The sequence below is a fragment of the Buchnera aphidicola str. Ak (Acyrthosiphon kondoi) genome, assembly GCF_000225445.1.
GTDB classification, from domain to species: Bacteria; Pseudomonadota; Gammaproteobacteria; order Enterobacterales; family Enterobacteriaceae; genus Buchnera; species Buchnera aphidicola_A.
Map to the genome: position 1 here is coordinate 346,030 of NC_017256.1, position 57,671 is coordinate 403,700.

54 protein-coding genes and 3 tRNA genes (2 of these 57 only partly in view) are annotated in these 57,671 nt (G+C 24.5%); 36 read left to right on the forward strand and 21 right to left on the reverse strand.

Features of this window, described 5'->3' with window-relative positions; genetic code table 11:
- The 3 genes from aroA to serS all read right to left on the reverse strand — a co-directional run.
- A protein-coding gene (gene aroA / locus BAKON_RS01575; RefSeq protein ID WP_014499463.1) for a 3-phosphoshikimate 1-carboxyvinyltransferase crosses the window boundary here: on the reverse strand, positions 1–414 show its beginning. Its footprint begins 870 nt before the window's first position; the window shows 414 of its 1,284 coding nt (coding positions 1–414); its start codon is at positions 412–414; the stop codon falls past the left edge of the window.
- A gap of 62 nt (positions 415–476) precedes the next feature.
- The gene (serC, locus tag BAKON_RS01580; RefSeq protein ID WP_014499464.1) at positions 477–1,562 is read right to left on the reverse strand and encodes a 3-phosphoserine/phosphohydroxythreonine transaminase; all 1,086 of its coding nucleotides are present in this window, start codon (positions 1,560–1,562) and stop codon (positions 477–479) included.
- A 38-nt stretch (positions 1,563–1,600) separates the two neighbouring features.
- Positions 1,601–2,884, reverse strand: coding sequence for a serine--tRNA ligase (serS, locus tag BAKON_RS01585; RefSeq protein ID WP_014499465.1), 1,284 nt, complete (start codon positions 2,882–2,884; stop codon positions 1,601–1,603).
- Positions 2,885–3,193: 309 nt separating this feature from the next.
- Between serS and trxB the strand changes: the two genes are divergently transcribed.
- The 3 genes from trxB (at position 3,194) to aspS (ending at position 6,413) form a co-directional block, all read left to right on the forward strand.
- Positions 3,194–4,153 carry a thioredoxin-disulfide reductase gene (gene trxB, locus BAKON_RS01590; protein WP_014499466.1) on the forward strand — a complete coding sequence of 320 codons (960 nt, stop codon included), beginning with the start codon at positions 3,194–3,196 and terminating at the stop codon, positions 4,151–4,153.
- A 104-nt stretch (positions 4,154–4,257) separates the two neighbouring features.
- Positions 4,258–4,476, forward strand: coding sequence for a translation initiation factor IF-1 (infA, locus tag BAKON_RS01595; protein ID WP_014499467.1), 219 nt, complete (start codon positions 4,258–4,260; stop codon positions 4,474–4,476).
- Between the two features lie 170 nt (positions 4,477–4,646).
- Positions 4,647–6,413, forward strand: coding sequence for an aspartate--tRNA ligase (gene aspS, locus BAKON_RS01600; RefSeq protein ID WP_014499468.1), 1,767 nt, complete (start codon positions 4,647–4,649; stop codon positions 6,411–6,413).
- 13 nt (positions 6,414–6,426) lie between these two features.
- Here the strand turns inward: aspS and znuB are convergent, their stop codons facing one another.
- From znuB to pyk, 3 genes are all read right to left on the reverse strand, one after another.
- A complete protein-coding gene (znuB, locus tag BAKON_RS01605) occupies positions 6,427–7,215 on the reverse strand; it encodes a zinc ABC transporter permease subunit ZnuB (protein ID WP_014499469.1) in 789 nt (262 codons plus the stop codon).
- A gap of 32 nt (positions 7,216–7,247) precedes the next feature.
- The gene (gene znuC, locus BAKON_RS01610; protein WP_014499470.1) at positions 7,248–7,964 is read right to left on the reverse strand and encodes a zinc ABC transporter ATP-binding protein ZnuC; all 717 of its coding nucleotides are present in this window, start codon (positions 7,962–7,964) and stop codon (positions 7,248–7,250) included.
- Between the two features lie 991 nt (positions 7,965–8,955).
- The gene (gene pyk, locus BAKON_RS01615) at positions 8,956–10,398 is read right to left on the reverse strand and encodes a pyruvate kinase (protein ID WP_014499471.1); all 1,443 of its coding nucleotides are present in this window, start codon (positions 10,396–10,398) and stop codon (positions 8,956–8,958) included.
- A 294-nt stretch (positions 10,399–10,692) separates the two neighbouring features.
- Here pyk and zwf point away from each other — a divergent pair, with 294 nt between their 5' ends.
- The 5 genes from zwf (at position 10,693) to tsaB (ending at position 16,342) form a co-directional block, all read left to right on the forward strand.
- Positions 10,693–12,168, forward strand: coding sequence for a glucose-6-phosphate dehydrogenase (zwf, locus tag BAKON_RS01620; protein WP_014499472.1), 1,476 nt, complete (start codon positions 10,693–10,695; stop codon positions 12,166–12,168).
- A 183-nt stretch (positions 12,169–12,351) separates the two neighbouring features.
- Positions 12,352–13,230, forward strand: a complete 879-nt coding sequence (gene htpX, locus BAKON_RS01625; protein ID WP_014499473.1) for a protease HtpX — start codon at positions 12,352–12,354, stop codon at positions 13,228–13,230.
- 341 nt (positions 13,231–13,571) lie between these two features.
- A complete protein-coding gene (gene cspE, locus BAKON_RS01630) occupies positions 13,572–13,781 on the forward strand; it encodes a transcription antiterminator/RNA stability regulator CspE (protein ID WP_014499474.1) in 210 nt (69 codons plus the stop codon).
- Between the two features lie 252 nt (positions 13,782–14,033).
- Positions 14,034–15,614, forward strand: coding sequence for a TerC family protein (locus tag BAKON_RS01635; protein ID WP_014499475.1), 1,581 nt, complete (start codon positions 14,034–14,036; stop codon positions 15,612–15,614).
- Between the two features lie 65 nt (positions 15,615–15,679).
- A complete protein-coding gene (tsaB, locus tag BAKON_RS01640) occupies positions 15,680–16,342 on the forward strand; it encodes a tRNA (adenosine(37)-N6)-threonylcarbamoyltransferase complex dimerization subunit type 1 TsaB (protein WP_014499476.1) in 663 nt (220 codons plus the stop codon).
- A 153-nt stretch (positions 16,343–16,495) separates the two neighbouring features.
- Here tsaB and minE read toward each other — a convergent pair whose 3' ends face one another.
- From minE to minC, 3 genes are read right to left on the reverse strand one after another with little or no spacing between them, the layout of a single operon-like run.
- On the reverse strand, positions 16,496–16,747 hold the full coding sequence (gene minE, locus BAKON_RS01645) for a cell division topological specificity factor MinE (protein WP_014499477.1): 252 nt from the start codon (positions 16,745–16,747) through the stop codon (positions 16,496–16,498).
- A 2-nt stretch (positions 16,748–16,749) separates the two neighbouring features.
- Positions 16,750–17,562 carry a septum site-determining protein MinD gene (gene minD / locus BAKON_RS01650; RefSeq protein WP_014499478.1) on the reverse strand — a complete coding sequence of 271 codons (813 nt, stop codon included), beginning with the start codon at positions 17,560–17,562 and terminating at the stop codon, positions 16,750–16,752.
- 26 nt (positions 17,563–17,588) lie between these two features.
- A complete protein-coding gene (minC, locus tag BAKON_RS01655; RefSeq protein WP_014499479.1) occupies positions 17,589–18,299 on the reverse strand; it encodes a septum site-determining protein MinC in 711 nt (236 codons plus the stop codon).
- A gap of 313 nt (positions 18,300–18,612) precedes the next feature.
- Between minC and BAKON_RS03310 the strand changes: the two genes are divergently transcribed.
- Both BAKON_RS03310 and BAKON_RS01665 read left to right on the forward strand, forming a co-directional pair.
- Positions 18,613–18,765 carry a hypothetical protein gene (locus tag BAKON_RS03310; RefSeq protein ID WP_264357808.1) on the forward strand — a complete coding sequence of 51 codons (153 nt, stop codon included), beginning with the start codon at positions 18,613–18,615 and terminating at the stop codon, positions 18,763–18,765.
- A 35-nt stretch (positions 18,766–18,800) separates the two neighbouring features.
- A complete protein-coding gene (locus BAKON_RS01665) occupies positions 18,801–19,574 on the forward strand; it encodes a class I SAM-dependent methyltransferase (RefSeq protein WP_264357809.1) in 774 nt (257 codons plus the stop codon).
- A gap of 17 nt (positions 19,575–19,591) precedes the next feature.
- Here the strand turns inward: BAKON_RS01665 and BAKON_RS01670 are convergent.
- Both BAKON_RS01670 and BAKON_RS03235 read right to left on the reverse strand, forming a co-directional pair.
- Positions 19,592–19,678, reverse strand: a tRNA-Leu gene (locus BAKON_RS01670).
- 14 nt (positions 19,679–19,692) lie between these two features.
- Positions 19,693–19,763: transfer RNA gene (locus tag BAKON_RS03235), tRNA-Cys, on the reverse strand.
- Between the two features lie 162 nt (positions 19,764–19,925).
- On the opposite strand from BAKON_RS03235, the gene BAKON_RS01675 reads away from it, so the two are divergent.
- Positions 19,926–20,010: transfer RNA gene (locus BAKON_RS01675), tRNA-Ser, on the forward strand.
- Between the two features lie 93 nt (positions 20,011–20,103).
- Here the strand turns inward: BAKON_RS01675 and BAKON_RS01680 are convergent.
- Positions 20,104–21,150 (reverse strand): OmpA family protein, encoded by a 1,047-nt coding sequence (locus BAKON_RS01680; protein WP_014499480.1) that lies wholly within the window; start codon positions 21,148–21,150, stop codon positions 20,104–20,106.
- A gap of 140 nt (positions 21,151–21,290) precedes the next feature.
- Entirely contained in the window at positions 21,291–22,829 is a 1,539-nt protein-coding gene (gene murJ, locus BAKON_RS01685; protein WP_014499481.1) for a murein biosynthesis integral membrane protein MurJ, read from the reverse strand.
- A 253-nt stretch (positions 22,830–23,082) separates the two neighbouring features.
- On the opposite strand from murJ, the gene pyrC reads away from it, so the two are divergent.
- Positions 23,083–24,138 (forward strand): dihydroorotase, encoded by a 1,056-nt coding sequence (gene pyrC, locus BAKON_RS01690; protein WP_014499482.1) that lies wholly within the window; start codon positions 23,083–23,085, stop codon positions 24,136–24,138.
- 8 nt (positions 24,139–24,146) lie between these two features.
- Here pyrC and flgN read toward each other — a convergent pair whose 3' ends face one another.
- Both flgN and flgA read right to left on the reverse strand, forming a co-directional pair.
- Positions 24,147–24,557 carry a flagellar export chaperone FlgN gene (gene flgN / locus BAKON_RS01695; protein ID WP_014499483.1) on the reverse strand — a complete coding sequence of 137 codons (411 nt, stop codon included), beginning with the start codon at positions 24,555–24,557 and terminating at the stop codon, positions 24,147–24,149.
- 94 nt (positions 24,558–24,651) lie between these two features.
- On the reverse strand, positions 24,652–25,332 hold the full coding sequence (gene flgA, locus BAKON_RS01700; RefSeq protein ID WP_014499484.1) for a flagellar basal body P-ring formation chaperone FlgA: 681 nt from the start codon (positions 25,330–25,332) through the stop codon (positions 24,652–24,654).
- Between the two features lie 238 nt (positions 25,333–25,570).
- On the opposite strand from flgA, the gene flgB reads away from it, so the two are divergent.
- From flgB to BAKON_RS01750, 10 genes are all read left to right on the forward strand, one after another.
- On the forward strand, positions 25,571–25,981 hold the full coding sequence (flgB, locus tag BAKON_RS01705) for a flagellar basal body rod protein FlgB (RefSeq protein WP_014499485.1): 411 nt from the start codon (positions 25,571–25,573) through the stop codon (positions 25,979–25,981).
- Positions 25,982–25,989: 8 nt separating this feature from the next.
- Entirely contained in the window at positions 25,990–26,400 is a 411-nt protein-coding gene (gene flgC / locus BAKON_RS01710; RefSeq protein WP_014499486.1) for a flagellar basal body rod protein FlgC, read from the forward strand.
- A 10-nt stretch (positions 26,401–26,410) separates the two neighbouring features.
- On the forward strand, positions 26,411–27,112 hold the full coding sequence (locus BAKON_RS01715; protein WP_014499487.1) for a flagellar hook assembly protein FlgD: 702 nt from the start codon (positions 26,411–26,413) through the stop codon (positions 27,110–27,112).
- A gap of 41 nt (positions 27,113–27,153) precedes the next feature.
- Entirely contained in the window at positions 27,154–28,377 is a 1,224-nt protein-coding gene (locus tag BAKON_RS01720) for a flagellar hook protein FlgE (protein WP_014499488.1), read from the forward strand.
- A 26-nt stretch (positions 28,378–28,403) separates the two neighbouring features.
- A complete protein-coding gene (gene flgF / locus BAKON_RS01725) occupies positions 28,404–29,159 on the forward strand; it encodes a flagellar basal-body rod protein FlgF (protein WP_014499489.1) in 756 nt (251 codons plus the stop codon).
- Positions 29,160–29,179: 20 nt separating this feature from the next.
- Positions 29,180–29,962: a flagellar basal-body rod protein FlgG gene (gene flgG, locus BAKON_RS01730; RefSeq protein ID WP_014499490.1), complete on the forward strand. Its 783-nt coding sequence runs from the start codon at positions 29,180–29,182 to the stop codon at positions 29,960–29,962.
- Positions 29,963–30,038: 76 nt separating this feature from the next.
- Positions 30,039–30,755, forward strand: a complete 717-nt coding sequence (locus BAKON_RS01735) for a flagellar basal body L-ring protein FlgH (RefSeq protein ID WP_014499491.1) — start codon at positions 30,039–30,041, stop codon at positions 30,753–30,755.
- A gap of 220 nt (positions 30,756–30,975) precedes the next feature.
- A complete protein-coding gene (locus BAKON_RS01740) occupies positions 30,976–32,085 on the forward strand; it encodes a flagellar basal body P-ring protein FlgI (RefSeq protein ID WP_014499492.1) in 1,110 nt (369 codons plus the stop codon).
- The gene (locus BAKON_RS01745; RefSeq protein WP_014499493.1) at positions 32,085–32,384 is read left to right on the forward strand and encodes a rod-binding protein; all 300 of its coding nucleotides are present in this window, start codon (positions 32,085–32,087) and stop codon (positions 32,382–32,384) included. The genes BAKON_RS01740 and BAKON_RS01745 overlap by 1 nt, the downstream gene beginning before the upstream one ends.
- Before the next feature lie 95 nt (positions 32,385–32,479).
- Positions 32,480–34,111 (forward strand): flagellar hook-associated protein FlgK, encoded by a 1,632-nt coding sequence (locus BAKON_RS01750; RefSeq protein WP_014499494.1) that lies wholly within the window; start codon positions 32,480–32,482, stop codon positions 34,109–34,111.
- A gap of 119 nt (positions 34,112–34,230) precedes the next feature.
- Here the strand turns inward: BAKON_RS01750 and rne are convergent, their stop codons facing one another.
- Positions 34,231–36,936, reverse strand: coding sequence for a ribonuclease E (gene rne / locus BAKON_RS01755; RefSeq protein ID WP_014499495.1), 2,706 nt, complete (start codon positions 36,934–36,936; stop codon positions 34,231–34,233).
- A gap of 252 nt (positions 36,937–37,188) precedes the next feature.
- On the opposite strand from rne, the gene rluC reads away from it, so the two are divergent.
- From rluC to BAKON_RS01810, 11 genes are all read left to right on the forward strand, one after another.
- The gene (gene rluC, locus BAKON_RS01760; RefSeq protein WP_014499496.1) at positions 37,189–38,133 is read left to right on the forward strand and encodes a 23S rRNA pseudouridine(955/2504/2580) synthase RluC; all 945 of its coding nucleotides are present in this window, start codon (positions 37,189–37,191) and stop codon (positions 38,131–38,133) included.
- Positions 38,134–38,214: 81 nt separating this feature from the next.
- Complete coding sequence (rpmF, locus tag BAKON_RS01765) at positions 38,215–38,379, forward strand: 50S ribosomal protein L32 (protein ID WP_014499497.1); 165 nt, start codon at positions 38,215–38,217, stop codon at positions 38,377–38,379.
- Between the two features lie 370 nt (positions 38,380–38,749).
- Positions 38,750–39,226 carry an ACP S-malonyltransferase gene (locus tag BAKON_RS03220; RefSeq protein ID WP_044005638.1) on the forward strand — a complete coding sequence of 159 codons (477 nt, stop codon included), beginning with the start codon at positions 38,750–38,752 and terminating at the stop codon, positions 39,224–39,226.
- Complete coding sequence (locus tag BAKON_RS03225) at positions 39,190–39,699, forward strand: ACP S-malonyltransferase (RefSeq protein ID WP_226989521.1); 510 nt, start codon at positions 39,190–39,192, stop codon at positions 39,697–39,699. The genes BAKON_RS03220 and BAKON_RS03225 overlap by 37 nt, the downstream gene beginning before the upstream one ends.
- On the forward strand, positions 39,692–40,426 hold the full coding sequence (gene fabG / locus BAKON_RS01780) for a 3-oxoacyl-[acyl-carrier-protein] reductase (protein ID WP_014499498.1): 735 nt from the start codon (positions 39,692–39,694) through the stop codon (positions 40,424–40,426). Before BAKON_RS03225 ends, fabG begins: the two co-directional genes overlap by 8 nt.
- 56 nt (positions 40,427–40,482) lie before the next feature.
- Positions 40,483–40,728: an acyl carrier protein gene (acpP, locus tag BAKON_RS01785; protein ID WP_014499499.1), complete on the forward strand. Its 246-nt coding sequence runs from the start codon at positions 40,483–40,485 to the stop codon at positions 40,726–40,728.
- Between the two features lie 106 nt (positions 40,729–40,834).
- Positions 40,835–41,473: a dTMP kinase gene (gene tmk, locus BAKON_RS01790; protein ID WP_014499500.1), complete on the forward strand. Its 639-nt coding sequence runs from the start codon at positions 40,835–40,837 to the stop codon at positions 41,471–41,473.
- The gene (locus tag BAKON_RS01795) at positions 41,470–42,459 is read left to right on the forward strand and encodes a DNA polymerase III subunit delta' C-terminal domain-containing protein (protein WP_014499501.1); all 990 of its coding nucleotides are present in this window, start codon (positions 41,470–41,472) and stop codon (positions 42,457–42,459) included. The genes tmk and BAKON_RS01795 overlap by 4 nt, the downstream gene beginning before the upstream one ends.
- Before the next feature lie 23 nt (positions 42,460–42,482).
- The gene (locus BAKON_RS01800) at positions 42,483–43,277 is read left to right on the forward strand and encodes a TatD family hydrolase (RefSeq protein ID WP_014499502.1); all 795 of its coding nucleotides are present in this window, start codon (positions 42,483–42,485) and stop codon (positions 43,275–43,277) included.
- A gap of 97 nt (positions 43,278–43,374) precedes the next feature.
- Entirely contained in the window at positions 43,375–44,814 is a 1,440-nt protein-coding gene (ptsG, locus tag BAKON_RS01805; RefSeq protein ID WP_014499503.1) for a PTS glucose transporter subunit IIBC, read from the forward strand.
- A 2-nt stretch (positions 44,815–44,816) separates the two neighbouring features.
- Positions 44,817–45,161 (forward strand): histidine triad nucleotide-binding protein, encoded by a 345-nt coding sequence (locus BAKON_RS01810; RefSeq protein ID WP_014499504.1) that lies wholly within the window; start codon positions 44,817–44,819, stop codon positions 45,159–45,161.
- Positions 45,162–46,046: 885 nt separating this feature from the next.
- Here the strand turns inward: BAKON_RS01810 and BAKON_RS01820 are convergent.
- From BAKON_RS01820 to pncB, 3 genes are all read right to left on the reverse strand, one after another.
- Positions 46,047–47,189, reverse strand: a complete 1,143-nt coding sequence (locus tag BAKON_RS01820) for a porin (protein ID WP_014499505.1) — start codon at positions 47,187–47,189, stop codon at positions 46,047–46,049.
- Positions 47,190–47,322: 133 nt separating this feature from the next.
- The gene (gene asnS / locus BAKON_RS01825) at positions 47,323–48,723 is read right to left on the reverse strand and encodes an asparagine--tRNA ligase (protein ID WP_014499506.1); all 1,401 of its coding nucleotides are present in this window, start codon (positions 48,721–48,723) and stop codon (positions 47,323–47,325) included.
- A 113-nt stretch (positions 48,724–48,836) separates the two neighbouring features.
- The gene (pncB, locus tag BAKON_RS01830; protein WP_014499507.1) at positions 48,837–50,036 is read right to left on the reverse strand and encodes a nicotinate phosphoribosyltransferase; all 1,200 of its coding nucleotides are present in this window, start codon (positions 50,034–50,036) and stop codon (positions 48,837–48,839) included.
- 405 nt (positions 50,037–50,441) lie between these two features.
- Between pncB and pyrD the strand changes: the two genes are divergently transcribed.
- From pyrD to BAKON_RS01855, 3 genes are all read left to right on the forward strand, one after another.
- Positions 50,442–51,305 (forward strand): quinone-dependent dihydroorotate dehydrogenase, encoded by an 864-nt coding sequence (gene pyrD, locus BAKON_RS01840; RefSeq protein WP_014499508.1) that lies wholly within the window; start codon positions 50,442–50,444, stop codon positions 51,303–51,305.
- 162 nt (positions 51,306–51,467) lie between these two features.
- A complete protein-coding gene (gene rlmKL, locus BAKON_RS01850; RefSeq protein ID WP_014499509.1) occupies positions 51,468–53,573 on the forward strand; it encodes a bifunctional 23S rRNA (guanine(2069)-N(7))-methyltransferase RlmK/23S rRNA (guanine(2445)-N(2))-methyltransferase RlmL in 2,106 nt (701 codons plus the stop codon).
- 20 nt (positions 53,574–53,593) lie between these two features.
- Positions 53,594–55,375, forward strand: coding sequence for an ATP-binding cassette domain-containing protein (locus BAKON_RS01855; RefSeq protein ID WP_014499510.1), 1,782 nt, complete (start codon positions 53,594–53,596; stop codon positions 55,373–55,375).
- A gap of 62 nt (positions 55,376–55,437) precedes the next feature.
- Here the strand turns inward: BAKON_RS01855 and BAKON_RS01860 are convergent, their stop codons facing one another.
- Together BAKON_RS01860 and BAKON_RS01865 are read right to left on the reverse strand one after the other, a co-directional pair.
- A complete protein-coding gene (locus BAKON_RS01860) occupies positions 55,438–56,385 on the reverse strand; it encodes a rhodanese-related sulfurtransferase (RefSeq protein WP_014499511.1) in 948 nt (315 codons plus the stop codon).
- 60 nt (positions 56,386–56,445) lie between these two features.
- Positions 56,446–57,671, reverse strand: the 3' end of a protein-coding gene (locus tag BAKON_RS01865) for a valine--tRNA ligase (RefSeq protein WP_014499512.1). 1,642 nt of this gene lie beyond the right edge of the window; only the last 1,226 of its 2,868 coding nucleotides appear in the window; its start codon lies beyond the right edge, outside the window — the gene reads right to left on this strand; the stop codon is at positions 56,446–56,448.

The window sequence follows — 57,671 nt, forward strand, 5'->3', positions numbered from 1 at the left end:
ACCTCCTTGCTTTAAAGCATCAACAAGATGTTCAATAGGTCTTTCATGCATTCTATCATCTCCACTTAATATAATATCATTTTCATGTAAAGATAATATAGCAAGTAGAGGTCGTATAGCAGTACCTGCATTGCCTAAATATAATGAAACCGGTTTAGGCAAAGAAAAAGCTTGTCCTATACCTTGAATATAACATGTTTTTTTATCATCAGATAAATGATATTTAACGCCTAATTTTTTTAAGGCATTAAGCATATATTGTGTATCATCACTATCTAATAAATTAGTTAAACATGTTGTACCTTGGGCTATTGAAGAAAGTAATAAAACTCTATTTGAAATACTTTTTGAACCCGGTAAAAAAACAGTTCCATTAACATAAGATATTGGTTTTAAATTAAAAGAATCTTGCATAATAAACATTGCTCTATTTAATTAAAGTTAAAAAACATTTTAAGAAATAAATTAAAGATAATTTATCCATATCTATTTTCAAAATAAGACATAAATTTTATTAAAGATTTAACTCCTTTTAGTGGCATGGCATTATAAATAGATGCACGCATACCACCTACTATACTATGTCCTCTTAAATACTTTAAACCTAATTTAGAAGCTTCTTTTAAAAAAATTGTATTTAATTTAGGATTGATTAAATGAAATACAACATTCATTTGTGATCTATTCTTAGAATCTATTTTATTTATGTAAAATTCACTATTATCTATTTTTTTATATAATAAATCTGATTTCTTTTGATTTAATTTTTCAATTTCTTCTAAACCACCTTGTTTTTTTAACCATTTAAAAACTAATCCTGATAGATACCAAGCAAATGTAGGTGGTGTATTAAACATAGAATTATGTTCTGATATTGTTTTATAATCTAAAATAGAAGGAGCTATCTTAGATGAATATCCTATAAGTTTTTTACGAATAATAATTATTGTTATACCTGCAGGACCAATATTTTTCTGAGCACCGGCATAAATAAGATCATAATTTTTAATATTAATTAAACGTGATAAGATGAAAGATGAAAAATCTGCAACAATAATTTTATTTTCAAAGAATGGCTCTTCATAAATAGATAATCCATCTATTGTTTCATTAGGACAATAATGAATATATGCTGATTTATTGCTTACATTCCATTGCCTCATTGGTAAAAGACATTCTTTCTTATTATGATTTTCTCTAATATATATTGACTGAGGAGAACAGTATTTTTTAGCTTCTATAAATGCACAATTCGACCAATAACCACTATTAATATAATCTGCTGTTTTTGAGTTTCCTAATAAATTCATAGGAATAGCAGAAAATTGCCCTCTGGCACCACCTTGACAAAACAATACTTTAAAAGAATCAGGTATTTTCAATAAATCCCTTAAATCTTGTTCTGCTTCTAAAGCCACTCGGATAAATTCTTCACTACGATGACTGATCTCCATTACAGAGGAACCTGATTTTTTCCAATTTTGTAATTCTTTTTTAGCTTGATAAAGAACATCTCTTGGAATCATAGCTGGACCAGCACTAAAGTTGTAAACTACATTCATTATTTCACCAATTATATTTTAAATATTATCTCAATAAACTAATTTATAAATTCTAAGCCCTGCATATATTTTTTTTGAAGAATTTTAGGAATTTCTATACGACCATCAGAATGTTGATAATTTTCTAAAATAGCTGCTAATGTTCTACCTATTGCTAAACCTGAACCATTTAATGTATGCACAAAAAGATTCTCTTTTTTAGATTTTTTTCTATAACGAGCTTTCATACGACGTGCTTGAAAATCATTCATATTAGAACAAGAAGAAACTTCTCTATATTTTTTTTGAGAAGGAAACCAGACTTCTAAATCGTAAGTTTTTACAGCTGTAAAACCCATATCTCCAGCACATAAAAGCATTTTTCTATATGGTAATTTTAAAAGTTGTAAAACTTTTTCAGCATGATTAGTAAGTTTTTCTAGCGCTTCTACAGATTTTTCTGGTTTAACAATTTGGACTAATTCTACTTTATCAAATTGATGTAATCTAATTAGTCCTTTAGTGTCCCGTCCATAAGAAGAAGCTTCTGATCGAAAACAAGGAGTATGTGCAGTTAACATAATAGGTAAATCTTTCTCGTCTATTATTTGATTATAAAATAAATTAGTTAATGGAACTTCTCCAGTAGGAATTAATATATAATTTTTTTTATTTACATAATTTATATGAAATAAGTCATCACTAAATTTTGGTAATTGTCCCGTTGCATATAAAGCTTCAGGACGAACTAGATAAGGAACATAAGTTTCTATATAACCATGATCTACAGTATGTAAATCTAACATAAATTGACCAAGTGCACGATGTAAAAGAGCAATTTTGCCCTTCATTACAACAAATCGTGATCCTGATATTTGTGCTGAAGATTTCCAATCTAATTCGTTAAATTTTTTTCCTATTGTTATATGATCTTGAACCATAAAATCATATTGCCTTTTTTTACCCCAATATTTAATTTCTTTATTGTTTTTTGATGTATTTCCTTCTGGTACGTCATCAGAAGGAATATTAGGTATACACAAAGAAAAATAATGTATTTTTTTTTTCAAATTATCAAGCTCTATTTTAGAAGCATCTAAATCTTTACCTGACTGTATAACTTTATCTTTTAGGGATTCATTTTCATTCTTGATAATTTTAGATTCTCTGACTAAATTGGATAAAGTATTGTGCTTAAATTGTAAATTTTCAGTTTGAATCTGTAATTTTTTTCTTTTATCTTCCATAGAAGATATTGCGGAAACATCTAATTTATAACCTTTTTTTAATAGCTTTCTAGCTGTTAAGTGTAATTCGTTTCGTAATAAATAAGGATTTAACATAGAATGTTTAGCTCTTTTAAATTATTGTTAAATTATTTTATACGTCAATAATATAAAGATTAAAATATTTAATTTATTTTTAATATATGAAATAAATATTTTTTAAATTAAATTATATATTTAACATAGTAAGACGTATTTTATAATATTAAAAAACAATATAATAGCATTGTGTATGAATAATCTTATTAAATATAAAATTATTTATTTTTTCAAATAATTTGTTTTTAGTAATATATAAAAATTATAATATTTATTATATTCTCAATTAACTTAGTCATACTTATTTTTATTTTTAGGAAATTTAATATGTTTAATATTAAACACAGTAGAATAATTATTTTAGGTTCTGGACCAGCTGGATATACTGCAGCAATATATGCTTCAAGAGCTAATTTAAAACCTGCTTTGATTACTGGAATAAACAAGGGAGGACAATTAATGAACACTGATGAAATTGAAAATTGGCCAGGAGATGCTAATAAGATAAGTGGTTTAGAATTAATGGAACGCATGCATGAACATGTCATCAAACTCAATACTAAAGTTATCTCTGATAATATAAAATCAGTGAATTTTGACAAAAAACCTTTTCATTTAATAGGTGAAAACAGAGAATACACTGCTGATTCAGTTATTATTGCTACTGGAGCAAATCCCCGTTATTTAGGATTAAAATCAGAGAGTTTATTTAAAGGAAAAGGTGTTTCAACATGTGCCGTATGTGATGGTTTCTTTTACAAAGCAAAAGAAGTTGCAGTTGTAGGTGGAGGAAACACAGCTATAGAAGAAACATTATATTTATCAAATTTTGTTGAAAAAGTTCATTTAATACATCGTGGAATCAATTTTAGCGCTGAAAAAATTTTACTTGATAGATTAGCTAAAAAAATAAAAAATAAAAAAGTAATAATTTATTTAAATTCTACTGTAAAAAACATATTAGGAAATTCTACCGGAGTTACTAATGTATTGATTGAACAAAAAAATTTACAAAAAGAAAAAGAGTTAAATATTAAAGTTTCAGGAATATTTGTTGCAATTGGATACACTCCTAATACAGATATATTTATCAATAAATTAAAAATGAAAGATGGTTATATTGAAGTAATGCGTGAAACGCATGGAAATTATACTCAGACAAGTATACCTGGTGTATTTGCCGCGGGAGATGTAATAGATCATGTATATAGACAAGCAATCACATCATCTGCTAGTGGTTGTATGGCAGCATTAGATAGTGAACGTTATCTTAATTCTTTAATGTAAAAAAATTTATATCTAGCCAAATCGTTATATGATAAAAACATACTAGTCAATATGACTAGTATCTGATATAATAAATTCAATATTTTTGAAAAAACGAGAATAAGATGTCTAAAGAAGAAAACATTGAAATGCAAGGAGTCGTAATAGACACATTACCAAATACAATGTTTCGTGTTGAACTAGAAAACAAACATGTCATTACTGCACACATTTCAGGAAAAATGAGAAAGAATTACATTAGAATATTAACAGGAGACAAAGTGACTGTTGAGCTAACACCGTACGATTTAACTAAAGGAAGAATTATTTTTAGAAGTCGTTAATAGACATTAAGAGAGAAAATCGAATTATAAAATATAAAAGATATAAAATCAATTATTTTCTGAAAAAATAAAATTCACCTCCTCAAAACTTATCTTTTGAAAAAATCTTTTTAAAAAATAAAAACATTTTTATTATTTTTATAAGACATAAAAAATTTTAAAGAGAATTTATGCGTACTAAATATTGTGGAAATATTCGAATAATTCATTTAAACAAAACAGTAACATTATGTGGATGGGTACATAAAATAAGAAATTTTGGTCAATTTATTTTTGTTGACATGAGAGATTATACTGGTCTTGTTCAAATTATTTTTGAATTAAAAAATAATATAACTTTTCAAAAAGCTTTATATTTAAGAAATGAATTTTGTATTCAAATTTCTGGTGTAGTTAAAAAAAGAACAGAAAAAAATAAAAATATAAAAATTAGTACTGGAGAAATAGAAATATTAGCTAATACATTAAATATTTTGAATATTTCAAAATCGTTGCCGTTAAATTATACACAAAACAATAATGATGATGCAAGACTAAAATATCGATATCTAGATCTACGTTCTTTTAATATTTTAGAAAATCTTAAAATAAGAAATAAAATTACTTATTTAATAAGAAATTTCATGACAAAAAAAAATTTTTTAGATATTGAGACTCCTCTTTTAACAAAATCTACACCAGAAGGTGCTAGAGATTATTTAGTACCAAGTCGAAATCATTATGGAAAATTTTATGCATTGCCTCAGTCTCCTCAATTATTTAAACAATTGTTAATGATTTCTGGTATAGATAGATACTATCAAATAGTAAAATGTTTTCGTGATGAAGATTTACGTTCAGATCGACAACCAGAATTCACACAAATTGATATTGAAGTTTCTTTTATGGATGCTAAAAAAGTTCGTGATTTAGTAGAAAAACTCATAAAAAAAATTTGGTTAAAAATAATAAATATTAATTTAAAAAAATTTCCTAAAATATCTTTTTATGAATCAATGAAAAAATATGGATCAGACAAACCTGATTTACGAAATCCAATTGAAATTATTGATGTATCCAGTTTATTTAAAAATAAAAAATTTACATTATTTTTTAGTTTAGATTCCAAAAAAAATAATCGAATAGCATTATTATGTATCCCTGGTGGCGCTGATTTAAGTCGAAAGAAAATTGAAACTTACGATCAATATATAAAAATATTTAATATAAAAAAATTATTTTATATAAAAGTAACAGAAAACAATATTGGACATACGATCATTCATAGTTCTATGAAAAATATTTTAGATGAGATAATTTTAAAAAAAATAATAAAAAAAAGTAAAGCAAAAAACGGGGATATATTATTTTTAATAGCTGATCAGGAACATATTGTCAATAAATCTCTTGGCATGTTGCGTTTAAAATTAGGAATTGATCTCGATATTACGATAAAAAATAGTTGGAAACCAGTTTGGATAGTAAATTTTCCTATGTTTAGTCAAGATAAAGAAGGAAAATTTTCCTCTATTCATCATCCATTTACTGCAGTAAAAAATATGGATATAAAAAAATTAATAAATGCACCTGATCTTGCTATTTCAGACAGCTATGATCTTGTTATAAATGGCTATGAAATCGGTGGAGGTTCAGTGCGGATTCATGATTTTAATATGCAAAAAAAAGTATTTGATATTATTGGAATAAAAGAATCAGTACAAAATGAAAAATTTGGGTTTTTAATAGAAGCATTAAAATATGGTGCTCCGCCACATGCAGGAATTGCTTTAGGTCTAGACAGAATAGTTATGCTTTTGACTAACAGTAAAAATATTAGAGATGTTATTGCTTTTCCAAAAACAACATCAGCAACTTGTTTAATGACAAATTCTCCTAGTACAATAGAGAATTCAATATTACAAGAACTAGCTATAAAAATTTCAAAAAATAGATATTAATTTTTTTATATTTTCAAAAAAAATACTTTTTTATATTAGCCAATAAACATAAAAACGAAGAAAATAAAACAATAGATGGACTAGCTGGTGTATTATACAAAACAGATAGAGATACTCCTCCTGTAACAGATACAATGCTTATTATAATAGCAATAATGACCATTTTTTCTGGAGAACCTGAAAAATGTTGTGCAGTTGCAGGTGGGATAATTAATAAAGAAGTGATCAGTAATGCACCGACGAATTTAATAGATATGGCAATAGTAAAAGCGGTCATTAACATTACAGTCAAGCGAACAAGAAAAATATTTACACCATCTATTTGAGCCAATTCTTCATTAATAGTTGCCGATAAAATAGAATTCCAACGAAAAAATAAAATACTAAGTATTATGATACTTGTTATGGAAATGATAATTAAATCATATTTTTTGACAGATAATAAATCACCAAATAAATAACTTGTAATATCTATTTTTTTATTAGCAGACATTAAATTCATGCAAACCATTCCTAAAGATAGTGAACTATGCGAGATTATATTCAATATTACTTCTAATGAAACAGGTAACAATTTTTCTAACCATGCTAAAATAATTGCAATTAAAGTCATTAGAAAAAAAAGAGCATAAAATGAATTAATATTAAATGCAATAGACACTGCTATACCAAGTAAAGAAGAATGCGATAGGGTATCACCAAAAGATGACATTCGACGCCAAACTATAAATGAACCTAATGGACCAGTTGTCAAAGCTAGTATAATACCTGCAAACCATCCTGGAGAAATTAGTTCAAACATAACAACCACTCTATAATTATGTTATTAAATATTTAAAAATTGTGAGTATGATTATGATCATGATGATAAACTGCTAATTCCTGTACACGTTTAAATCCAAATATAGAAATAAATTCTAAATTGTTACAAACAGTTTCAGGAGTTCCAGAACAACAAATATGATTATTTAAACAAATCACATCATCTGTTTTAGCCATAACAAAATTTAGATCATGAGAAACCATTAAAATAGAACATTTTAACTCATTTCGAATTTCATTAATTAGACTATATAAATCTAATTGTCCCATTACATCTACTCCTTGCGTAGGTTCATCTAAAACTAATAAATTAGGACTTTTTAATAAAGCTTTAGCTAAAAGAACTCGTTGCATTTCTCCGCCAGATAACTGTTGTAACTGACAAGATTTCAAGGATTCTGCTTTTACACGTTTTAAAATATCTGATATTTTTACATTGTTTGTTTTTTGAGATAACTTCATAAATCGTTCTACTGTCAAAGGTAATAAAGTGTTAAGATTTAATTTTTGAGGTACATAACCAATAGATAAATTATATGAACGCATAATCGTGCCTGAATCAGGTTTTATTAAGCCTAAAATAATACGCACTAAAGTAGATTTGCCCGCGCCGTTAGGTCCAATTAGAGTAAGAACACGATTGGGAATTAAAGATAACGATATATTAGTAAGAATAGAACGATTAGATAAATTTACATAAACGTTTTTTAATTTTATAAATTCAAACATGGTTTTATAAATTTTTTTTAAATCTTGATATGATAAGATATTTTTTTTAAAATAAACATCAATATTACATTAAAAATTAAAATACTGCATTAATCATTAATATATTATTATTTAAATTCTAATTATAGCTACATCTGAAATATTAAGATTAGTAGAATATATATTCTGCAAAAAAATAAATAAAAAAACTTACTATAAGTAATTATACTATAATAAAAAATTATTTTTAATATGCATGAGATATAAAAATAAGAAAATAATGGATTTTTTAAAAAAATTAAAAATAATATCTATGTAAGATTTTTTATAAAAAATTTTTATAAATTAAAAAAATAAATTTTAAAAATAAAATATATGCGTATTTAAATATATATAGTAAGACTATCATTGAAATAAAATTTTTTTGTGTTTTTTAAAATAAATATGTATAAAAAATATGAAAATAAAATATCTTCTAGAATTATTCAATCTTTAAATTAATATTTTTTTCAAAAAAAAAATGGCCATATCATTCAATAATAACTATTTTTTGTATTTATTTCAAAATATCACACTTTTTTAATAAAAAAAATTTTTTTTAAGAAAAAAACAAGATTTATTTGAAAAATATCATTATATAAAATGATAAAAATCAAAAAAACGGAATAATTTTTTTATTTTAAGTAAACAAATTAATATAATATTTTTAATAATTTAAAATAAATTTAACTTAGAATAATTCATAATCTGGTTATAATTCGTTTTGTAAGAAGAATTAAATATAAAAAAAATATGATAAAATATTCAAAAAAATCTTACCAAAACATACTAACGAATAATCTTATTGAATATTATTAATAATAATTAAATTTTTAAAAATATAAGTAGATAAATGTTATATCGGAAATTTATTACATAATAAATATGCATCTTTTATATTTTAAAATAAATAATTCTCAAAAAATATTGTTTTATAATTTTTTTATTATAAAATACATAATCAAAAAAGATATTATATAACTTTTAAGATTCTACTAGTATTAGTTTTTCCTATTCTTCCCATAATATCACCTTGAGTTATAATCACTAATTCACCACTGCATAAAAAGCCTTGATTACACAAAAGCATAATGGCTTCATTAGCAGCTTTAAAACCATTATTCATACTATTAAAGTATATAGGAGTAACGCCTCTATAAAGAGTTGCTAAATTTAAAGTTTTATTATTTTTTGATAAAGCAAAAATAGGTAATCCAGATGTAATTCTAGATGTCATAAGTGCAGTTTTTCCTGATTCTGTCATCGTTATAATTGCTGTAATTCCTTTTAAATGATTAGCAACATACATAGCTGACATAGCAATTGCTTCTTCAATATCATTAAATTTTGCATTAAGACGGTGTCTAGAGACATTAATGCTAGGTACTTTTTCCGCTCCTTTACAAATTTTTGCCATTTTTATAACAGTTTCGGATGGATATTTACCAGATGCTGTTTCAGCTGAAAGCATGACTGCGTCACTACCATCTAAAACAGCATTAGCTACATCCATTACTTCTGCACGAGTAGGCAATGGATTTGTAATCATTGATTCCATCATCTGTGTTGCAGTAATAACTATTCTATTTAATTGTCTAGCAGTTCTGATTAATTTTTTTTGAATACCTGCTAGTTCAGAATCACCAATTTCTACGCCTAAATCTCCTCTAGCTATCATAATTGCATCTGATGCTAAGATTATATCTTCTATAGTATTTTGGTTCATTACAGCTTCTGCACGTTCTATTTTTGCAACAATTTTGGCATTGCTTCCGGATTTTTTAGCTAGTTTTCTTGCTTCTTTTAAGTCATCACCGCATCTTGGAAAAGATATTGCTAAATAATCTACATCAATATCAGCTGCAAGAATTATGTCTTTTTTATCTTTTTCAGTTAATGCATTTGCAGATAAACCACCACCTAACTTATTAATACCTTTATTGTTAGAAAGAATTCCCCCTATAACCACTTTTGTTAATATTTCATCATGAGTAGATTTTATCACTTTTAATTGTATTCTTCCATCATCTAATAATAGTATATCACCTACTTTTAAGTCATATGGTAATTGTTTATAATCAATACCTACTCGTTCTTTAGTTCCATTATTTTGACCTAAAGTTGCATCTAATACAAAAAAATCACCAATATTTAAAAAAATATTATTTTTTTCAAATTTAGAAATTCGAATTTTAGGCCCTTGTAAATCACCTAGTAATGCAATATGACAATTTAAATTTCTCATTATTTCTCTTGCTTTTTTTGCTCTTAATTTATGTTCATTTTCTAAACCATGAGAAAAATTAAATCGAAGAACATTAACACCGGCATGAATGATTTTTTCTAAATTATTATCAATATCTGTCGAGGGTCCTAAAGTAGCTACAATTTTTGTTCTTCTTAATCGATTCAACATAAAAACACACCTTTTAAAAAATTTTTAAAAAATATTTTTTATATTTTTATAAAAATATTAGTTATCTAAAATATTTATTTGTTTTTGTGAAGTTATTTAGTAAAATTAATGAAAACATTTTTTTAGATGATGTATATTATAAAAAATAAAATTACTTAAATAACAGTGTATTTTAAAAAAAACTTTGCATGTATATCTTAAAAAATTTATAAAAATTTTCGCGTAAATGCTATTATTTAAATTATTGCATTAAAATTTTAAATTTTATACGCAAATTTTAAAAAAGAGAAAATTATGATCATAGAAATAAATCAAGCTTGCGATTTAGTAATTTTTGGTGCTAAAGGAGACTTAACAACAAGAAAACTATTACCTGCTTTATATAAATTAGAAAAATCTAAAAAAATACATGAATGTACACGTATTATTGGTGCTGGTCGTGCTGATTGGAGTACACAAGATTATATAAAAATAGCAAAAACAGCAATAAAAAAATTTTTAAATGAAGAAATGGACGATTTTATTTGGAAAAAATTCAGTTCTCGAATATATTTTTGTAATATCGATGTCCAGAAACTAGTACATTTTTTTAGATTAAAAGAAATATTAAATCAAAAAAAAAATATTATTATTTATTATTGCGCTGTTCCTCCTAATACATTAGATTCTATCTTTATAGGTTTAGGAAATGCAAATTTAAATTCTATTTCATCACGTATAGTTTTAGAGAAACCATTAGGAACTTGTTTGCAAACATCTAAAAAAATTAATAATCAAATTTCTAAATATTTTTTAGAATCTCAAATTTTTCGTATTGATCATTATCTTGGAAAAGAATCAATATTGAATCTCCTTGCTTTACGATTTGCTAATGCATTTTTTTTTCATAATTGGAATAATAAAACAATTGATCATATTCAAATTACTGTATCTGAAGAAGTAGGAATTGAAGGTAGATGGAATTACTTTGATATGATGGGACAAATGAGGGATATGGTACAAAACCATCTTTTACAAATATTAACAATTCTTGCAATGGATCAACCAAGCAATATGACCTCTGAAAGTATTCGATATGAAAAAGTAAAAATACTACGTGCTTTAAAACCTATTAACGTTAACAATATAAATAAAAAAACTGTTCGAGGTCAATATTCTTCTGGATTTATTAAAGGAGAGCAAGTACCTTCTTATATAAAAGAAAAAAATGCAAAAAAAAACAGTTGCACCGAAACTTTTGTGGCTATAAAAGTTGATCTCAATAACAAAAAATGGTCTGGAGTTCCATTTTATTTAAGAACAGGCAAACGTTTAGCGCATAAATACTCTGAAATCGTAGTTTTTTTTAAAAAAATGCCAATAAACTTATTTAAAAGTTCAAATTTAGAATTATTACAAAATAAATTAATTATACGTTTAGAACCACAACCAAATATTACGTTTGATTTTGTAAATAAAATACCAGGATTAGAAAAAGAATACAATTTAGAAAATTCTCAATTACAATCTGTTGATTTCGATGAAAAATATTCTAAGAATTTAATCGATGCTTATGAAAGATTATTATTTGAATGCATGAGAGGTGTGCAATCTTTATTTGTATGTCGTGATGAAGTGGAAGAAGCATGGAAATGGATAGATCCCATTATAGATGGATGGCAACAGACTGAAAATAATATTCCTCAATTATATATGTCTGGAACTTGGGGACCTAAAGATTCAGATCTATTGCTTTTTCATGACAGTCGTTATTGGTATGAATTCAACTAAAAAAATATTAAAAAATTCATCTATCTTGACTTAATTAAGATAAATATGATAGCTTAAAAATTAATTTTTTAATATTTTAATAAATAAAAAAATAAAATATTTATATATTTTGATATTAGAAAATATTGAATTTTAAATTTATGTAAAATATCTATTTTGCTAATCTTAGGAAGATAATATCTTATGACACGTATTATTCTTTTCTTATTAACTAATTTAGCAGTTATGTTAATATTCAGTCTGATTCTTTTCCTGACAGGTATTCAATCTAATAATATTTATGGTTTATTAATCATGTCAGGTCTATTTGGTTTTAGTGGCTCTATTTTATCATTAATTCTATCAAAATGGATTGCCTTACGCTCGATTAATGGTGAAATCATAACTCATCCTCGAAATGATATAGAAAATTGGCTTATAAATACTGTTCGTGCACAATCTATTCAAAGGGGTATTATTATGCCTCAAATAGCAGTATATCATGCAACAGATATTAATGCATTTGCAACAGGCGCCCGTCGAAATTCTGCTTTAATCGCTGTTTCTACGGGATTATTAGAAAACATGACTCGTAGTGAAGCAGAAGCAGTAATTGCTCATGAAATTAGTCATATTGCCAATGGCGATATGATCACTATGACATTAGTTCAAGGTGTCGTTAATACTTTTGTAATTTTTATATCTCGTATTCTTTCACAAATCATTAGTAATATAATGACAAGCAATCGCCATGAAAATAACACAGAAGAAAAAAATCCTTTTGTATATTTTTTGATTTCTACATTTTTAGAATTAATTTTTGGTATTTTAGCTAGCATTATTACAATGTGGTTCTCTAGGCATCGTGAATTTTATGCTGATGCAAGTTCTGCAAAAATGGTAGGTCGTGAAAAAATGATTTCTGCTTTGAATCGTTTAAAAACAAGTCATGAACCTCAAGAATCTGATAGTATGATCGCACTTTGTATAAATGGAAGAACTAACTCTTTTTTAAATTTATTTGCGTCTCATCCTTCTTTAGATAAAAGAATAGAGGCTTTACATAATAAAGAATATATGTAGTAAAATCTAACTTCACTTAATAGAAATATATTTTTATATTTCTATTAAGAAAAAATGAATTCCAAATAGAAAAATTATTTTTTTAAATAAATTTACACTTGCATTTTTATATAAAAATGATATAATGCAAAAATATTATGCTTTTTATTAATGAAATTTTTTAGGTAAAAATAAGTTACAATCCTGTTATGCATAGAATATTAAATTTAAAAAAGTTTAGAGTAAAGACGTTGATACAGCTTCTCTTGCCAAATCTTAAATTCATGCCTCATACAGTAATGTTTCTGTTTTCTCCGTAAATTAGCAATAAGACTGATAAATATTCTTAAGGAAGTTACAAAATGGCTAAGATTAAAGGTCAAGTTAAGTGGTTCAACGAATCTAAAGGTTTTGGTTTTATCACACCATCAGACGGAAGCAAAGATGTTTTTGTTCATTTTTCTTCAATTCAAGGAAATGGATTTAAAACATTAACTGAAGGACAAAATGTTGAATTTGAAATTCAAGATGGACAAAAAGGTCCAGCTGCAGTCAATGTTTTTTCCGTATAAAAATAGATAAATCAATAAAAAATTTTTAAAAGCCCTCTGCTAAAAAATCAGAGGACTTCGTTTTTTAAATCCTCAAAAAATAATATGATTTTTTCTAAAAAAATATATTTTTATATCATTTTAAACAAACAATAACTTCACAAATTAATTCTTCAAAATATATTCATTCACATAACCTATTTTTATCAAAAATATTTTTAATCTTCTAGATATAATAAATCGATACATCCTATTTTTTATGGAGTTTTTCTGATGGAGTTTTTTTTAGACCCGTCAACTTGGGCCGGCTTATTAACACTAGTTATACTAGAAGTAGTATTAGGAATTGATAATTTGATTTTTGTGGCAATTTTATCAGAAAAACTACCTCCTCATCAAAGAGATAAAGCACGTTTAATCGGTTTAGGATTAGCATTAATAATGCGTTTAGCATTACTATCATTAATATCTTGGATTGTAACGCTTAATTCTCCTATTGTTCATAATAGATTTTTTTCTTTATCAATACGTGATATTATTCTCCTATTTGGTGGTTTTTTTTTATTATTTAAAACTACAATGGAGCTTCACGAAAGATTAGAAAATAATCATCATGAAAATTCAGAAAATAAAAATTATGCAGGTTTTTGGGCTGTAGTAATTCAAATAGTAGTATTAGATGCAGTTTTTTCTTTGGATGCAATAATAACGGCTGTAGGTATGGTTAATCAGTTGTTAATTATGATGATAGCAGTTATATTAGCAACGTTGTTAATGTCATTAGCATCAAAAGCATTAACTAACTTTATCAATCTTCATCAAACAGTAGTAGTGCTATGTCTTAGCTTTCTATTAATGATTGGTTTTAGTTTAGTTACAGAAGCATTAAGATTTTGTATTCCAAAAGGATATTTGTATGCTGCAATAGGATTTTCAATTTTAATCGAAATTTTTAATCAAATAGCACGCCATAATTTTATGAAAAATCAATCTAGAAGGCCGATGAAACAAAGAGCAGCTGAAGCTATCCTAAGATTAATGGTGGGAGAACAAAATAAAAAAAAACAAACAAAAAAAATAACAAAAAATAACAATCAAACTACTTCTATTCAATCTTCAAAAGAAATAGAAACATTTAAAGATGAAGAAAGATATATGATTAATGGAGTTCTTACATTGTCTGGACGATCTATTAGAAGCATTATGACTCCACGAAGTAATATTTCTTGGGTAAATACAGAAAAAAATAATGATGAAATTCGAATGCAATTATTAGATACACCGCATAGTTTATTTCCGGTATGTAAAGGAGAACTAGATGAAATAATAGGTATTGTGCGAGCTAAAGAATTGTTAGTAGCTATCGAAAAAAAAATAGATGTATCTACCTTTTCTAGAAAAATTTTACCTATTATTATACCAGATACTCTCGATCCTATCAACCTTCTTGGTGTGCTTCGTCGTGCTCAAGGTAGTTTTGTGATCGTTAGCAATGAATTTGGAGTAGTGCAGGGATTAATTACTCCCTTAGACGTTTTAGAAGCGATAGCAGGAGAATTTCCAGATGCTGATGAAACGCCTGATATTATAAAAGAAAATAACAGTTGGTTAGTAAAAGGCGAAACTGATTTACATTCATTACAGCAATTACTTAATACTGAAGAATTAATTAAAGAAAACAATTATGCTTCTTTAGGAGGTTTATTAATTGCTCAAAAGGGTCAATTACCTCTTCCAGGAGAAATAATTTATATTTATCCTTTTCATTTTCATATAATTAAAGCTACAGAATATCGTATTGATCTAGTGAGAATTACGAAAAATCAAAATGACAATCAAGAGATATCTAAATAATTTTATAATCATTGAAAGCAATATACAGTGTTTTTTAAAAATTAAATTAATTCTTTGAGAAAAATATGTCTAATATAATTTTAGCACTTGATAGCTCGATTGATTGTTGCTCAGTTGCTGTATATAAAAACGAATGCGTTTATTCTATATCAGAGAAATGTAAAAAAAAACATACTATACAAATATTGCCTATGATTCAAGAAATATTATTTCAAACAAAAACAAAATTTAAAGAACTAAATTATGTTGCTTTTGCTAAGGGACCTGGAAATTTCACAAGTATACGCATTGCAGCAAGTATTGCACAAAGTTTATCTATCAGTTTAAAAATTCCTATAATCAGTATTTCTACTTTAGCTATTATGGCCGAAAAAGCATGGCGAAAATATAAAGAAAAAAAAATAATAGTTATGATTAATGCAAAAAAAACAGAAGTATACTGGGCTAAATACACAAGAAATAAGGAATCTATTTGGATAGGAGAAAATACTGAATTTTTATTAAAAAAAGAGTCAATTAAAAATAAAATTAATGATTTAAAAACAAAATGGACTCTTGTGAGCAATGAATATCAAATAATTGAATTTAAACATTTTTTACATGTCAATAAGATTCAATGTTTTCTGCCTAATGCAAAAGATATAATTCCCTTTTCTTTATGGAAAATAAAAAACAAAAATTTATCATCTGAAGATAATAGTATTAATTATTTATATAACCAATTCTAAAAAAGATTATGGTTTATATAACATAAAAAACAATCAATGCTGAAATATTCAATATACTTCAGTATTGATTGAACTAAATTAGTACTAAATGATAAAAAAATAAAATATTCATTTTAATTTTTTTATTTTAAAAAATACGTTTTATTTAATAATTTAATCAGGCAAAATAATATTTAATTCTAATATAGAAATATCTTCACTTTTTTGTTCTAATTGAACAGTTACCATATTTGGTTCTATATTTACATATTTACAAATTACAGATAGTATTTCACGTTTTAATTGTGGAAAATAATCTGGTTCATTATTATATCTTCTTTGTTCTGCTACAATTATTTGTAATCTCTCTTTTGCAACATTAGCAGTATTTTTCTTCCGGGATAAAAAAAAATCCAATAAAGCCATATCTATCTCCCGAATAAACGTTGTAAAAAACTTTTTTTTTCTTCTTCAATAAAGCGAAACTTATGTTCTTCGCCTAGTAGTCGATTTACAGTATCGCTGTAAGCGTATCCTGCATTTGAATTGACATCTAATATTATAGATTCCCCCTGATTCGATGCACGAAGAACTGATGCATCTTCTGGGATAACACCTATTATAGGTATTTGAAGAATATCTAAAACATCTGTCATACTTAACATTTCTCCTCTGTTAACACGTTTAGGATTATAACGTGTTAATAAAAGATATTCTTTTATAGGAGTTTTATTTTGTTCGGATCTTTTTGATTTAGATGCGATTATTCCTAATATTCGATCAGAGTCTCGTACTGAAGATACTTCAGGATTAGTAGTAATAATAGCTTCATCTGCAAAATATATGGCTAAAATAGCACCTGTTTCAATTCCTGCTGGTGAATCGCAAATAATAAAATCAAATTCCATTTTTATTAGTTCTGTTAAAACCTTTTCCACTCCAATACAAGTTAAAGCATCTTTATCTCGAGTTTGTGATGCAGGAAGGATAAATAAATTACTTGTTTTTTTATCTTTAATTATAGCCTGATTAAGTGTTGCATCACCCTGAATAACATTAATGAAATCATACACTACTCTACGTTCACATCCCATAATTAAATCTAAATTTCTTAATCCTATATCAAAATCTATAACAATTGTTTTTTTACCTTTCCGTGCTAAACCCGTTGCAATAGCTGCACTGGAAGTAGTTTTACCTACACCTCCTTTCCCTGAAGTTACTACAATAATCCGTGTCATATAAGAATTTCCTTAAAAAAGCATACTTAACTGAGAGAATTGATAGTTAAAAATTTATTTTTTAAGTAAATTTGAGCTGATTTTCCAATAAATTCTGATGGTATCTGGTCTGATAACCAATATTCCCCAGATATAGAAACTAATTCGGCAAATAATCCTGTGCAAAATATTTTTCTTGATGTATCTCCATTAGCACCTGCAAGAACTCTACCCCGAACTATACCATAAATATGAATGTTTCCATCTGCTACTAGTTCAGCTCCAGCACTAACATTATTAATAACTATTAAATCAGCATGTTTAGCATAAATTTTTTGACCTGAACGTACAGGTATATCTATAATATGAGTTTTTTCAACTTGATTAATTGTTTCTTTTTTGTTTTTTTCAGAATTAATATAAAAATTAGAAAAAAAATGAGATTTATTCTTTTTTCGTTCAGATAAAACAGGTAATCCTGAATCAATAATATTTTTTTTTAATGTACTGTCTTGACAACCACTTACGCCTATAACAGAAAAACCATGAGAAATGATAATTGCTTGTATTTTTTTCCAATCTGCTGTATTGCATAATCCTGATACATTCACAATAATAGGTGCATTCTTAAAAAATTTTGGACATTCTTGAGTTTTTTTATATAATGATTGATTAATTAAATCTATATTTTGATTGTTTAAATACAATACTAATAATGTAAAATTGCGGCCTTTAATTTCGATAGATTTTTTTTGCATATTTATTGCTCAATAATATTAACTTATATGCATATAAAATTTATTTATTAATATAATTTTTATTTTTTATATTTTATGATAATTAATAAAATTTCATGCAATAAAATTATAATATAAATAACACATGATAACAATTTCTATTTTTATGTTAAAAATAAAAATATATATAAAAAAAATCTTATTAAATGAATATAAAAAGCTTTAATAAATATAGTTGTAAAATATATATTTATTAAATTTTATAAGGAAGTGTATTATTTTGTTATTATCTAAAAATAGTCAACTCATACTACGTCATAGTAAAATATTTCAAATGAAAAAAGTTTTTTTTTCGGGAAATATACAAGATAAATTTCCTTTATATCTCTCTACTATTGGCACTAAAATAAACTGTCAAAAATATAGTAATTATATTTATTTGAAAAAAAAAATATTAAAAATATTAGTATTTATAATAATTTTTTAGTTTCTCGAAAAATAATCAAAAACTACGATACAATAATATATTATTGGCCTAAAGATAAATCTGAAGCACAATTTCAATTAATGAATATTATTTCATGTTTTCCAATTAATACTGAAATATTTATTGTAGGAAATAATGATAGTGGAATAAGAAGTGCTCCATTAATCTTAAAAAAATGGATTGAATTAAATAAAGTAGATAATGCAAAACATTCTATTCTATTCTCAGGTTTTATTCAAAAAAAGACAATTTTTATATTAGAAGATTTTTTTAAAACACATATATGGAAAAAATTAATTATAAAGTCATTACCAGGAGTTTTTGGTCATAAAAAAGTAGATTTAGGTAGTAAATTGCTTGCCTCTACTTTTTCAGGGGAGATAACTGGAAAGGTTTTAGATATTGGTTGTGGTACAGGGTTTTTGTCGGCATATTTATTATATCTTTCAAGCAATGTAACTTTAACTTTAGTTGACAATGACATATCTGCTTTAAAATGTAGTCAAGCTACACTTGATATTAATAAATTTCAGGCGGAAGTAATATCTAGCAATTTATACTCAAATATTTTTAAAAAATTTGATTTGATTATTTCTAATCCACCATTTCATAACGATTTAAAGATAGATTTAAATATAATAGAAGAAATAATATCTAGCTCTAGAAAATATCTAAATTTCAAAGGAGAATTAAGGTTTGTAACAAATAGTTGTTTTAAATACAATGTTCTATTGAAAAAATTTTTTAAAAAATATAATGTACTAAAAAAAGAGAGTGGATACAAAGTATATCAAGCTTTTTTGAATTAAGTAATAATTTGACATTTTGGTACCCGGAGCGGGACTTGAACCCGCAAAGCTATAAAGCCGAGGGATTTTAAGTCCCTTGTGTCTACCAATTTCACCATCCGGGCATAAACAATTTTAGAGGCGTATCCCGGAATCGAACCGGGTTATACGGATTTGCAATCCGCTACATAGCCAATCTGTCAACACGCCTATAATGTTATTATAGGAAAAAAAAATGAAAATTACAAATAAAAAATGAATTATTTTCAAACAATTAATTTGTATTAAATAAAACAAAATTATCTTTGCAATAAATAGTATAATGATTTATTATAAGACTAATAATTTATTTAAATTATTTTGTATATTTACGGAGAGGTGGCCGAGCGGTTTAAGGCAGCGGTCTTGAAAACCGCCGACGAGCAATCGTCCGAGAGTTCGAATCTCTCTCTCTCCGAAAATTAATGCATTAACAAATATTAGACTTCTACTCATAATTGAAAATTTTTATAAATTAAACTGTAAAAAATTTGATCTATACTAAATAAAATTATTCAATATTAGATAATACTTCAATTTCTACACGACGATCCGGAGCTAAACAACTAACTAGTAAAGGCTTATTTACTATATCTTTACATACTTGATTAGTTAATGGATATAAATTCCCCATTCCTTTAACAGTTATTTTATCTCTAGAAAAACCACGAGACGTTAAATAGTTTTTAATACTATAAGCACGATCTTCAGATAGTTTTTGATTATATTGATCATTACCTATTTTATCAGAATGTCCTAAAAGAATAATAGAAATATTTTTCAATTTCATATCCTTAATATCATCTTCTAACTTGTTAAGTTTATCATAAGAAATAGGTTTTAATTCTGTACTATTAAAAGGAAAATTTATATTTTCATTTAATACACTATATTGCGTATTTGATAATTCAGGATCATAAGATGAAAAAATATCACTTATGTAGGATTTTCCAAACTTCCATCCAATAGATAAAGCAATATCTCCTATAGTAGGTTTAAAAGATAAATCTACTAAATTTTTAACGCTATTTTTCCAAGTATAATCTAATCTAGTAATAATTTGTTCATTAAAAATATACTCTGCTCCTAAAGAAAGACTAGGAAATAATGAACTTTCTTTGCTCAATAAATTTCTTAAAGTGTTTTTAGAAGCTAGATCGTCCCACGAAATTATTCCACCTAATCTAGTATAAAAATGAAAATCATTTGTTATGGGATATGATAATTTAGTCGCTAGCTGAACACTATTAGATTGCATATGTTCTTTTTTATTTTGGAACATAAAATGAGGAAAAAAACCATTTGTATCATTTTCTATTTCAAAACCAAAATATGGATTAAATTCATATCCTAAAAATAAACCAATAATTGGAGCACTAAAATTATTTGTTATAGAATCATTCTTGTTAATTTGATAATTATTAAAATCATATTTTAAAGGATTAAAATGAGACCATCCCATTTTTGTACCTAGATACCATCCATTTTTTTCTTCAGCTTGAACAGATGTCACTAAGCTTACTAATAAAAAGGCGATAGCAAGAGCTCGTTTTTTCATTTGAAACTCCAATGTTTTTAGATGAATTATAAGAAATATGAAATTTGTATAATATTATATAATAAACATTATATAATAAATATGATATTAATCATATATCAATGATTACATATCATTGATATATGATTCATATAATATTACTATATTTTAAGATTTTTAGAAAAATTTAACAGGCGTATTCCTAAAATATTTAACATAAACAAATATGTAATACCAGAAATCAGCAAAACAAAAAATAAACGAATAATTTTATTAAAGAACGAACCTATATTCCAAATTGGCATTATATGTAATATACAAAGTAAAATTACTATCATTGCTGATGTTGATAGAATTATAGAAATAATGAAAATTAATTCACTATTTTTGAAACATATAATTTTTCTCTGATATAATCTCGAATAAAGTAATAAAAAATTTATCCAACCCGAAATACTAAGAGATAAAGCAAGACCTGCATGTTTAAAATAGAAAATTAAAAATGGATTCATTAATTGAGTTAAAAAAAGTGTTAATAATGAAATCTTCATAGGTATCTTGATTTCTTCAAAAGCATAGAAAGCAGAAGATAAAATTTTCACTAAAATAAAAGAAACTAAACCAAGAGAATATAATTTTAATGCCTTTTCTGTCATTAAAACATCAAAATCTGTGAATTTACCATATTGAAAAAGAACTATAATTATTGGTTTTGAAAGAAAAAAAAGTATTGCTGCACTTGGCAAAGATACAATCAAACTAGTACGAAAACCCCAATTAAGTAATTTTTTACACTCTAATTTTATGCCATTTTTATAATTTTTAGCAAGAGGTGTAAATAAAATAGTACTTAGTGAAACACCTAATATGCCTACTGGAAATTCTATTAATCGATCAGCATAATATATCCAAGATATTGATCCGGAATTAAGCAATGAACTAAAAATAGTATTGATTATTAAAGAAATTTGATTTGCAGAAGTCCCTAAAATAGCAGGTCCCATTTTTTTTGAAACTCTTAAAAGACCAACATTATTCCAATTAAAATTCGGTATAACTAACATATTTATTTTGTATACAAATGGCAATTGATAAAATAATTGAATAAAACCACCTATAATAACTGCCCATGCTAAAGAAATAATAGAAGGGTTAAAAAAGGAACTAAAAAAAACAGAAAAAATAATAATACTAATATTCAAAAATATTGGAGAAAATGCTGGTATAAAAAAATAGTTCCAACTATTTAAAATAGATGAAAATAATGAAGATAAAGAAATCAATAAAATATAAGGAAACATTATTGTTAATAAATTTGTAGATAATATTAGTTTTTCAGGTAAATTTGAAAAACCTGGTGCACTTATTACAATTATAAATTTAGAAAACAGTATTCCTAAAATGGTCAATAAAAATAAAAAAAAGATCATAAAACCAAATATGGCTGAAATAAAATCTTTTATATTTTTCTTATTCTTTTTGGTTTTATAATCTACTAATATAGGTATAAAAACTTGAGAAAATACACCATCTGCAAAAATACGACGTAATAAATTAGGAATTTTAAAAGATACAAAAAAAGCATCAGTAAACATAGAAGCACCAAAAATACTAGCAATTAAAACATCTCGAATAAACCCTAATACACGAGATATAAAAGTCATTAAACTTACTGATATTAAAGATTTTAAAAGATTCATTCCAAACTTAACCTATAACTATAAAAAGAAATTTTTTACTCTTTTTAGTTAGACGAAGATTAAAAATTAGGCTTAATGTTTTAAACAACTAAAATAAAAATTTCAATATATAAATTTTTAAAAAAAATCAATTCAATTAATTATTAATAACAATTTTTTTATATTACATCATATTAATTGTAAAAAGTTACATTAATCTTTAAAATTAGATAAATAATCATAATTATACAGAAAATATAAAAATAAGAATAAAATGTCTAAATTTATAAAAAAAATAATAATAAAAAAACCTGATGATTGGCATGTGCATTTAAGAGACAATGAAGTTTTACGTAAAGTTGTTAAATATACCGGTAAATTTTATAAAAGAGCTGTCATTATGCCAAATCTTGATAATCCCATTACGAATTGTTCAAAAGGTATTGCTTATCGTAGTAGAATTTTAAAATCAATGCATTTGAATTATCAATTTCAACCGTTAATGACTTGTTATTTAACTAATCTTACAATTCCTAAAGAATTAGAAATCGGTTTTTCTAATAAAATATTTATAGCAGCTAAATTTTATCCTAATTATTCTACAACTAATTCAAAAACAGGAATAAAAAAAATTAGTGATCTTACTTCTGTTCTAGAGTGTATGGAAAAAATAGGCATGCCATTACTGATTCATGGTGAAGAGATGCATAAAAATATTGACATCTATGATAGAGAGGCAAAGTTTATCGAAAAAACACTAGATCCTTTACGAAAAAAATTCCCAAAATTAAAAATAGTTTTAGAACATATTACAACTAAAGAATCTGTGGAATATATAAAAAAAAGTGATTTTAATTATCTATCTGCAACTATTACACCGCATCATTTGATGTTAAATCGAAATGATATGTTTTGTGGTGGAATGAAACCATATCTTTATTGTTTACCAGTTTTAAAAAAAAATACGCATCAAATGGCGCTAAGAAAAGCTATCTCTAAAGGAGACAAACATTTTTTTTTAGGAAGTGATACGGCGCCACATCTTCATAAAAATAAAATTAACTTGCTTAGTTGTGCTGGCATATTTAATGCTCCATCTTCTTTATTATCTTATGTTAAAGTTTTTGAGGAAATGAATGCTTTAAAACATTTACAATCTTTTTGTTCTGAAAATGGACCTAAATTTTATAATATGCCTATTAACCAAGAAACTATAACAATAGTGAAAAAGCCATTTAAAATTATAGAAAAAATAAATATTGGAAAAGATATAATTATTCCGTTTTTATCAGGTGAAACTTTAAATTGGTCTCTAGAAAATAAATATTGATTTATTTTTTAATTAAATACTAGATTCCCGTTTAAATTATAAGTAATGTATTTTTTATCAGATGAAAATAATTCTAAAAAATATTGATTTAAATAAAATTTTTTATTTATAAGAATTTTATTCTGAAGATTTAATTTTCTTAATAAAAAACATTTTTTTATAATTTCATTCCAGGAGTTTTTTAATTCCTTGTTATTTTTATAAGGTGCAAATATACAATATTTTTTATCAAGAGATGCTCTATGTTGATTTAGAATAATAAATTTCTTAAATAATATTTTTTTATTTTCGATCAATTCTAATATATCTAAATTAAGAGTCTTGGAATTTAATAAATAATAATACTCTTGCATTAACATGGATTCTAAAGAAAATAAAACGTCTTCTATTTTTTTAATTGTATCTATTAGCATTTTCATTTTTATGCAAAAAAAAATATATTTAACATATTTACATAAACGTGAGATTTCATCAACAAAAAAAGTATTTTTTTTAGATCAAAAAATAATTATTTTATAGAGAAACTATGATTTCACCTTTTTCATTAATAATACCGTTAATAATTTTACCATTTTTTGTTTTAACACGTATATTTTCATTTTTAGAACCATTACTTAATGATTTAGCTTTAGATACAACACTAAAATTGTTACCATTAATGATAACAGTAACTTGTTGATTAACTTTAACCAGCCAAAATGGACGTGTCATAAAAGATGTTATTGGTTGTAATGGAGAAAAATCACATAAATTTATTCTATTTATGACATCTTTTTTCTTGCGATAAGTATTATTAGGTAATATATCTAAGCGTCCTGTTAAAATTTTTAAATCTGATTCTTGTATTTTAGTGCCTCGGGGAATTTTTCTATTTGCTGCAATATATTCTCCCTTAGCCTGAATTTCTACTGTTAGATAGTAATGTTTTTTATTACAAATTAAAAGCACATCCATCAAACCTAGAGTATGAAAATTACTTACAAGAGAAAAAATGGGTTTTTTACAAGATATATTTTTTTTTAATGGAGTACGTAATATGATGCTAATATCATCTTTATTGAATGGATACTCCTTTTTAAAAAAATCATTCAATTGCTTAGTAACATTAAAAAAATTAAATTTTTGTACAGCAAAACTAACAGAACTAACTGTAAAAGATATAAATAATAAAAAAAAATAAATCATTACCTTCATTATTATCATTTTTTCCTTGATTTATGTTAATTGATTGATTTATAAATATAGTTTTTAAGAACATTTTCTTGATAGAGAATATATAATAAAGATATTATATAAATATATTTTATATTACATGTTTTATTTTTAATTTTTACTTTTTTTTTAAAAAAATAGATATTCCAAAGAAAATAAAATACTATTTCAGTATTTTCTTTAAAATAATTTTATACATGTATAATTAAAGGATATCAATATGTTTGATAAAATAAATCAAATGTTTAATTTTAGTCAACAAGTATTAAATCTTTATGCTAAAAGACAAGAAATCTTATCCACTAATATTGCTAATGCTGATACACCTGGATATAAATCAGTAGATATTGATTTTAAAGATGAAATGAGTAAAATACTAAATAAAAAAAAAGAAAAACACGCAAGTATTTTTTTAAAAAAAACATCTCCTCGTCATTTAAATGCAAAATATGAAGATTCATTTTTTTTGAGAACTATACCTGTAATTACCAATCAAATAAAACAAGATGGCAATACAGTAAATATGGACAGAGAAAGAATTGAATTCATAAATAACAGTTTAAAATATCAATCAAGTTTAGCATTTATGAAAAATGAAATAAAAAACATGATGTATGTTCTAAAAGGATGATATAAATTATGTCTTTACTAAATATATTAAATATTGCAGGTTCAGCAATGAATGCTCAGTCACAAAAAATGAATTTAATTGCTAGTAACTTAGCTAATATGGATAGTACAATATATAAAAATGGAAAATTTTATCCATATATTGCAAAACAAGTAATTTTTAAATTAGATGATTCAAACAATTCAAAAATAGGTGGAGTGAAAATATCTGATATAATAGATGATCCGAGTCCTATGAAATTGATATACGATCCAAACAATCCTATGGCTGATAAAAAAGGTTATATCTTAACATCAAATGTCAACCCTATTACAGAAATGGTAAACAATATCTCAGCAGCAAGAAGTTATCAAGCAAATATAGAAGTATTAAAGACAGCTAAGACTATGATAATAAAAACATTAACAATTGGTGAATAAAGGAAAAAAAATGAGTACTATTAATATAAGTAATATTAATTCACCTGACGTTAATTCAAATATAGATAATGAATTAATTAAAATAAATAGCAATAGTTTGCAAAATAACACTAATCCTTTGGATTTGCAAAAAAACTTTCTAAGTTTATTAGTTGCACAAATTAAAAATCAAGATCCTACTGATCCTATTAAAAACTCTGACTTAACTTCACAGTTAGCTCAAATTAACACTGCAAATGGAATTGAGAGATTAAATAACACCGCAATTCAATTTTCAAATCAAATTAATAGAAACCAAAGTATTCAATTTTCTTCATTAATTGGACATCATGTAATAGTTCCTAATAAGGAAATAATACATACTAAAGATACTCCAACAAAATTCGGGATAGAATTAGTTAAAAATGCTACTTCAGTTGAAATAAAAATTTTAGATGAAAATAATAAAACTTTGTATCTAAAAAAAATAAAAGATGCAAAAGCTGGTATACAAACTTTTTTATGGGATGGTAAAGATTTAAATAAAAAAAGTGTAATGACAGGGAAATATAAAATTTTAGTTACAGCTAAAAACAAAGATCAAGATATTCCTGTTAACAGTTTAAGTGAAGCAGTAGTAAACAGTATTATCATTTCTTCTAATGGTCCTGTTATTGATTTAGGAGCAGCAGGGAAAACAATACCTTCAAAAATTAGTGAAATTCTTAAATAAAAAAAAATATCTTATTCAACACAAATAAAAGGAATAAAATTATGTCAACTATGGGAGCTGTAAGCGGCTTACTAATTAATAGTGATTATATAGATATCATATCTAATAATATTGCTAATGCATCTACTATAGGGTATAAATCCAGCAAACCTATTTTTTTTGATATGTTCTCGCATTCATTTTATTCTAATACGACAAATGGATATGGTGTTGAGATTTTAAACGTTATACAAAATTTTAACAATGGAATGTTAGTGCAAACTGGTAGAGATTTAGATTTAGGAATTGTAAAAGATGGTTTTTTTCGTGTTATAGATGCTGAAGGTAATGTACATTATACAAGAGATGGTCAATTCTTTCTTGATAAAAATCAGAACATTGTTAATACACAGGGATTATACCTAACCGGAAAAAATAAATCTTATTCTCAAAACAATTTTAATAACGGATCTAGTACAGAAGCTATTAATTTAAAAAACGCTTATATATTAAACAAAAAACCTACTTCTATAATAACATTAAAAGCTATTTTAAATCGTAATACTAATACCATTAAAAATATAGATAGTTCTAGTAATGATTTTTCTAATTCAGAAGATTATGCTACTCATATTGGTATATACAATAAAGATGGTGAAAAAGATCAAATTACAATTTCTTTTAAAAAACAAAATAAAAATACATGGAAAGTTTATGTAAAATCAGATCATTCTAATAATCATATAAAAGATATAAATGATAGTTTTGATTTAAAATTTAACTCTGATGGTGAATTAATTTCTAATAAAAGTTTTCATATTCAATCTAAAAATCTAGAAAAATATGAAAATATTACTCTTGATTTCAATGGTACTATAGAAAAATCAGATATTGATAGCTCTTTTGAAGAATATTCTCAAGATGGATATCCTCAAGGTTTTCTACAAACATTTAATGTTAGTTCAAATGGCGAAATTATTGCTAAATATTCGAATCAAAAGCAACAAACAATAGGTCAAATATTATTATCAAAATTCATTAATCCTGAAAAATTACAACCTGAAAGTGGCAATCTATGGTCGGCTACTTCTGAGTCAGGTTCAGAAATAATAACATCAGGTGATCAAGATAGTGAAATATTAAATGCAAAAACTTTAGAAGCATCAAATGTAGATTTGAATAAAGAACTAATAAACATGATAATAGCACAACGTAATTACCAATCAAATGCTCAGTCTTTTAAAACAGAAGATAAAATTATTAATACGTTAATAAATTTAAAATAATCTATTAAATAGGATTGAAGAATGTAATGGATAATTCTATATATAAATCTATGATTGCTGCTAATCAATTATTAGAAAAACAAACTATGATTTCTAATAATTTAGCAAATATTTCAACCACTGGTTTTAAAGAAAAATTTATTTTGATAATACAAAACCAAAATATAAAAAATACATGTAATACTGATAATAAAATCACCAAGGAATATCACAATCCTTCTTCAGGAATATTGAATTATACAGGAAGAAATTTAGATTTATTTGTTAAAGATAATGGCTGGTTGACAGTAAAAGATTTGAATGGTCAAGAAGCATATACAAAAAATGGTCATTTAACAATAAATGCAAACAGAAAGCTTACCATTCAAGAAAATGAAGTAGTAGGAAACGATTGTAATATCAAAATACCAAATAATGTAAATTTAAAAATTTCATCTAATGGACTTATTAATTCAGTAGAAAAAAAGAATCATCATATTATTGAAACTAAAATAGGAGCATTAAAATTAGCATATATTCCCCAACAATATCTTGTACAAAAAGAAAATGGATTATTTTATCTTAAAAAGAATAATCGATTCCATGAATATAGTAATACGATGAAACATAGTAATAAAATACGTGTACAATCAGGTATATTAGAAGAAAGTAATGTAAACGCTTCTAAAAATATGATAGAAATGATATCAAATGCTAGACAGTTCGAAATGCAAATGAAAATGATATCTATATACGATCAAAATGCCGAACGTGCAAACCAGATAATGAATATTAACAATTAACACAAAATAGGATAAAACATATGATTCCTTCTTTATGGATTTCTAAAACTGGTCTTGATGCTCAACAAATTAATATGAATATCATTTCTAATAATTTAGCAAACGTCAGTACAAATGGATTTAAACGATCCAGAGCAGTTTTTGAAGATTTAATGTATCAAACCATACGAGAAGCAGGAACAAATTCGTCACTTGACACAACTTTGCCATCAGGATTACAGTTAGGAACTGGAGTTCGACCAGTATCAACTGAAAGAATTCATAGTCAAGGAAATCTTTCAAAAACTGATTCTTCAAAAGATGTAGCTATTAATGGAATGGGATTTTTTCAAGTACAATTACCAGATGGAAATGTAGCCTATACTAGAGATGGCTCTTTTCAATTTGATCAAAATGGTCAATTAGTTACAAATAGTGGTTTTCCTATTGTACCCGAAATAACTATGCCTTCTAATTGCACAAATATTAACATAGCAAGAGACGGTGTTATTAGTGCTACTATTCAGGGACAAGCTCAACCTGTTTTACTTGGACAATTAAATTTAATTAATTTTTTTAATAGTGCTGGATTAGAAAGTTTAGGTGAAAATTTATATCAAGAAACTCAAGCATCAGGATCTCCAATTGATACTATTCCAGGTTTAAATGGTACAGGAGTATTATGTCAAGGATATGTCGAAACCTCAAATGTTAACGTAGCTGAAGAGCTAGTCAATATGATTCAAACTCAAAGAGCATATGAAATAAATAGTAAATCTATTAGCACGTCAGATCAAATGTTACAAAAATTATCGCAATTATAATAGTTGACTTTTATATTTATTTTATATTAGAGAAAACTTTATATATTAAACATCTATTATCAAAGGTAACTTTTTCGTGATAAAGTTATTCATTTATAAAACAAAATACTATTTAACTGCTATTTTTTTATTGATAATTCAGAGTTGTGCTGGTGTTGAATATAAACCTTTAGTAGAAGGAGTTACAACTGCTGTAGCACCTAATGTATGGCCTAGAGTAATAAATGGTTCTTTGTTTCAAGAAAAAATACCATTGAATTATGGATATCAACCATTATTTGAAGACCATCGTCCACATAATGTCGGAGATACAGTAACTGTTTTATTACAAGAAAATATAAGTGCGAGTAACAGTTCTACTTCAGATATGAGTAGGGATGGAACTACTAACATGGGATTAAAAATAACACCTGGACAATTCAATTCTATATTAGGTTTTAATTTAAAAGATAATATAACTGGTTTGGATAGTTTTGGAAAAAACAATCTTTCTGGAAGAGGTAGTAATTCAGCTAAAAATAAATTTACTGGTCTTATTACTGTTACTGTTCGAAAAGTACTTCCCAATGGAAATTTAAGAGTTATTGGAGAAAAACAAGTTGCTATTAATGAAGGAAAAGAGTTTATTCGTTTTTCAGGAGTAATCAATCCTAATAATATTAACAAAAATAATTTCATCATATCTACTTACATTGCTGATGCACGTATTGAATATTTAAGTCATGGGCATATTCATGACGTTCAAAAAATGGGTTGGTTGCAAAAGCTTTTGTTAAGAATATCTCCTATATAGATAGACATATTATACAAAATGAAATGATTTAAAAACTCTCGAAAAATTATATTTCTTCTAAATTTGATTAAACCTCATAAAGAACGTTATTTATTCTTTATGAGAAAAAATTAACTATATTAAAAAACAACTAAAAAAATTCTTATAATTATATATCTACAAATCACATGTTTATATATATTATGACGTTTTTTAAAAAGTACATTAATAAAGGTTTTTTATGTCTAAAAAAACATTATTTTTAATGAAATTCCTTGTTTTTATTTTTCTAAGTTTTTCATCGCCTTTACATGCTGAAAAAATACGTGATCTTACTAGTATTCAAGGAATTAGAGATAATCCACTTATTGGTTATGGTTTAATAGTTGGTTTAGATGGAACTGGTGATCAATCAACACAGACTCCATTTACTAATCAATCATTAAATAATATGTTGTCACAATTAGGTGTTAGCATTCCCTCAAATGCTAATATGCATCTAAAAAATGTAGCAGCCGTAATAGTTACTGCAAATTTACCTCCATTTAGTCATACAGGTGAAAAAATAGATGTAATAGTTTCATCTATGGGAAATGCTAAAAGTCTTAAAGGAGGTACACTTTTAATGACTCCTTTAAAAGGCACTGATAATCAAATTTATGCTATTGCTCAAGGCAATATATTAGTATCCGAAAACCATCATTCAAAAAATAGAATTCTTGCTAATCAAGTTAATTCGGGAAAAATTAATGATGGTGCAATAATTGAACGTGAAATTAATAATAATTTTGGAAAACAAAAAACAATTAACTTACAGTTAAATCAAGAAAATTTTAGTACAGCACAGCGTATTAGTGACATGATCAATATAAAATATCCAGACACTGCTACACCTATTGATTCTAAAACGGTACAATTAAATACTTCAGCTAATAATGATGTACAAGTCCATATGCTTTCTAATATTCAAGATATTGATATCTCATTACCTTCACAAGAAGCTAAAGTTGTAGTTAATTCTCGTACAGGTTCTATTGTTATTAACCAATCAGTAAAATTAGGATCGTGTGTGGTTTCAAATGGAAACTTATCTATAATAGTAAATCAAATTATAAATAAAAAAAGAGATGAGTATTTTTCAAAATCATTTCAAAAAACTCAAAAAAAAGAGTATTCTACAAAAGATATATTTAATAAAAATTATCTAAATGATCTGTCTAATAATAGAAAAAATTTACATAATATAATTAGAGCTTTAAATATATTAGGTGCTAAACCAAATGAATTGATGTCTATTTTGCAATTAATGAAAAGTGCTGGTTGTCTTAGCGCAAAATTGGAAATTATTTAATGAATGATAATTTATTACTATTGAATATCTCAAATTATAATGTGAAATTTGTTAATGAACTGAAGTATCAAGTTCGAAGTAATCCAAAAAAATATGCATTACAAACAGCTCAAGCGGTAGAAGGTGCATTTATTCAAATATTATTAAAAAGTATGAGAAGTTCTTTATCAAAAGATAATTTATTAGATAATAATCAAAGTCGTCTCTACACTGATATTTATGATCAAAAATTATCTGAAGAAGTAAGTAAAAAGGGAATAGGACTAACTGATATTATTTTAAAACAAATTCAAATATAAAAAAATTATATTATAAAAGGAATATCAAAATATAATTTAAATATATTATTTTATATAGAAAATATATTTTAAAATAAAAAAAATAAGGACAAAAAATGAGTTCTATATTAAATACTGCCATTGCTGGTATGAATGCAATGAAAATCATGATTGATAACACTGTTGACAAAATTAATAATCCTACTAAAAAAAATTCAGGAAAACGTATTTTTTTAGAAAATGACGTACAAAATTCAAACAAAAAAACTACAGTAAAAGTAAAAGAAATATACGATAATTATAATGATTTTATTATAGAAGAAAAAAGAAAAACTGATGTGCAAGTTCAAGATGAACAAACTAAAATTGAACAATTATTAAAACTAGAAGATTTATTATGTGAAAAATCAAATATTTTTAATATACTAATTAATGATTTATATAAACAAATAGAAAAAGATATCGTTATAGATAAAAAAAATGTAATCAATGTAAACATAAAAAATAAATTAACTAATATAGTTGTTGCAATAAAAGATTTTGATCAAAAATTAAAATTTCTAGAAAAAGATATTAAAGAATCCGTTATAAATAACATAAAAAAAGCAAATACCTTAATTGATGAAATTCATGATGTTACTATGAAAATTCGGTATTTTCCTATGTTAACAATTCCTAATAGAATGAATAATCTTATTGAACAAAGAGATGATTTAGTAGATGAATTAAACAATTTAATTGGAATAAAAGTTGTTAAAGATCATGACGATTATAAACTTTATTTGAATAATGGTATACCTGTTATAGATAATAGTCAAAAACAAAATTTGCTTCCACTAACATCTAAATCAGATGATAGATATATTAGTGTAGGATATATTGATGATGATGATCAAACAGTAAAAAAAATAGAAGATATGATTCCAAGCGCTACTTTAGGTGCTCTTCTTAAATTTCGCAGAGAAGAATTGACAAATACAAGAAATAAAATTGGACAATTGACTATTAATTTTGCTGATAGTATCAACTCTTATCATGCAGTAGGATACGATATGTTTGGACATGTTGGTAGACAAATTTTTAATGTCAGTAATCCAGAAGTAATAGCTAGCTCAAGTAACAATTCATCTCCTACAATATCTGCACAATGGATATCTGCTAGCAATGCTAAAGATACTAATTATATTGTGTATTTCAAAAATAACAATTGGACAGTAACAAGACTATCAGATCATACTATAGTTCAACCAAATATACGTACAGAAAACAATAACTTATTTATTACTGTTGATGGGATTGAATTTTTAATACAAGGCAAGAGTGCTGATGGTGATATTTATATGATCAAACCATATTCTAAAACGTTAGAAGAATTAGAATTATTAGTTGATCAAAATGAACCCTTTGCATTTTCATCAATAGATGATGTAAATTATCCTAATAGAAATAATGCTATGATAATAAATAAATTTAATGGAGACTTGCTTGTTGATCATAAAGAAACACTTGATGAAGCCTACCAAAAATTTTCTAAATCTATAGCTTATAAATGTAATGCATTAGAAGAAGAACTACCTTTTAAAAAAAATATGGTTAACATACTTGAAAATAAAAGAATTTCTATGTCTGAAGATCTCGAAAAAAACTATCAAGAGTTGAACTATGAACAAGAATGTTATCTTGCAAATGTTAAAGTTTTACAAACTGCAGAAAGTATTTTAAATGATATAATCGAACGTTATAGTTAGTTTTAAAAAATACTTATAAAAACTTACTTTTAAAGTAAGTTTTTATTTTTTATCTTAATAAAATAATCTTAATAGATTAATTTATTATCAAAAAATGTTTTTTTATATAATGAAATATTTTATTTAGGTTTTGAGACAGGCGAATTAGAAAAACTTGTCGCAGAATGTGCTCCTGCAGAAATTTTTCTTCTAATATTTAATTTCATTATTAATAAATTAACATCAAATCTTTTTTCTGTTTTATTTGAATATGAGTTGTCAGAAATTTTTGTTATAGGTGCACTTGATTGAGTTTGTTTGTTTTTTTGAGTATATGTTTTTTTATAAAGAAAATTTTTTTTATCTAAAATTAATAAATCTTTTTTCTTATTTTTTTTGAAAAATTCAGGTTTTATACTTTCTTGATTTTGAATTTTATTTTTTATATTTTTTTTAAATGAACACATTTCAGTTTTTATTTTTTTGATTTCCACACAATTATTGTTCTTAATGATTTTATTTTTTTCAAAAACAGAGGATGCATATAATTTTTTCTTTCTGATAATATTTTTTTGTTTTTTTACTTCATCTAATACAAGAGTAGGATGCTTCACCCAAACTTTACCTAATGCTAATTCTAATGAAAATACTGAAGAAAGTATTAATATTGGATACTTATCAGGATAAGAACTTACATGATTATTATGCATAATTCTATTTTTAAAAATTTTAGAATGATTAAAAAATTTATAAAAAACAGGGTTATTATCAATAATATCAACATTTTTATATCTGTTTGTTAAAACATTTTTTAAAGAAGAATTATTGTTAATATATTTTTGAAATAAATTATTTTTTTTTATTTCATTTTTTTTATAAAAATTATTAGATTTTCCGAAAGGAACATTATAATCTTTCTTATCTAATTTTAGATCTTTTTTTTGTAAAGATACTTTTTTAATATTTTTTTCAAACAATTTAGATAAAATTACTGTTTTTCTTTTGTTTAAAAAATTATGTTTTTTTTTTAATAAAATATTATTTTTATTTTGAAAAGTATTTTTTTTAAGAATCTCACTTGTAATTAGAATATTTTTAATTAAAAAAGAATTTTTAAACCAATCTATCATTTTAAATATAAAGTTACTATTATGTGATAAAATTTTCAAAAAAACATTATCACAATTATTACTTTTTAAAACATTTTTTTGTGTTTTTTTTACTTTATTATAATGATCATTAGACAAACCAAAACTACTAAAATCCAATTTTTCTTTCTGTTTTTTTTTCAAAATATTTTCTTTCAAGAAATTTGCAATTTTACTTTTATGAATATTAGAAAGACCATAACTTGTAGAATTTATACTTTCACCCTTTCTGATTCTGGAGACAGAATAATGCGGAGTTTTCATTTTTTTACTAGGAACAATAATAGTTTTTCCACCGGCCTGACGTTTTTCAATAGCATGAACTGCATCTCTTTTTTCATTTAATAAATAACAAGCTATTTCTACAGGCACAATAGCACGTACTTCATATGTATTCTCTTTTAAAGCTTCTTCTTCGATTAATCGTAAAATAGATAAAGATAAAGATTCATTATCTCTAATAGTTCCTGTTCCTGTACATCTTGGACAAATATGATGACTGGATTCTCCTAAAGACGAACTCAATCTTTGTCTAGACATTTCTAATAAACCAAATCTAGAAATCTGGCCAATTTGAATACGTGCTCTATCATCACGTGCAATTTCACGTAATCTATTTTCAATAGCTCTTTGATGACTAACAGGAGACATGTCTATAAAATCGATTACTATTAAACCACCTAAATCTCGCAAACGCAATTGACGAGAAATTTCATCTACTGCCTCAAGATTAGTATTGAATGCTGTAGATGCAATATCTGTTCCACTTGTAGAACGAGAAGAATTGATATCAATAGCGGTTAGAGCCTCAGTGCTATCTACCATAATTGAACCACCAGAAGGCAATCTAACTTTTCTTTGAAAAGCAGAGTCAATTTGTGTTTCAATTTGAAAATAACTAAATAATGGAATTTCTCCACTATATAACTTAATTTTATTTGCAAAATCAGGACGACCTAGAAAAGTAATATGTTTACGTGCTAAATCTAATATTTTTGGATTATCAATTAAAATTTCTCCAATGTCTTGACGCAAATAATCTCTAAAAGCACGAACAATAATATTACTTTCTTGATGAATTAAAAATGGTGCAGTTCGACTTTTTGCTATTATTTGAATCGTGTTCCAATGTTGTAACCTAAGAGATAAGTCCCATCTTAATGATTCTATAGATTTTCCAGCACCAGCAGTTCGAATAATTAAACTCATATCTTCAGGTAGTTTTAATGATGCTAGCAACTCTTTTAATACTATTCTATCATTTCCTTCGATTCTTCTTGATATACCACCAGATTTAGGATTGTTTGGCATAAGAACTAAATAACTTCCTGCTAAACTGATAAAAGTTGTTAAAGCTGCACCTTTAGTGCCTCGTTCTTCTTTGCTGATTTGAACAATAATTTCTTGACCTTGTTGCAAAACATCTTTGATATTATGACTTGAAGTATAACTATGGTTTTCTAAAAAATAATTTTTAGAAATTTCCTTTAAAGGCAAAAAACCATTTTTTTCTTCACCGTAATCTACGAAAACAGCTTCTAAACTAGGTTCTATACGAGTAATCTTTCCTTTATATATATTTGATTTTTTTTGTTCTGATCCAGAGTTTTCTATGTCAAGATCATATAAACGTTGACCATCAACAAGAGCTACACGCAACTCTTCCTGCTGAGTTGCATTAATTAACATTCTTTTCATTATAACTTTTTCTCTCTTATTTTTATAAATAAGTAAACATATCAACAGGAAATATAAATTGTTAAAAAATTAATTTTTATAAAATTTATTAAATTTAAATAAATTTAAAAATATAAATATATAATAAGTTATTATATATAATAATTTCTTATATTATATATAATGACAATTAATTTATTTAATATATTTATATAAAGAATTATATTATAATAAAAAAATTAAAAAAATTACTTAAAAATAGAGATTTTTTTAATGAAACATAAAATACTACCTATATCTATCGTATATATTAATAAAGATATGTTGAATCAAAGAATAGATAATTTCATGCATAGTAGGTTTAAAAATGTACCTAAAAGTATGATCTATCGCATTATAAGAACAGGAAAGATTCGAATTAACAAAAAAAGAATAAAACCACATTATAAATTAAAAATTGGAGATATACTGAAAATTCCACCAATAAAAATCTCATGTGATCTAAAACACACCTTTTTCCCCTTAAATCATGCTAAAAACTTATTAAATAGTATTTTATATGAAGATAATTATTTATTAATTATTAATAAACCTTCAGGAATTGCAGTACATGGTGGAAGTGGATTAAGCTTTGGAATTATAGAATATTTTCGAAAATTACGGCCGTTAGATAAATTTCTTGAACTTGTACATCGTATTGATCGTGAAACATCAGGTGTTTTAATATTAGCAAAAAAACGTACATCATTAATATCACTACACACACAGTTAAGAGAAAAAAAAATCAAAAAAGAATACATAGCATTAGTTCATGGTTTATGGCCTATTCATATAAAAAAAATATCAGAACCTCTATTAAAAATCCGATTAAAAAATAAACAAAAAATAGTTTTAATTGATCAAAAAGGCAAACCATCAGAAACTCATTTTCAAATAAAAAAGAAATTTTCTTCCTCAACTCTACTATCAATCGTTCCTAAAACTGGTCGTACACATCAAATTCGTGTACATACTTTACATGCAGGGCATCCAATATTATTTGATAAACGTTATGGTAAGAACAGTCTAGATCATAATATAAAAAATAATACAGGTATTAATAGACTCTTACTTCATTCTTCTGGAATTCATTTTCTTCATCCACAAAATGGTAAGAAAATTTATATAAAAGCACCCTTAGATATAGATTTTCAAAATTACTTAAATAATATGATATAGTTTATTGAAAATAAAAGTTTATATAAAAAAATATTATTTTTATTAAACTATTTTTTAACATACTAAATAGAGAAATATTATATGGCAGTTCAAAAAAATAAACCTACTCGTTCCAAAAGAGGAATGAGACGCTCTCATGATTCTTTATTATTACCAACTTTATCTATAGATAAATTTTCTGGAGAAACACACATTAGACACCATATTACTGTCAATGGTTATTATAAAGGGAAAAAAGTTCTTTAAAAAAATATTTAAGAAAAATGGTACTTTTAAAAGTACCATTGGATAAAAAATAGTTATAAAAATTAAATTTATTCAATAATTTTAGAAAAATTTTTAAAAAATAATAAAAAATATATCACATTAAAATTTTTATGTTTATTAATACAATTTATTACTAAAAATTTTTTTATTTTAAATTAATAAAACATACTTATGTTAAATAAAAAAATGTTTAATACAGAAAACATATAAATTATTAATTTAATTTATTTTTTTAAAATATTTTATAATATTATATATATTTTTACGCTTAAGGTATTTATACAATAGCAAAAAAAATATTTTATCTGTTATATTGTATAATTTTATTATAACAAAGAAGGCAATTATAATGAATTTATTTACAATGTTATTTCCAGGACAAGGCTCTCAATATATAGGTATGCTATCTTCATTTTTTTATAAAAAAAATAATATCTTTCAACAGACTTTTGATGAAGCATCAGAATATATTCATATTGATTTATTTAAGTTAATACAAGAGGGCCCTGAATTTAAATTAAATCAAAGTAAATATACACAAGTTGCCATATTAACTGCATCAGTTGCAATATATCGTTTTTGGAATAATAAAAATGGAAGAAGTCCTTCATTTATGTCAGGACATAGTCTAGGCGAATATTCTGCTTTAGTGTGTTCTGATTCAATAAAATTTTCTGATGCATTAAAAATCGTTTTTTTACGGGGTCAACTTATGGAAGAAGCAGTTATAAACAGACCTTCTTTAATGCAAGCTGTTATTGGTATAGACAAGAAAAAAGTTCAAGCTGCATGTTTAGTCAGATCAAAAAAAAAATTGTTTCTTTAGCAAGTGTAAACTCTCATAATCAAATTGTAGTTTCAGGAGATAGATCTGCTGTGTATCAAGCTTGTTTAAATTGTAAAAAATTAGGTGCTAAATACATATTTAAACTTAATACTAATATACCTGCACATTCTGAAATATTAAAACCAATATCTAAAAAATTAAAAAAAATATTAAACATAGTAAACGTATGTCCACCAAAAATTCCAGTAATTAATAATGTTGATGTAAAATTTGAGAATACTAGCATAAAAATTAAAAATGCATTAATCAGACAAATTTATAGTACTGTAAGATGGAAAGAAATTATAGATTTTATAAAATTAAAAAAAAATTTTATAATGTTAGAAATTGGACCTAATAAAAAATTAACTAATTTAAACAAAAAAGATAAAAATATCATTGCATTCAGTACAAATAATTTAAAAAATTTTTTAATAGCATTTAAGGAAATTAATAAAGAAAAAAATGAATAAAAACAGAAAAACTGTTTTGATAACAGGTGCAAATCGCGGAATAGGAAAAGCGATTGCGAAAAAATTTATAAATAAAGGCATACAAGTAATTGGCACATCGACTACACAAGATGGAGTAAAAAATATTGAGGACTATCTAAAAGGAAATGGATTTGGTTTTATTTTAAATTTAAAAAATACTGATTCTATTACTGAAACTATTAAAGAAATTTATAAAAAAAAGTATTCTATTGATATATTAATTAATAATGCTGGCATTAAGGAAGATAATTTATTAGTTAAAATGAAAAATAAAGAATGGAATGATGTTATAAAAACTAATTTATCATCAATATTTTATCTTGTGAAATCTGTTATTCGACCAATGATTAAAAAAAAACAAGGTAGAATTATTACTATTGGTTCAGTTATTGCTTATACAGGTAATAAGGGACAAGTTAATTATAGTGCTTCAAAGTCAGGACTAGTTGGATTTCATAAATCATTAGCATTAGAAGTAGCATCAAAGGGTATTACTGTTAATATTGTTTCACCAGGTTTGATTAAAACAGATTTTACTAATACATTAAGCTCAATTCAAAATCAAAAATATATATCTAATATTCCCATGAAAAGACTAGGAAATCCAGAAGAAATAGCAGATGCTGTCATTTTTTTATCTTCAAAAAAAGCATCATATATCACTGGACATACATTGCATATAAATGGTGGTATGTATATGATATAATAATAATTATATAAATCTTAAAATCTTTTTTAAAAAATATAACGGAAATCATGAACATGAAAAATATTGAACAACGTATAAAACAAATCATTATTGAAAAACTAGATGTAAAAAAAGAAGACATTTTAAATGAAGCATCCTTTATAGATGATCTTGGTGCAGACTCACTTGATACAGTAGAATTAATTATGGCTTTAGAAGAAGAGTTTGATATTGAAATATCAGATGAAAAAGCAGAAAAAATTAATACAGTACAAGATTCTATCGACTACATTAAAAATCACTATTCACAAAATAAATAATTTTATATATTTTTTAAAAAATTAACATTCAAATGTTAAATTTTTTATGAAATATTTAATATACATAAAACAGAATAAACATTAAATCTTAAATATTTAAAAAAGAATGATAAAAAATAAATTTATTGTAATTGAAGGTTTAGAAGGTGCTGGTAAAACTCATGCATGTATGTGTGTTAAAAATATATTAAATCAATTTAGTATTAAGAATATACTATTAGTACGCCAACCTGGTAGCACACCTATTGCTGAAGATATAAGAAAATTGATTAAAAAAAAATTTGATACTGACAATCTTATTAAAGAAACTGAATTATTGTTAATGTATGCAGCAAGGATACAATTATTTGAAAAAAAAATAAAACCCGCATTAAAAAATGGAATATGGGTAATTTCTGATCGTCATGATTTATCTACTTTAGCTTATCAAGGTGGTGGTTTAGGTATTAAGAAAAAAATAATTACTAAATTAAAATCTTTATTTTTGCATGATTTTATACCAGATTTAACTATTTACTTAGATGTATCTCCAAAAATTGGATTAGAAAGAGCATTAAGAAGAAATCCATTAGATTCAATTGAAAGCAGATCTTTAGAATTTTTTAAAAAAACTAGAAAATATTATTTGAAAAATGTCAAACTAGATCAAAAAACTATAACAATCAATGCTAATTTAAATATCAAAACAGTAACTCAAAATATTACAAAAAAAATATTAAATTGGCTTAATAAAAAAGTTATATGAAATTATACCCCTGGTTAATCAAACCGTATAATAATATTATACGGCAATATCAAACAAAAAAAGCTCATCATGCGATTTTAATAAAAACTCAAAAAGGCATAGGAGTATCATTATTAATTTGGTTTATTGGGAAATGGCTATTATGTTTAAAACCTGTAGGAATAGATTTTTGTAATAAATGTCATGGATGTAAATTAATGTCTTCAAACAATCATCCTGATTGGCATGATTGTATAACTGAAAAAAATCATATTTTTGGCGTAGAAGATATACGAATTATAAATGAAAAAATATTTAAATGTTCTCAACAAGGCGGATCTAAAATTATTTTTATATCAGATACTGAAAAATTAACAGAATCAGCAATTAATGCTTTTTTAAAAACTTTAGAAGAACCACCTAAAAAAACTTGGTTTTTTCTTGTGAATTATAAAAATTTAGATTTACATTCCACATTAAATAGTCGCTGTCTTGTATATAAATTGTTTATTCCACAAGAAAAAGATAGTTTAAATTGGTTAGAAAAAGAAATTAATAAAAACAATAAATCAAATTTAACAGCACTACGCATATATCAAGGTTCCCCATTATCTGCAAAAAAATTTATTAATAGTAATAAATGGATAGATAGAATAAATTTTTATAAATATTTATATGATGCTTTTATAAATAAAAATCTATTAAAAATATTACCACTATTAAATGAAAAAAATAGCGCAATAAAAATTGATTGGATATGTTTTTTATTATTTGATTCTATTAAATTCAGATTTAATGAAAAAAATAATTTAACTAATATTGATCAAATAGAACTTATTAAATTTCTTTCTGATAATTATCAAAATATTATTTTAGATACTAGTATTCGTACTTGGATGCACTGTAAATATAGATTATTAAATATATCTGGCATTAATTATGAATTATTATTATTAGAACAGTTACTTAAATGGGAAAAAATTTTAAATTTTGTATTGAAAAATTAATTTTTATATAAAAGAGATAAATTATGTTCTTAATTGATTCACATTGTCATCTTGATAGATTAAATTATTATTCATTACATGAAAATATAGAAGATGTATTGAAAAAATCTTATATCAATTATATAAAAAAATTTTTAACAGTATCAACTTCTATAAATAATTTTTATAGCATTAAAAAATTATTCGAAAAATATCATTTTATCTTTTATTCTTGTGGTACACATCCATTAAACTGTGAAAAAGAATTAAATAATTTTAATTCAATAGAAAAAATATCTAAGAAAATAAAAGAATTATCTTCTATAAAACGTGTTATAGCAATTGGAGAAACTGGTCTAGATTATCATCATTCACTTGAAACTAAAAAAATACAACAAGATTTTTTTCGGGAACATATTAGAATTGCAATAGAATTAAAAAAACCAATTATAGTACATGCTCGTAACTCTATGGATGATACTATAAAGATATTAAAAGAAGAAAACGCAGAAAAATGTATAGGAGTATTACATTCCTTTACTGGAAATTATAATAATGCAATTCAATTATTAGATCTGGGTTTTTATATTTCCTATTCTGGTATGATTACATTTAAAAACTCTATAGAACTTTGTAATACAATAAAAAAAATACCATTAGATCGTTTATTAATCGAAACAGATTCACCATATTTATCACCAGTCCCTTATAGAGGAAAGGAAAACCAACCTGCATATTTATTTTATATAATAAAAAAAATTTCTATATTAAAAAAAATAGACATGAGTATACTTGCAAAAATTACAACAAAAAATTTTTATACATTATTTAATGTATAGTAAATTTTATCTTAATATTTCATACTTAATAAAAAAACAATATGTATTGTATACAATTAATATAACCTTTTTATATATACTTAGGAGTCTTTTTGATATGTTTAAAAATGTATTTGCAAACCTTCAAAAGGTTGGTAAATCACTTATGTTACCTGTTTCAGTGCTACCTATTGCAGGAATACTTCTAGGAATAGGATCTGCACATTTTAGTTTATTACCAGAAATTCTTTCTCAAATTATGGCTCAAACAGGTGGATCTGTCTTTAGCAATATGCCATTAATATTTGCAATTGGTGTAGCTCTAGGATTTACTAAAAATGATGGTGTGGCAGCATTAGCAGCAGTTGTATCTTATGGGATTTTAATTCAAACATTAATTGCAGTTGAACCAGTTATTTTAAATACAACTATTGATATTATAAAAGACAAACATCTTTGTGATACTGGCATATTAGGAGGAATTATTGCAGGTGCAATCTCAGCTTATATGTTTAATAAATTTTATCGTATTCAATTACCTGAATATTTAGGTTTTTTTGCTGGTAAAAGGTTTGTTCCCATTATCTCAGGATTATCGTCAATACTAATAGGTTTAATATTATCTATTATTTGGCCCCCAATTGGTCAAGGAATTAAAGTTTTTTCTCAATGGGCTGCTTACCAAAATCCTGTTCTTGCTTTTGCATTATATGGATTAGTAGAAAGAGCTCTAGTGCCATTTGGATTGCATCATATATGGAATGTTCCATTTCAAATGCAAATCGGAGAATATACTAATTCTATCGGACAAGTCTTTCACGGAGACATCGCTAGATATATGGCAGGTGATGCTACAGCCGGAAATTTATCAGGAGGTTTTATTTTCAAAATGTATGGTCTTCCAGGGGCTGCACTAGCAATTTGGCATTCAGCTAAAAAGGAAAATAAGACTAAAATAGGGAGTATTATGATTTCAGCAGCATTAACAGCTTTTTTAACTGGTATTACTGAACCAATTGAATTTTCATTTATTATTGTTGCGCCAATATTATATATTCTGCATGCTTTTTTAGCAGGATTATCTTTCCCATTATGTATTTTTTTAGATATGCGAGCAGGAACTAGTTTTTCACATGGATTTATAGACTTTATAGTATTAAGTGGAAACAGTCATCATATATTTCTTTTCCCAATTATTGGAATACTTTATGGATTATTATATTATATTTTATTTTATTTTTTAATTATTAATTTTAATTTAAATACACCAGGTAGAGAAGATATTAAAAGTAATATATTAGAAAAAAATAACAGTGAAATTGCACCGTATATTATTACAGCATTAGGTGGAAAAAATAATATTAAAAATTTAGATGCATGTATTACTAGATTAAGAATTACTGTTTTAGAAGTATCCAAAGTCAATCAAAAAGATTTAAAAAATATTGGTGCGGCCGGAGTAATAATCTCAGGTTCAGGAATACAAGTTGTTTTTGGAACAAGATCCGAAAATATCAAAACAGCAATAGATGAGCATATGAAAAATAAGGAATGTTAATTATGCAAGATGATTCAATTTTTAAGAAAATTATCACAAAAAAAATACCAGCCCACATTGTTTACCAAGATGAAAAAGTTACTGCTTTTAAGGATATAAAACCAAAAGCACCAGTACATATATTAATTATACCAAATGTTTTTATTGCATCATTAAACGATATTAATAAAAAAAATAAATCGATCTTATCTCATATGTTTTATGTTGCCACTGATATTGCTAAAAGAAAAAAAATCAGTCAAGAAGGATATAGAATTATTATTAATTGTAATAAGAATGGCGGTCAAGAAATTAACTATCTTCATATGCATTTATTAGGAGGTAAAAAACTAGGATCATTTTTTTAATATTTTTTATTTAGAAATTTTTATAAAAACTCAATTATTTTATAATATAAAGATAAAATTTTAGTTAATTTTTATTATCTATATTATTTTTTGTGTTTTTATAAATGGTTGTTTTTTGTAAAAAAAGTAGAAAAATCGTATTTTTATTATTTTAAAATTTTATTTAACTTTAGAAAATATTATGTTAAAAATATTAAAATTGAATAAGATATTGATCTTTAAGAAAATATTATTTTTTATTTATTTACTAGAGAACAATACTAATATTTTTATAGATTCAGAAAAAATAACAGATTTAATAAAAAATATATACAAAAAAAATAATACAATTTCTTTTCTTGAAAAAAATAATTGAAAAAAATAAAAAAAATTAGTTATGTTAAAAACAAAAAAAGTTAAATAAAGGTACTGCAATTTTTCTATCTTGTAAAATAATACAAGATATTATCTTCATAGCTACATTTCTAAAAAAAGAACCTTTTTATTAAATATAGAATTCATACTAGTTAAGACAGGAGAAATAATACTCATAAAAAAAGAAAAACTTTATTAGTAATAATAAAAATAGCATATATGTAAATATTATCAAAAAAATATTATATTCAATATAGAAAAAAAATAGTTTAAAATTTTTATTTTATTTTTTAATAAACTAATTTTTTATTATATGAAACATCTAAATACTAGTTTTTTAAAATAAAAAAACTATTTCAGTATTAATAAGAGTAGCCCTTTCTACTGAAATTTATATAATTCAACAATTAATTATTTTTTTGAATATAAAAAAATAGATTTCTCTATTTATACACCAGTAGAAAGTTCTAACTCTTAATTATTATTGAAAAAAAACTAAATTAGTTTTAAAAAATATATATTCTAATAAAATTAGAAATGATAAACTATTCCAGCACCGATAGTATTATCTGTAGGAATATTATTTTTCTTAATAAAATTATCACTTTTTAACAGATTAATTTTATAATTCATATATGTAGAAATATTTTTGTTAAATTCATAACGAGTCGAAATATTAATTTCTTTTGCTAGTTCTAAATCTTGATGACCAGATGAATTTTTTGTGTTTGAATTTTGTCCTTTAGAATCTAAATAACTTAACGAAGGATGAAAACCAGAATGAAAATTGTATTCTGCAATAGCTTCAATATTCTGTGTTTTATTAATATATAATTGTTCATTAGGCGAAGTATTTTGACTAATAACACTTGATGATGGTGTTAAATTACGGGCTTCACCATAAAAAGCTGCAATATATATATCATTAGCATCATATTTAAAACCTAACCCATATGCTCCAGCAGAAGGAAGTTTTTGATTTTGATTATTTTGGTCCAATTCAGATCTTTCAGAAGAAAAACAAGAACCAATAGCAGTAAGTCCAACATCACTTTCATATTTTAAAGAAGCACCCCAACCTGTACCATTTTGCTGATGTTCTGCTCTGTTTTTAGATTGATCTTGATACTGTAATGCCAAACTAATTCCATTTGCTAAACCAAAAAGATTATTATTTCTATAAGTAAGTAAACTATTGTTTCTACCTATCATATAATTATCGTTATAATTAAATACACTATCTTTATTAATATATGGTGCACGATTAGTTAATGATTGTACATCATGAAAAATACCATAATTACGACCATAATCTATTGAACCCCAATCACCATATTTAAAACCAGCATATCCTAAACGCACTGAATTGGACTGTTGTTTATTTAATAATTCTTCTGGTGCAGAAAAATCAGTTTTATATTCAATAGTAGCATAACTTGATAGTTCATCAGTAATATTGATTTTTCCTTTTAAACCTAATATAGCATTAGTATCATCATTATGAGCTGTGATCTTAGTTGATAAAAAACCATGAGATAATTCATGATTAGGATTAATGCTACCGTATAATTCAAGTTTGCTACCATGTTTATTAAAAATATCCAAAGCATTAACTCCATTACTAGCAGCTAACAACATTGGTATTACAATTGCTAAAGATCGATGATTTGTCATAATTTTTTATACTACCTTTTTAGTAAAAATAATTTAAATCCATATTATTTTATTAATATAAATATTACTTTTTTTATATTTTATGTTTTTATGTAAACAGTCAATTAAAAAAATTATTTAGTAAATCTTCTAGTTAAAAATTAGCATTATTAACAGTACGTGGAAACGGAACAATATCTCGTATATTTGTAACTCCGGTAATATAAGAAATTAATCGTTCGAAACCCATTCCAAAACCTGAATGTGGTACTGTACCGTATCGACGAAGATCTCGATACCACCAATAATCTTCTTTTTTTAAACCTAATTCTAATAAACGTTCATCTAAAATAGAAATACGTTCTTCACGTTGAGAACCACCTATTAACTCCCCAATATTAGGAACTAATAAATCTATTGCTGCAACAGTTTTTTTATCGTCATTCAATCTCATATAAAATGCTTTTAATTCCTTTGGATAGTTTTTTATAATTACTGGAATTTTAAAATACTGTTCTACAAGAAAGCGCTCATGTTCAGAAGACAAATCAACACCTAAAAAAACAGAGTTATTGAATTGTTGTTTAGAAGCAAGTAAAATATTTATAGCTTCCGCATAATCTATACGTATAAAATCTACTAATAATAGTTTCTCTAGACGATCAACTATATCATTGTCAACAGAATATTTAAGAAAATTAATATCTGACATACAGTTTTTTAAAAGAGATTTGCAAATATATTTTAACATATCCTCAGCAAAATCTGATATATCACTTAAATTTGTAAAAGCTGATTCTACTTCTAGCATCCAAAATTCAGCTAAATGACGACTAGTATTAGAGTTTTCAGCTCGAAATGTAGGACCAAAGGTATACACTTTAGATAAAGAACAAGCATATGTTTCTAAATTCAACTGTCCCGAAACAGTTAAAAAAGATTCTTTTCCAAAAAAATCTTTTTTAAAATCAACGGATCCATCTTTATTTTTAGGAATATTTTTTATATCTAGTGTCGAAACACGAAACATTTCTCCGGCACCTTCACTATTTAAGCTAGTTATAATGGGTGTTGGAATCCAGCAGTAATTTTTCTTATAAAAAAAATGATGCAATGATTGCAATACATGATTTCTTATTCGAGCTACTGCACCTATTAAATTTGTTCTAGATCTTAAATGAGCTACTTCTCTCAAATATTCCATGCTGTGTTTTTTAGCAGATATTGGATAAGTATCTGGATGTTCAATCCAACCTAGAACTTTTATTGTTTTTAATTGAATTTCATACTTCTGTTTATCTCCAATAGATAATATTAATATACCAGTAAATATAACAGAACATCCAATTGTTAAATGCAATATTTCTTTATAATAATTAGGCAAACTATTATTAGCGATTACTTGTATAGAATCAAAGCATGAACCATCATAAATCGTAATAAAAGAAAATCCAGATTTTGAGCTTCTTCGGCTTCGAACCCATCCACATACAGTAATTAAACTATTTACTATAATATCATCTTTATATATATCTGATATTGATATTATGCTCATAAAATCTTTCCTTTTACACTTATTTTTTAAAATAGACTATTATATAAATAAATTTTTAAAATAGTGAAAATTTTTTTATATTTTAAAAAAAATACTTATAATCAATTTGATTTTTATCTATTTTTCAATGGTACATTAAATACTTTGCATAAATGTTGTAAAAATTTTTGATCTAAACAAAATGTTTTTCCTGGACTATCAGATATTTTAGCAACAGGTTTGCCATTACATTTTACCAGTTTAATAACAATATTTAGTGGTTTTACATAAGGAATATCACAAGTTAATTTTGTTCCTATTCCAAAAATAATATTAATTCTTTTATTGAATTTTTTATATAAGGATATAATTTTCTCAAAATTTAAATTATCAGAAAATAACAATGTCTTAGTAAAAGGATCTATACCTAATTTTTCATAATGTTTAAGAGCTTTTTCAGCCCATTTTACAGGATCTCCTGAATCATGCCTGATACCTTCATAAGAAGAAGTTAAATGTAAATTAAAATCATGCAAAAAAGCATCCATGGTAATTGAATCTGTAAGAGCGATACTTAGATGATTTTTGTATTGATATAACCATGTTTGTAATGCTAAAATCTGACTACTTTTTAAATTTGATCCAATTTGTTGATGTGCTTGAAACCATTCATGAGCTTGTGTTCCAACTGGTTTTATTTTTAATATGCGAGCTATATGATAATTACTAGAACCTATCAAAAATGGAAAATTTTTTTTTAATCTTTTAATAATAGAATATTGTACATCATAAGAAAATCTTCTTCTTGTTCCAAAGTCAACAATTTTTAAACGAGATAAATCAATATATTTAGTGTGATCAAAAAATTTTGTTAATTTTAAATCTAAATATTCTAAAGCAGATTTAGAACTAACTTCTGGAGAAAAATCACTATGAAAAACTTCACTAATTAAAGCTAATATTGGAACTTCCCATAATATTACTTCTTTCCATAATCCACTTATACGAATATGTAATCGCCCTTGATAATTTTTTATTTTTACTTGTGAAACATTATAACGAAATTTTCTTAACCAATGTAAATATTCTTTCTTAAAAAATGGAAAAGAGGTCATATAAATATATTCTTCATGACTCAAAGACAAGGTTCTCATCATACTAATTTGTTCTGATAAAATATTTGAATAACAACCTAGGGAATTATCTCCTCTACAAAGAAATTCAGCAACGACATCTACGTTTTTATAATGATAAAAAACTGCTTGTTGCATATGAAGTTTATATGCATCAGTATCAAGTAATGTTTTTACTATTGGATAATCATATCGTTTCATAGTATTCTTATATTTTTCATTCTACTCTTTTTTTTAACATACGATAATTATCATATTAATTTTATACTTTAATGATATAAAATTTTAAAAACAATATTATTTAAGCATTTTATAAAAAATATACATAAATAAAAAAGTTATCAATTTTTCAAAAAAAAATATTATATAAAATAAAATTATTTTTAATAATCTTTTTATAGAATATTTTTACTATAATTTTTTATAGAATTTTATTCTACATCAAAGAGGCAGTATAATGTTTTATTATTTAATTCGTAAACTGTTATTTTTAATAGAACCTGAAAAAGCTCATTTGTTAACATTAAAATATCTCAGTATAAGAAATATTCAACTATTTAATTTTTTTTTTATAAAAAAATATTACCATCAAGAAAAATTAAATGTATGGGTTTAACTTTTAAAAACAAAATTGGTACTGCAGCAGGATTAGATAAAAATGGAGAATATATACTTGCTTTATCAAAACTAGGTTTCGGTTTTATTGAAGTAGGTACTGTTACTCCTTTACCTCAATCTGGAAACCCAAAACCTAGAATATTTAGAATAATTCCTATGGAAGGTATAATCAATAGAATGGGATTTAATAATCTGGGTATAGATAATTTAATTGATAATATAAAAAAATCTAATTTTAAAGGTATAATAGGTGTTAATATAGGAAAAAATAAAAATACTAGTATTAAAAATTCAGTGAATGATTATTTAATATGCATAGAAAAAATTTATTGTTATGCTAGCTATATTGCAATTAATATTTCATCACCTAATACTGAAAATTTAAGAAACCTGCAATATGGAATACTTTTCAAAGATTTATTACATAAAATAAAAAAAAAACAAAAAGAACTGCACAAGAAGTATTTTAAATATGTTCCTATAGCAATTAAAATTTCACCGGACCTCTCAATTAAAGAATTAGTTTACATTGCAAAGCAACTAATTAAATATAGAATAGATGCAGTAATTGCAACTAATACAACACTGGATCACTCATTAATATCTGGATTAAAAAACAGTTCGCAAAAAGGAGGATTGAGCGGACTACCTTTGCAACAAAAAAGTACTAATACAATTTCAATATTATCAAAAAATTTAAAAAATAAAGTTCCTATTATTGGAGTGGGAGGGATTAACTCTATCACTTCAGCTAAAGAAAAAATCGCATCAGGAGCTACTTTAATACAAATTTATTCTGGATTAGTATATCATGGTCCAAAACTAGTTGAAGAAATTATTAATAAAACATAATATTTTATTTATAAATTCTAAATGTTTGCTTTCTAATATAAAATACTTACTAAATATTTATAATAAACATTATAAGTATTTAGTTATTATGCATAATACATCTAAAAGTATTAGATGTACATCACAAAAATCATTTTTAATTTTACAAAACTTATGATAAAAATGAATCATTTATTTGCAAGTACAAATTTTGGTACTGAAAAATTACTAGAACAAGAGCTCTTATCTTTAGGAGCTGAAAACGTAAATGTAATAAAAGGCGGGGTTTATTATGAATCTAATGATTTATTACTATATAAAAGCTTAATGTGGAGCCGTATTGCGTCACGTATTTATTTATCGATAAAAAAGTTTACTATAAATAATAGTGATGATCTTTATCATAATGTATATAATATTGATTGGACAGAAATTTTTCATCTACAAAAGACTTTTTTAGTTAATTTTAAAGGCACTAATAACATTATTCGTAATAGTTTATTTGGAGCACTAATAACTAAAGATGCAATTGTTGATCAATTCCAAAAAAAATATTCTTCTCGTCCAAACGTAAATCTTATTAATCCTGATATTCGAATAAAATTATCATTATTAAATAATAACGTATTGCATATTATGCTAGATCTGAGTGGAGAATCTTTAAATAAAAGAGGATATCGTCAATTTTGTAATACTACTCCCATTAAAGAAAATCTAGGAGCAGCAATTGTATTGAGTTCGGGATGGAATAATAATATACCTATGATAGATCCTATGTGTGGTTCAGGAACATTATTAATTGAAGCTGCTATGATATCTTCTGATAGAGCACCTGGATTGAAAAGATTAAAATGGGGATTTCAATCATGGAAAAAATATAACAAAAATATCTGGTTCAATACTGTTAAAGAAGCTGAAGAACGCTTTAAAATAGGTATAAAAAAATGTTTTAAAAATTATTTTATAGGATATGATTACAATCCTGAAATTATAAAAAAAGCTAAAATCAATGCGTCTAAAGCAGGCATATCAAAAATCATTCAATTTTCAATACAAAATTTAAATGATCTAAATAACGTTTATAATAAAGAAAAAATAGGAATAATATTAAGTAATCCACCATATGGAGAAAGATATCAAACTGAAAGTCAATTAACAGGTGTATATATACAATTAGGGGTTGCATCAAAAAAATATTTTAAAAATTGGAAATTATCAATATTTAGTTCATCAATATTTCTTTTAAATTTTTTACAAATGCAATCATATGAAGAATATATTTTTAAGAACGGTGCATTAAATTGTATTCAAAAAAATTTTTTAATTTTCTTGAAAAAATCAAATGTTAAAAAAAATGAATTTAAAGATAGATTAAATAAAAACTTTAAAAAACTAAAAAAATGGGCTAATGTAGAAAAATTACAATCTTTTCGTGTTTATAATGCAGATTTACCAAACTATAATATAATAGTAGACATTTATCATACATGGATAGTAATTCAAGAATATAAAGCTCCAAAATTAATAGATAATAATAAATCTTTCAGAAGATTATGTCATGCTATTTACTATACTAAAGAAATATTATCTGTTTCTATAAACCAAATTATATTAAAAACCAGACAGCAAAATAAAAAAAAGACACAATATAAAAAATTATTTGACAGTAATAATTTTATTGTTATTAAAGAATATCATGCAAAATTTTTAGTGAATTTAACAGATTATTTAGATACTGGTTTATTTTCAGATAAACGACTTGTTAGAAAGTTATTAGGGATAATGGCTAAAGGAAAAGATTTTCTTAATTTATTTTCATATACTGGAACCGCTAGTGTGTATGCTGGATTAGGACAAGCAAATAGTACAACTAGTGTAGATATCTCTAATACTTATATAAAATGGTCCATGCGTAATATGTCTCTGAATAATTTAACTGGTCCTCAACATAGTTTTATTCAATCTGATTGTTTAAGCTGGATAAAAAAAACCAATCAGAAATTTGATTTAATATTTATAAATCCACCTACTTTTTCTAATTCTAAAAAAATGCAACGATTTTTTGATTTAAAAAAAGATTATATTCACATAATAATGAATTTAAAAAGAATTTTACACGATAATGGTAGTGTTATTTTTTCCAGTTCTACGCGAAACTTTGAAATTAATTTTGATTATATTAAAAAAATGAAATTATATGTAAAAAAAATTACAAAAAAAGTACAATCGAAAGATCACTTAAAAAACACTAATGTTTATCATTCCTGGCTGATAAAACATGAAAAATAAATTCAAGGATAGAAAAATTTATGTCTTTAATCAACGTTCAAGATGCTTATTTATCATTTAGTGATTTAGAAATATTAAAAAATAGCACACTTCATATCCATGAAAATGAAAGAATATGTTTAACTGGTAAAAATGGCACCGGTAAATCTACTTTATTAAAAATAATTAACAAAAAACAAGAATTAGATCATGGCTATGTTATTTATAAAAAAAATATAAAAGTGGCCTATCTACATCAAGAAAATCCAAAATATCTGAATATTTCTACATATGATTTCATTAGTTCAGGATCACAAGAATATCAAATAAACAAAAAAAAAAATATAAAAGAATCTATAAAAATAGAAAAAATGATTGAAACAATTGAATTAAATAAAAATACTTTATTATCTCACTTATCTGGAGGTTTATTAAGAAAAGCTGCATTAGGTCGTATACTGATAGGAGAACCTGATATATTATTGCTTGATGAACCTACTAATCACTTGGACATGAAAAGTGTAAAATGGCTTGAAATATTTTTAAAGAAATTTCCTGGCAGTATATTATTTGTATCACATGATAGAAACTTTATTCAAAATATATCCACACGTATTGTAGATCTCGATCGTGGAAAGTTAATTTCTTGGCCAGGTGATTATGAAAATTTTATAAAATTAAAAAATGAAAGTAATCGTATTGAAAATATACAAAAAAAATTATTTGATAAAAATCTAGAAAAAGAAGAAAAATGGATTAGAAAAGGTATTAAAGCACGTTCTACTCGTAATGAAGGAAGAGTTAAAAACCTAAAAACATTAAGACAAGAATATAAAGATTATAAGAAAATAGAAAAGTTAAACAATATTATAATTAACCAGTCTAAAAATTATTCAGGAAAAATAATTTTTGAATTAGAGAATATAGATTTTTACATCAATAATAGGGTTATAATAAAAAATTTTTCATCAATTGTTCAGCATGGAGACAAATTGGGATTAATTGGTAATAATGGATGTGGAAAAAGTACGTTAATTAAAATTCTTATAGGAGAAAACAAACCTTATAAAGGAAAAATTTATAGAGGGACAGGATTAAAAATATCATATTTTGATCAAAATAGATCTGTATTACAACCAAATAAATCTATTTTAGAAAATATATTTTATGGGAAAGAAAAAGTTATATTAAATGGAAAAGAACAACATATAATAGGATATCTAAAAAACTTTCTCTTTAAACCTAATCAATTACAATCTTTAGTAAAAACGTTATCAGGTGGTGAATGTAATAGATTACTTTTAGCTCGATTATTTTTAAAGCCTAGTAATGTTTTGATTTTTGATGAACCTACAAATGATTTAGATTTAGATACTCTACAGTTATTAGAAAAAATTATTATCAATTATCAAGGTACTGTTATAATTGTTAGTCATGATGAAACATTTATTAAAAATACAGTAAAAAAATGTTGGCATTTTGAAGAAAATGGATTTATTAATACTTATTTTTGCAATTTTAATTCTTTAAAAAAACAAAAAAAGAATTTAGAAAAAGAAAAAAAACAAAAAAATAAATTAGATGTAGAAAATAAAGTAAAAATAAAAAATAATTTCAAAAAAGAAATTAATTCAATATTGTATGAAATAGAAACAATCGAAATTAATATCAAAAAATTACAAAAAAAAGTAAATGAACCTAATTTTTTTAAAAAAAAATTAGAAGAAAAATTACCAATGCTAAAAATGTTAACTAAAAAAGAAGAAGAATTAGAAAAAAAAATATTATATTGGGAAAGTTTAGAAAAAAATATTGCGAAATAAAAAAAAATAAAAAGTAATCGTAAACATATCTTTTAATATTGTTCTTTTTAAAAATGATATATTTACAAACAACAAGAACTAGATTTCTTCATACAATTTAAAGAACAACAGTTTTTAAAATTAACAGAACAATTTGCACATTGAATAAAAAGAAGATGACATAAATTATACTGACAATTTACATAAGTATCAGACAGTTGACCACATTGTTTACAATACGATATTATTTCATCTGAAATTTTTTCGCTCATTCGATTATCAAAAACAAAATTTTTTCCTTTAAAAAGAATTGGTAATCCATTTTTTCGAGCATCATGTACATAACCAATAATACCACCTTCTAAATGATATATATTTTTAAAACCATTAAAACGCATCCAAGCAGTAGCTTTTTCACAACGAATACCACCAGTACAGTACATGACGATTTTTTTATTTTTAGCATAGCTCATCAATGGTATTATATTCTTTAATTGTTCTCGAAAAGTTGTACTTTTAATTTCTATTGCATTCTCAAAATGACCAATAGCATATTCATAAGAATTTCGCATATCAATAAATATTATTTCCTTGTTATCTAACATTAAGTTAACTGTTTTTGATTTAATATACACTCCTACATTATTAGGATTAAAAAAAGATTCTGTAATTCCATCTTGTACTATTTTTTCTCTAATTTTAACAGAAAGCACCCAGAAAGATTTCTCATTATTTAATGATTTATTAATTCGTAAATTATTTAACTCTGAATTTAAATGATATAAAAATTTTTTTATGAAAAAATAATATTTTTTTGGAATGCTAATTTGTGCATTGATACCTTCCGTTGCAATATAAATTCTTCCTAAAATATTATATTTATAAAAATTCTTATAAATTTTATCGCGATATTCTTGAGTATTTTTAATGGTGAAATACTTATAAAAAGACAATGTTAAACGAGGTTCTACTTCAGAAAACATACGTTTTTTTAATTCTTTTTTAGAAAGACGATTATATAAAAATGACATTTCAAACACCTATAATTATTATGAATTAAGTATGATATACGCAAAAAAATATTATGAAAATCATTTTTTATGAGATATATTTGTTAATATTTTTATTTTTTTAGATAATTTTACATTTATCTCATTTAATTTTAATAATTTATTTTTTTCCTGATTTACTATATGTTTTGGAGCATGATATAAAAAATCTTTGTTGGAAATTTTATTTTTAACTTTCAATATATTAATTTGTATTTTTTTTTCTTCTTTTACTAATCTTTTTAATTCTATTTCTGTATCTACTAATTTTAATATAGGGATTATAATTTCTGCTCCATCTATTATTTCTGTTATACATAAATCTTGATCATATTTTTTCAGTAGTATTGTAATACTATCTAAAAAAGATATTTTTTTTATCAGAAAAATATTGTCTTTAATAATCTGTTTTTGTTGAGAAGTAATATTATACAAAAATAATGGTAATAATTTTTTAGAACTAATATTCATATGAATTCTAATATTTCTTAAAAATATAATTATTTTTTTTATCCAATTCATACTGAATAATATTGTTTCATCATATAAATGATGTTTATACTTTGGAAAAGCTTGCAACATAATTGTTTTTTCTTTAATATTTTTAATAATTTTTACACTCTGCCAAATAATTTCAGTAATAAAAGGGATAATAGGATGAGCTAATCTTAAAAGCAGTTCTAAAATATAAACTAAAACGTTTTTAGTACAATATACTTCTTGAAAAGAACCTATTTTAATAATTATTTTCACAAATTCTAAATACCAATCACAAAATACATTCCAAATAAAATCATATAAAACATTAGCCGCAATATCAAAACGATACGCATCTAATGATTCACGATATAATTTTACTGTATTATTAAATTCTATTAGAATCCATTTATTTATTAATAACATATTATCTTTTATATCAAATACTGAAAAATTATGATTTTTTGTATTAATCAAAACAAACCGACTAGCATTCCAAAGTTTATTACAAAAATTACGATACCCTTTTAATCTATTCATATCCCATTTTATATCGCGTGTGCTAGATGCTAATGCAGAGAAAGTAAATCGTAATGCATCTGTACCAGTAGATTTAATACCTTCAGGAAATTGTTTAATAGTACGTTGAACAATTTTATTGAATAAATTCGGCTGTAATAAATTTTTTGTTCTTTTTTTAATCAGATCGCTTAAAGAAATTCCATCTATCATATCTAAAGGATCAATGACATTTCCTTTAGATTTGGACATTTTTTGTCCATCTTCATCTC

Bases quoted from the DNA above. Each gene is read 5' to 3' on its own strand.
- serC (WP_014499464.1), bottom strand. From the start codon at position 1,562: ATGAATGTAGTTTACAACTTTAGTGCTGGTCCAGCTATGATTCCAAGA.
- serS (WP_014499465.1), bottom strand. From the start codon at position 2,884: ATGTTAAATCCTTATTTATTACGAAACGAATTACACTTAACAGCTAGA.
- trxB (WP_014499466.1), top strand. From the start codon at position 3,194: ATGTTTAATATTAAACACAGTAGAATAATTATTTTAGGTTCTGGACCA.
- infA (WP_014499467.1), top strand. From the start codon at position 4,258: ATGTCTAAAGAAGAAAACATTGAAATGCAAGGAGTCGTAATAGACACA.
- aspS (WP_014499468.1), top strand. From the start codon at position 4,647: ATGCGTACTAAATATTGTGGAAATATTCGAATAATTCATTTAAACAAA.
- znuB (WP_014499469.1), bottom strand. From the start codon at position 7,215: ATGTTTGAACTAATTTCTCCAGGATGGTTTGCAGGTATTATACTAGCT.
- znuC (WP_014499470.1), bottom strand. From the start codon at position 7,964: ATGTTTGAATTTATAAAATTAAAAAACGTTTATGTAAATTTATCTAAT.
- pyk (WP_014499471.1), bottom strand. From the start codon at position 10,398: ATGTTGAATCGATTAAGAAGAACAAAAATTGTAGCTACTTTAGGACCC.
- zwf (WP_014499472.1), top strand. From the start codon at position 10,693: ATGATCATAGAAATAAATCAAGCTTGCGATTTAGTAATTTTTGGTGCT.
- htpX (WP_014499473.1), top strand. From the start codon at position 12,352: ATGACACGTATTATTCTTTTCTTATTAACTAATTTAGCAGTTATGTTA.
- cspE (WP_014499474.1), top strand. From the start codon at position 13,572: ATGGCTAAGATTAAAGGTCAAGTTAAGTGGTTCAACGAATCTAAAGGT.
- BAKON_RS01635 (WP_014499475.1), top strand. From the start codon at position 14,034: ATGGAGTTTTTTTTAGACCCGTCAACTTGGGCCGGCTTATTAACACTA.
- tsaB (WP_014499476.1), top strand. From the start codon at position 15,680: ATGTCTAATATAATTTTAGCACTTGATAGCTCGATTGATTGTTGCTCA.
- minE (WP_014499477.1), bottom strand. From the start codon at position 16,747: ATGGCTTTATTGGATTTTTTTTTATCCCGGAAGAAAAATACTGCTAAT.
- minD (WP_014499478.1), bottom strand. From the start codon at position 17,562: ATGACACGGATTATTGTAGTAACTTCAGGGAAAGGAGGTGTAGGTAAA.
- minC (WP_014499479.1), bottom strand. From the start codon at position 18,299: ATGCAAAAAAAATCTATCGAAATTAAAGGCCGCAATTTTACATTATTA.
- BAKON_RS03310 (WP_264357808.1), top strand. From the start codon at position 18,613: ATGAAAAAAGTTTTTTTTTCGGGAAATATACAAGATAAATTTCCTTTA.
- BAKON_RS01680 (WP_014499480.1), bottom strand. From the start codon at position 21,150: ATGAAAAAACGAGCTCTTGCTATCGCCTTTTTATTAGTAAGCTTAGTG.
- murJ (WP_014499481.1), bottom strand. From the start codon at position 22,829: ATGAATCTTTTAAAATCTTTAATATCAGTAAGTTTAATGACTTTTATA.
- pyrC (WP_014499482.1), top strand. From the start codon at position 23,083: ATGTCTAAATTTATAAAAAAAATAATAATAAAAAAACCTGATGATTGG.
- flgN (WP_014499483.1), bottom strand. From the start codon at position 24,557: ATGAAAATGCTAATAGATACAATTAAAAAAATAGAAGACGTTTTATTT.
- flgA (WP_014499484.1), bottom strand. From the start codon at position 25,332: ATGAAGGTAATGATTTATTTTTTTTTATTATTTATATCTTTTACAGTT.
- flgB (WP_014499485.1), top strand. From the start codon at position 25,571: ATGTTTGATAAAATAAATCAAATGTTTAATTTTAGTCAACAAGTATTA.
- flgC (WP_014499486.1), top strand. From the start codon at position 25,990: ATGTCTTTACTAAATATATTAAATATTGCAGGTTCAGCAATGAATGCT.
- BAKON_RS01715 (WP_014499487.1), top strand. From the start codon at position 26,411: ATGAGTACTATTAATATAAGTAATATTAATTCACCTGACGTTAATTCA.
- BAKON_RS01720 (WP_014499488.1), top strand. From the start codon at position 27,154: ATGTCAACTATGGGAGCTGTAAGCGGCTTACTAATTAATAGTGATTAT.
- flgF (WP_014499489.1), top strand. From the start codon at position 28,404: ATGGATAATTCTATATATAAATCTATGATTGCTGCTAATCAATTATTA.
- flgG (WP_014499490.1), top strand. From the start codon at position 29,180: ATGATTCCTTCTTTATGGATTTCTAAAACTGGTCTTGATGCTCAACAA.
- BAKON_RS01740 (WP_014499492.1), top strand. From the start codon at position 30,976: ATGTCTAAAAAAACATTATTTTTAATGAAATTCCTTGTTTTTATTTTT.
- BAKON_RS01745 (WP_014499493.1), top strand. From the start codon at position 32,085: ATGAATGATAATTTATTACTATTGAATATCTCAAATTATAATGTGAAA.
- BAKON_RS01750 (WP_014499494.1), top strand. From the start codon at position 32,480: ATGAGTTCTATATTAAATACTGCCATTGCTGGTATGAATGCAATGAAA.
- rne (WP_014499495.1), bottom strand. From the start codon at position 36,936: ATGAAAAGAATGTTAATTAATGCAACTCAGCAGGAAGAGTTGCGTGTA.
- rluC (WP_014499496.1), top strand. From the start codon at position 37,189: ATGAAACATAAAATACTACCTATATCTATCGTATATATTAATAAAGAT.
- rpmF (WP_014499497.1), top strand. From the start codon at position 38,215: ATGGCAGTTCAAAAAAATAAACCTACTCGTTCCAAAAGAGGAATGAGA.
- BAKON_RS03220 (WP_044005638.1), top strand. From the start codon at position 38,750: ATGAATTTATTTACAATGTTATTTCCAGGACAAGGCTCTCAATATATA.
- BAKON_RS03225 (WP_226989521.1), top strand. From the start codon at position 39,190: ATGTTTAGTCAGATCAAAAAAAAAATTGTTTCTTTAGCAAGTGTAAAC.
- fabG (WP_014499498.1), top strand. From the start codon at position 39,692: ATGAATAAAAACAGAAAAACTGTTTTGATAACAGGTGCAAATCGCGGA.
- acpP (WP_014499499.1), top strand. From the start codon at position 40,483: ATGAAAAATATTGAACAACGTATAAAACAAATCATTATTGAAAAACTA.
- tmk (WP_014499500.1), top strand. From the start codon at position 40,835: ATGATAAAAAATAAATTTATTGTAATTGAAGGTTTAGAAGGTGCTGGT.
- BAKON_RS01795 (WP_014499501.1), top strand. From the start codon at position 41,470: ATGAAATTATACCCCTGGTTAATCAAACCGTATAATAATATTATACGG.
- BAKON_RS01800 (WP_014499502.1), top strand. From the start codon at position 42,483: ATGTTCTTAATTGATTCACATTGTCATCTTGATAGATTAAATTATTAT.
- ptsG (WP_014499503.1), top strand. From the start codon at position 43,375: ATGTTTAAAAATGTATTTGCAAACCTTCAAAAGGTTGGTAAATCACTT.
- BAKON_RS01810 (WP_014499504.1), top strand. From the start codon at position 44,817: ATGCAAGATGATTCAATTTTTAAGAAAATTATCACAAAAAAAATACCA.
- BAKON_RS01820 (WP_014499505.1), bottom strand. From the start codon at position 47,189: ATGACAAATCATCGATCTTTAGCAATTGTAATACCAATGTTGTTAGCT.
- asnS (WP_014499506.1), bottom strand. From the start codon at position 48,723: ATGAGCATAATATCAATATCAGATATATATAAAGATGATATTATAGTA.
- pncB (WP_014499507.1), bottom strand. From the start codon at position 50,036: ATGAAACGATATGATTATCCAATAGTAAAAACATTACTTGATACTGAT.
- pyrD (WP_014499508.1), top strand. From the start codon at position 50,442: ATGGGTTTAACTTTTAAAAACAAAATTGGTACTGCAGCAGGATTAGAT.
- rlmKL (WP_014499509.1), top strand. From the start codon at position 51,468: ATGAATCATTTATTTGCAAGTACAAATTTTGGTACTGAAAAATTACTA.
- BAKON_RS01855 (WP_014499510.1), top strand. From the start codon at position 53,594: ATGTCTTTAATCAACGTTCAAGATGCTTATTTATCATTTAGTGATTTA.
- BAKON_RS01860 (WP_014499511.1), bottom strand. From the start codon at position 56,385: ATGTCATTTTTATATAATCGTCTTTCTAAAAAAGAATTAAAAAAACGT.